Below are 56,965 nucleotides of genomic sequence, written 5' to 3'. Positions count from 1 at the left end.
CGGGCCGCTGCCGCGTGGATAACGCACTGCCGCCGGGCCGTTGTAGAGATGGCCGGTGGTGAGCATCTTGCGCAGCTCGTTTTCATCGCTCGGGGTCATGATGACCATGCCCGGGATGCAACGCAGGTACGACAGATCGAAACTGCCAGCGTGGGTCGGACCGTCTTCGCCGACCAGACCGGCACGGTCGATGGCGAACAACACGTCGAGGTTTTGCACCGCAACGTCATGCACCAGTTGATCGTAACCACGCTGCAGGAACGTCGAGTAGATCGCCACTACCGGTTTTGCGCCTTCGCAGGCCATGCCGGCAGCGAATGTCACCGCGTGTTGCTCGGCAATTGCCACGTCGAAGTAGCGCAGCGGGAAGCGTTCGCTGAACGCCACCAGATCCGAGCCTTCCTTCATCGCCGGGGTGATCCCGACCAGACGTGGATCGGCGGCGGCCATGTCGCACAGCCACTCGCCAAACACTGCTGAATACTTTGGCCCGCTGGCCTGCTTCGGCGCGGCGGCCGGAGCGTCCAGTGGTTCGAGTTTGGTGATGGCGTGGTAACCGATCGGGTCGACTTCCGCCGGGGCGAAGCCTTTGCCTTTCTTGGTGACGATGTGCAGGAACTGCGGGCCTTTCAGATCGCGCATGTTGCGCAGCGTGGCGATCAGCGTTGGCAGGTCGTGGCCGTCGATCGGGCCGATGTAGTTCCAGCCCAGCTCTTCGAACAGGGTGCCGGGAACCAGCATGCCTTTGGCGTATTCTTCGGTACGACGGGCGATTTCCCAGGCGCCGGGCAGGCGCGACAGGACTTTCTTGCTGCCTTCACGCATGCTCGCGTAAGTGCGGCTGGAAAGGATCTTCGCCAGATAATTCGACAGACCGCCGACATTGCGCGAGATCGACATGTCGTTGTCGTTGAGGATCACCAGCATGTTGGCGTTCACTTCCGGCGCATGGTTCAGCGCCTCGAAGGCCATGCCGGCGGTCAACGCGCCGTCGCCGATCACCGCGATTGCCTTGCGATCGCTGTTCTGCAGGCGGGCTGCAATGGCCATGCCCAGCGCAGCGCTGATCGAGGTGCTGGAGTGGCCGACGCCAAAGGTGTCGTACTCGCTCTCGGCGCGACGCGGGAACGCGGCAATGCCGTCCTTCTGACGCAGGCTGCCCATGCGCTCGCGGCGACCGGTGAGGATCTTGTGCGGATAGGCCTGATGACCGACGTCCCACAGCAGACGGTCGTCCGGTGTGTCGAAGACGTAATGCAACGCGATGGTCAGCTCGATCACGCCCAGGCCGGCACCGAAATGCCCACCGGTCTGACCGACCGTGTAGAGCAGTTCCAGGCGCAACTCATCGGCCAGGGTTTCCAGCTCGGCTTCGCCTAACCGGCGCAGGCCGTCCGGCGTGTTCGCGCGGTCGAGCAGGGGCGTGGTCGGGCGCTTGCGGGGAATCTCATGAAACGTCGTGGGCATCAGGCGAATCGTTATAGGTATAGAAGATGCGGCAGTTTACCTGATGCATCGCCCCCTGCCCACGCGTTGGTTTTTTTTGGCGGATTCGCCGTCAGCTGCGGCGCTCGACGATATACCGGGCCAGCTCGCGCAAAGGCTCGGCTGCCGCGTCAAACGGTCGCAGGGCGTGCAGGGCCTGATCACGCAGTTCCAGCGCGTAGGCTTTGGCGGCGTCGAGACCGAGCAGGGCCGGGTAAGTTGGTTTGTCACGAGCGATGTCGGCGCCCTGGCGTTTGCCGAGGGTTTCGGTATCGCTTTCGACGTCGAGGATGTCGTCCTGCACCTGAAAGGCCAGGCCGATGGCCTGTGCATATGACTGCAGGGCCTTGAGTTCATCCTGCTCGGCACGGCCGCTGGCCAGAGCGCCGAGTTTGACGCTGACTTCGATCAGCGCGCCGGTCTTGTGCCGGTGCATCTGTTCGAGGGCTTGCTGATCGAGTTTCAAACCGACCGAACCAAGGTCGATGGCTTGACCGCCGACCATGCCTGCCGGGCCGGCGGCGTTAGCCAGCGCGGTGACCATTTGCAGGCGAATGTCGCTGCTGCAATCGCTCAAGCGCGGGTCAAGCAGGGTGCTGAAGGCCAGGCTCTGCAAACCGTCACCGGCGAGAATCGCGCAGGCTTCGTCGAATTTCTTGTGCGTGGTTGGCTGGCCGCGACGCAGATCGTCGTCGTCCATCGCCGGCAAATCATCGTGAACCAGCGAATAAGCGTGGATCAGCTCGACCGCGCAAGCCGCGCCGTTGGCTTGCTCAGCCTTGCCACCGAGCGCTTCGCACGCGGCGTAGGCCAGCAGCGGGCGCACGCGTTTGCCGCCGTTCATCACGCTGTAGCGCATGGCTTCGTAAAGCCGCGCCAGCTCCGGCAACGGCGCATTGAACAGGGTTTCCAGCGCTGCGTTAACCCGGGTCTGGCTGGTCGCCGTGTACGCCGCAATCATTCTGGCTGTTCCGCGTCGAAGGGTTCCTCGGCGAGTTCGCCATCGCGCTCCAGCAGCACTTGCACCTTCTGCTCGGCTTGCGCCAGCGCTGCCTGGCAATCACGGGTCAGACCGATGCCCTGCTCGAAAGCGGTCAGCGAGTCTTCCAGCGACAATTCACCGTTCTCCAGACGCTCGACCAGTGTTTGCAGGTCGGCGAGGGACTGTTCGAAATCCAGTGCAGCTTTTTTGCGGGCCATGGCGGCGATTTCCGGTTGACGTTAAACCGGCGCGACACTAGCAGATAGGGGGTTTATGGGCAAATGAGCGGGCCGCCTCCCAAGGACAGAAATGGCACTGTGGTAAGTGAGATTAATGTTTGGCTCTGTCGGGATAGTTGATCTGGTAGCGCGTACTACGACCGCCCCCCGGCAAGCGTTGCAGGCAACCTTTCTCCAGCAACTCCGCAAGATGCCGGGTCGCCGTGGCCTTCGACACTTTCGCCACCGCTTGATATTGCCCGGCACTGATGCCGTGCTCAAAGCCCCGCTCGCCGCCGTCGAGCAGGCGGTTAAGCACTTTAACCTGCTCCGCCGAAAGTTCGGACTCACGGTGTGCCTGCCAGAAACGCGTCTTGCCCAGCACGCTTTCAATTCGAGTGATGGCTTGTTGCAAACTGCTTAGCAACGTTTGCAGGAACCATGTGAGCCATTCAGTGATATCCAGTGTGGCTTTCTGGCTCGACTCCAGAATCCGGTAGTAGCCGGAACGATCATCCAGAATGCTCGCCGACATGGCGTAGAAACGGATCGCTTGAGCTTCGCCTTGCGCCAGTGCCAGATCAGTGATGGTGCGGGTCAGGCGACCGTTGCCATCGTCGAACGGATGCAAGGTAACAAACCAGAAATGGGCGATGCCCGCGCGAAGCATCGGGTCGAGTGCTGTCTGATGCTGGCTGGCCTCGAACCATTGGAGAAATTGGTCGAGCTGCTGTTCAAGACCTTGGCGTGGTGGGGCTTCGAAATGAACGGTCGGGCGATCAATGCGACCCGAAACCACCTGCATTGGCTCGTCACCGCGTAGCGCGCCCACATGCATTGAGCGCGCAGTAAGGTCAGCCTCTTGATCAGGAAACAGCCACTGGTGCCATTCCAGCAGGCGTTTCAGGGTCAACGGATCGGCGAGTCGACGGGTGGCATCCAGCATTAGCTGCGCCAGACCTTCACTGCGTTGACTGACTTTATCGCCGTCGATCAACTCCAGGCCCAAACGTCGCGCCAAAGATGAACGCACGGAGCCGACATTCAGTTGCTCACCTTCGATGGCCGAAGACGTCACGATATTCTGCAAAAGGGCATCCAGTTCGGTCTGAGCCCCCAGAGAGTCACCTACTGAACCGGCCATCCCCATCAACTGACCCTGTGCCTGTACACACTCGCGCAACAACGGCGTCAGGCGTTCTGCCTGCCAGTTGAAGTCGGGCCAATCGGGCTGCTGCCAGATCCAGTGAGTTGCCATTCGTTGTCTGCCTTGAGTCCGTGAGCCGAATAGAAAAGCTATTCGGCTCATTTTGTGAGCCGAATATGACGGCTATTCGGCTCGCCGTCCACCGGATTGGCTTGATTCCTACAGTAAAAGCACATGTATCCGATTGTTAAAAAACCGCCGAATCGCTAATCTTCGCGCCTTCTACGACCCCATAGTCACGGGTCTTTCAGACGAAACGCAGTTTCACCGCTGTGAAGTACCGAGGATCGGGTGCAAGGTTTCGTTCAGGCATGGCAGGAGGCATCACATGCGTTCATTTCTTTGGCTGCTGATCGGCCTGGCCTGCGCGCCCGCGTTGCTGGCTGCGCCGAGTGCCGAGTTGTCGGAACCGGTGGGTGGCTGGCGCTATCACGGCCTGCTCGATCGCACGGAAAACCCGCAAGTCGCCTACCCGACGCCGCCGATCGATCGCGGCGTCCAGCGCAATCGCACGATGATCCAGGGCCAGCTCAAAGCCATCGGCCACATGCGCCCGCCGCACAGTCTCGCTGTGAATGGCAATCCACTGAATCTGTACACCGACGACCAAGGGCGTTTCGCCCGGCCGTACGCGTTCGGTGCCGGCTCCAACAGTGTTGAAGTGATCAGCGCCGAGGGCCAGTCGCTCAAGCGCGTGCAATTTTATGAAGCAAATAACTTGCGCACGCCGGCACGTATTCGTCTTGTCTTGGGCTGGGACGATCCGAAAGCCGAGCTCGATCTGCACATTGTCACCCCCGACGGTCAGCATGCGTTCTGGGCGCGTCCGGCGTTGAACAATGGCGGCGGTCTCGACCCGGATGGCGTCGATGGTCCGGGCCCGGAAATGTTCACCATGACCGCGCCGCTGCACGGCACCTATCTGGTTTACGTCAACTATTGGGGCAACTTCGGCAACGGCGGCTATAACTTCGAGGAGACCAGCAATCAGAACGAGGTCATTACCTCGCAAATCACGCTGGTGCTCAACGAAAACACCGTCGACGAAAAACGCGAAACGTTCATCGTGCCCCTGCGGGCGATCGGTGATCTGCTGCTGGTCAAGACTTTCAACTATTAAGCATTCCGCCACGGATGAAATCCTGAGCTTTGGGAAATGAGCGAGAAGATGAGCGATAACACTGTTACTTCGGCTGCCGACACGCCGGCGGCCAAACCTTCGCGACGCTGGCCGCTGTTGCTGGCCGGGTTGTGCCTGGTGGCCGGGGTGGCGGGTGGTTTTGGCTGGCTGCTGCTCAAGCCCAAGGCACCGCCGGCGGAATTGGCCAGTGACAAGCTTGGCCTGAGCCGTCCGGATGCGTTGCTGGAAACCCGCTCGCTAAGCCAGTTGCCCAAGGACTTGCTGACCGTGCCGTTTCTCAAAGCCACGCTCACCGAAGATTTCGTCTTCTATTACGAAACCCACGCCGACCGCCTCGGGCTGATCGGCAGCCTGCGCCGGATCATCTACGAGCATGACCTGAAACTGCAGGACAGCTTGATCGAAGAACTTTTCGATCAACCGGCCGACGTCGCGTTGTGGCGTGGCGCGGATGGTCGCTTGAAGGATTTCCTGCTGGTGATGGACCGTGGCGGTCTGGCGAAACTGCTTGAGCCATTGGCAAAGGTTGCGCTGGATGACACGCAGCTAAGTCAGATGGGCGAGCTCAAGGTCGGCGGCGACACTGTGCCGCTGTACCAACTGACCTATAACGCCAGCAAAGCCCTGTTGTTCGCCTCTCGCGGCGACAAACTGGTGGTGCTGTCCAATCCGGCCAAGTATTACGACCCGGAAAGCGGCGTCTCCGAAGAGTCGGGCCACGTCTCGCCACAAGCGCTGGCGGCGTTGCTCAACGGCGAAAAACTGTTCCCTGAGGCGTTCGGTCTGCCGGCTAAAACCCCGGAAACCAAGCAGCGCCTGTCGGTCAACTCCAGCGTTCTCGCGATGGGCTATCAGCGTTTCATCCCGAACTTCGCCGGGCTGCGTTTCGACATGGACGACAAGGGCTGGCACAGCTACCTGGCCATGGACGAACTGGAAAACCAGCCGGACTTCGATTTCAAACCGGTCTGGCAGGCGATGCCGCTCGGTGCCAGTGCCTGCGTGACCTTGCCGGTCGCGGCCGAACCGCAAAAACCATTGCTGGTGAAGCTCGGCGCTGAAGAAGCTGTGGCGCAAACCCTCACCGAACACGTGGCCGGCGCGGCGGGCCTGTGCTGGTACGCCGATTCGCGTTTGTACACGCCGTTGCTGGTGGCCAGTCTGAAAGACGAGGACAGCAGTAAACTCGATGGCGATCTCGGCAAGCTGTTCGGTTCGATGGTTGGTGCGTTCGAGGCCAATGTCGAAGAAAACGTCTTCCCCGTGGTCGAGAAACAGGAAGGCCAGAACCGCGTCTGGCAGCGTCAGGTCAGTTCCAATTTCGGACCCTACGCGGCGAAGACTGCGGAGAACCCGGACGCGATTTCCGGCAAGGCATTCATGAAAGTCAGCCTCGCTCGCCACGGTTCGACGCTGCTGTTTTCCCTCGATGACAAACTCGTCGACAAGGCCCTCGGCACCCTCGACAAACGCTTCCCGCCGATGGCCGACGTGCTGCCAAAGGATGTGCTGATGCCGATCTACTTCGGCCCGGATTCGATGGCGCAACTGATGCAGCAGGAAACCCTCGACAGCCTGCCGCAGGACATGGAACCGGTGTTCTATAACGCCGCGCAAACTTACCTGATCCCGAAACTGCGCACCCTTGGCGGCTACGGCAAATATGCCCTGACCTTGCCTGAAGGCAGCGAGCCTGACGGTCACTGGCAATGGTTGCCGCTGGAATGGAAAGCGCTGTGACGGCACTGATCCGCAGCCTCGGCTTGTTCGCGCTGTTACTGAGTGCGGGCGCCCGCGCCGTCGACTCTCTACCTTTAAAAGCGCCGGCGCTCGACCCTGCGCAATCCCAGGTGTTTCGCGCCTGGTTCGTGCGTATCGCCCAAGAGCAACTGAGCCAAGGCCCGAGCCCGCGCTGGTATCAGCAGGACTGTGCCGGGCTGGTGCGTTTCGCTGCCAACGAAGCGCTGAAAGTCCATGACGACAAATGGCTGCGCAGCAATGGCTTGTCCAATCGCTATCTGCCGCCAGAGCTGTCGCTCAGCGATGATCAGCGCAAGCTCGCCCAGCAATGGCAGCAGGGCGGCGGCAAGGTTGGGCCGTACGTCAACGCGATCAAACTGATTCAGTTCAACAGCCATCTGGTCAGCCGCGACGTGTCGCAGGCGCGGCCCGGTGACTTGATGTTTTTCGATCAGGGCGACGACCAGCACCTGATGATCTGGATGGGCCGCTACATCGCCTATCACACCGGCAGCACCACCCCGACTGACAACGGCATGCGTTCGGCAAGCCTGCAGCAACTCATGACATGGAAGGACACCCGATGGATACCCGACGCAGCCAACCCCAACTTCATCGGCGTCTATCGACTGAACTTTCTCTCCCAATGACCGGTGCCCGCATGTTGCGACTCTGCTCCCGAATTCCTTTGCTGCTGGCGCTGTTGCTGCCACTGGCCAGCGTCAACGCCGAAGACTCGGTCGAGCCGAGCGGCTACACGCCGGTCTCCGGTGAAAGCTTCTTCCTGCTGGCCGATAGCAGCTTTGCTGCCGACGAACAGGCGATGGTGCGCCTCGAAGCGCCGGGCCGTGATTACCGTCGTTTCCGCATGGAACCGTATGGCGGCGCCGACATTCGCGTGTATCGCATCGACAAGCCGCTGGATTTCCTCAAGCGCCAGAAGAACCTGCATCGTGTGGTCAGCGACGGCCAGTTCAAGGGCGAAGGACTGTCCAACACCCTCGCGTACCTGTGGGACAACTGGTACCGCAAATCCCGTCGGGTGATGCAACGCGCGTTCTCCTATGAGTCACGCAAACAGGTCACCGAAGAAGTGCCGGAACTGAAAATGGGCAACGCCATCGCCGCGCCGACACCGTACGACGCGCAACCGCAGTTTGCGTTGATTCCAGGTCTGCCGGTGGTTAGCCAGTTCCGTTATCCGTTGTGGCAGGCCAAGCCGATTCAGCCGCCAGCCGGGGTCAATCTCGCGGGCTCTTCCAGCGATTTCGTCAGCGTCGCGCCGGGCAACGTTTATATCCCCTTGGGTAATCTGAAACCGGGTCTGTATCTGGTCGAAGCGCTGATCGGCAAGTACCGCGCGACCACCATGGTGTTCGTCTCCAACACCGTCGCAGTGAGCAAGATTGCCGGTGATGAACTGCTGGTCTGGGCTGCGCGCAAACACGAAGGCAGCTCGGTGCCGAAGGTCAATGTGCTGTGGACGGATGGCCTCGGCGTGATGAGCAGCGGTGCCACCGATGCTGATGGCTTGCTGCGGCTGAAACACGTCAGCCCGGAGCGTTCGTTCGTCATCGGCGAGGATGAAGAGGGCGGCGTATTCGTCTCGGAAAACTTCTATTACGACAGCGAAATCTACGACACCAAACTTTATGCCTTCACCGATCGGCCGCTGTATCGCCCGGGCGATTGGGTGTCGCTGAAAATCGTTGGTCGCGAATTCAAGAATGCGCGGGATTCGGTATTGCCGGGGGCGGCAGATGTCACGGTCAGCGTGCTCGATGCCACCGGCACCGAGCTGCAACACCTTGACCTGAAACTCGATTCGAAGGCTGGCACTCAGGGCCGTTTCCAGTTGCCGGACAACTCGGTAGCGGGCGGTTACGAGATCCGCTTCAACTACAAGGATCAGGCCTACAGCAGTGCTTTCCGTGTGGCGGAGTACATCAAGCCGCACTTCGAGATTTCGCTGAACCTGGCCAAGCAGGATTACCGCACCGGCGAGCCGGTCAAAGGCAGTCTGGTGTTGCTATACCCCGACGGCAAACCGGTGGCCAACGCCAAACTGAGCCTGAGCCTGCGCGCCCAGCAACTGTCGATGGTCGACAACGAGCTGCAATACCTCGGGCAATTCCCGGTGGAGTTGACCAGCACCGAACTGACTACCGACAGCAAAGGCAGCGCGGCCCTTGATCTGCCGGCCGCCGACAAGCCGAGCCGCTACATGCTCACCGTGTTCGCCAGCGATGGCGCGGCCTATCGGGTCAAGACCACCAAGGAAATCCTCATCGACCGTGGCGCCGCGAGCTTCCGTCTGAGTGCGCCGCAACGCTTCAGCGCGGTGGGCGACAAAGTCGCGTTCAGCTACGCCAACGAAGGCGGCACCGAGCAAAGCAAAGCGGTGACGCCGAGCACCTATGGCTGGGTGCGCCTGGAAGACCAGAGCACCGGTGAAGGCAAACTGGCGGCGACGGATAAAGGCTTCAGCCTCGCTTTCGAGCGTCCAGGCACCTACAACCTGACCTTGAAAGATCAACACGGCCGCGTGCTCGGTGCCACCGGGCATTCGGTCACTGGCGACGGCGTCAAAGCAGTGCCGGGCACCGTGGAAATCGTCCTCGATAAACCTGAGTACAAGGCCGGTGATGAAGCGCTGGCGCTGATCACTTTCCCGGAACCGGTCAGTGATGCATTGCTCTCGCTGGAACGTGACAAGGTCGAAGCCACGGCGCTGCTGGCCAAGGGCGGCGACTGGTTGAAGCTAGAAAAACTCAGCGACACCCAATACCGCGCACGCATCCCGGTGAAGGATAACTTCGCGCCAAATCTGACCTTCTCCGTGCTCTACACCAAGGGCGGTCAGTACAGCTTCCAGAACGCCGGGATCAAAGTGATCGCGCCGCAAATCGACGTGGCGATCAGCACCGACAAAGCGGTGTATCTGCCGGGCGATACCGTCACGGTTGACCTGACCACGCAGTTCGCCGGCAAAGCCGTTCCGGCGCATCTGACTGTCAGCGTCGTAGACGAAATGGTTTATGCGCTGCAACCGGAAGTCGCGCCGACCATCGACCAGTTCTTCTATCACCCGCGCCGCAACAACGTGCGCACCAGCGCCAGTCTGTCGTTCATCAGCTACGACGTCGCGTTGCCGGGCAGCCCAGGCGCACCGGGCAAAGCCAACCGCAGCGAGCGCGGGGTGAAAGTACTGGAGCGACCGCGTCGTGAAGACGTCGATACTGCGGCGTGGCAGCCAGAGTTGTTGACCGGAGCCGACGGCAAAACCCGCTTCACCTTCAAGATGCCGGACTCGCTGACCCGCTGGCGCATCACCGCCCGCGCGATCGCCGATGATGGGCAGGTCGGGCAGAAGAAGCAGTTCGTGCGTTCGGAAAAACCGCTGTACCTGAAGTGGAGCGGGCCGAGCAAATTCCGTAAGGGCGATCAGCCGCAACTCGGTGTGTTCGCGTTCAGTCAGGCCGAGAAACCGGTCAAGGCTGAACTCGTGACCCACTACGCTGGCGCTGAACAACGTGTCCCGGTGACCCTCAACAACGGCATCAATTACCTGCCGCTGCCAGCATTCGCCTTGGCTTCCGGTGATTGGACGGCTGAACTGGTGCAGGATGGCAAAACTGCCGACTCCCTCGCCGTGCGCCTGAGTGCGACCGGTGACGGCTGGCAAGTGACGCAGACGCAAAGCCTCGATGTCGCCAGTGGTGATACGCCGTTGAGTCTGCCGCCCGACGCCACGGATATTCGCCTGCGTCTGGATGACAGTCCGCAAGCGCTGTTCCGTTCGGCACTCGATGATCTGCTCAGCTATCCGTATGGCGGCGTCGAGCAAACCGCCAGCCGTTTGCTGCCGTTGAGCATCGCCTATCCATCACTGGCGTCGAATCCGCAGATCCGTGATCGCTTGCGGCTGACCATGCAGAACAGCCGTCTGCGTCTGGTGCAAATGGCCGGGCCGTCGGCGAGCTTCACCTGGTGGGGTTACGACGGTGAGCCGGATGCGTTCCTCACCGCTTACGCCTATTACGCCGACTTTAACGCCAGCCAAGTGCTGGAACTGACCTTGCCGCCGGAGCACTGGCAGCGCGTGCTGGAGGTGTATGCCAAGCAGGCGCCGAACACGCCGTTGCTGCAGCGGGCGCTGATTCTGTCGTTCGCCAAGCAGATGCATTTGCCGGTGAACACACTGCTCAGCGGTTTGATGGACGATCTGGCCAAGGTCGGTGAAGGCAATGCGCAAACCATGCTCGACGATGGCGAAGACAGTCTGGTGATGAGCGATCCGGACTCGGCGCTCGGTCTGGCAGCGGCGCGAGTGTTGACCGCAGCGCTGGCCTCGCAGTCGAAAGTGGCCTTGCCAGATGCATTCAATCATCAGCTGGCTGCTGCGCAACAGCGTCTGTCCGTCAGCTCGCAGCCGTTTGCCGAAGCGCTGAACCTGTCGCTGCAAGCGTTCGATCAGGCACGTGCGCAAGCGCTTTTGCAACGTCTGCTGCCACAGCAATCCACCCTCGAACGTGCACTGGCGCTGACCTGGCTGCAACGCAGCATCGCCCAGGCTTCGCCGACCATCGCATTGACGCCGGGTGAAGGCTGGAAGAAAAACTACGGTGCAACCGGTGAGATGTACTGGACGTGGCAGGGCGCGACGCCGGTCCCGAGCGTATTGACGGTGTCCGGCACGCAAGAGCGTCCGCTGCGCGCGGCGCTGAGCTTCCAGACCCAGCAACCAGCGCTCGATCCAATGGCCGTGACCATCACCCGTCGCCTGTCGCGACTGGTGCCGGGCGATGAAGCGTTCACCTTCAAACTGGAGCCGGTCGGCACCAAGCCGCTGTCCAGTGACAGCCTGTATCTGGACGAAGTGATCCTCACCAGTAAAGCGCCGAAACCGCTGCGCTACGGCATGCTCGAAGTGCCGCTGCCACCGGGTGCCGATGTCGAGCGCACCACGTGGGGTATCAAGTTGCAGGGCAAGGACGGCACCGAGCCGACTGCGCTGGAGAAGGCGCGTTTCGAACCGGGTCAACTGGCTTACGCGGTGCCGGTCGATGCGTTGAGCGGTGAGTTGCGCCTGCGCCATCTGGTGCGCTTCTCGCAGAAGGGCCAGTTCAATCTGCCGCCGGTGCGATTCAAGCAGGTTTACGCGCCGCAACATCAGGCCCAGGAAGCGAAAGCCGCCCTCGGTCAGGTCACGGTCAACTGACATGAGCCGGCCGCTGCTGTGGCTGCTGATGTGTGTGATCCCTGCGCTGGCGACGGCGCAGGATGAACCGTTGCGCGTGGCGTACAAGGGCGAGTTGTTGTCGCTGAATCAGACACAACTGATCGCTCGTGAACCGTTGCCGCCATCGCTGGATACGCCGCTGGGCAGCCTGTGGAAGTTGTTTGTCTACGCGTGGCTGGTGGACACCGGCGCACGGGAGCCGGCATATGAATGTCGCGGACAGTCGAAGGAAGAGGTTTATTGCTGCTCGGCGGGCGGCAGGATCGAGCGTGATCAGGCGCTGGTGAAATCCTGCGGGTTGTATTTCGAGCCTGCGCGATTGGGCATTACGGCGACGGATTGGCGGACCTATTGGCAGGCGCGGCAGGCGCCGTCGTGGTTGCTGGATTTGCCGTCGGTGCAACCGGCTCAACGGGTTTCCGTGGTTGAACTGCTGAAGGTCCTGGCCTCGTTGCCGGCACAGGATCAGGCGCGTCGAGTGCTACTCGACGTGGTGCTGAACGCGGCGGACGGCAATGTCGTGGGTGAATTGGGCGGGCGCCTGCGGGTGAAGACCTGGAGCTGGCTCGGCGATCAGGACCCGCAATCGCGGCAGGGTGGTTTCGCCGGTTGGACGGCGGACGGCTCGCCGCTCTGGGCTGGCGGGCGTGGCACCAGTCAGATGGTCTTGCGCCATTACGGCCAGGCATTGGCGACCGTGTTGCCGGCGGCCTGGCCCGCGGAGGCGGGGCGTTGTGTCGAAGTCAGCCTGTTTTCGAAGTACCCAGTTTCGAAGGTCTTAGCGGGTGATCGCCGCGCGACATCCGGCCCGTTGCAGGGCGACTATCGCGTCGAATTCGCCAACGGCAACGCGCTGGATATCCACAGCGACGGCGAACTGTTTCTGCTCAACGACAAACTCGTCGCAAGGCTTGATCGCGAAGAATACGTCGCCCGCGTGCTGGAACGTGAAGCCAAACCTGAACCCGCCGAAGCCGCCAAGGCGTTGGCCGTAGCGATCCGCACGTACCTGCTGCAAAACGCTACACGTAACGGCGATTGCCTGAGTATCGATGACAGCAGCAACCGCCAACGCGTCGCACCGCGCCCGGCCTCGGCCGAATCCCGCAACATCGCCGCATGGACGGCGGACCTGGTTTTGGCCGGCAGTACGGTCACCTATCACTCCGACCAGCCCGGCCCGGACAAACTCGCCTGGCAACAAGCTGTCGAGCAAGCCAATGCCGGACAGCGTTACGACGCCATTCTGCTGCACGCCTATCCGCGTGCCAGCCTCAGCCGTTGGGACAACCCGGTTGCTTCCTGCGAAGCGCTGCCCGCCGCGCAAGACTGGCTGCAAAAACAACGTCGCGGCTGGCGTCCGACACTGGAAAGCGAAACCGGCTACAACGAAGTCAGCACCTTCGCCGTGTGCAAACTCGCCTTCGGTCGGCCCTTCGTTGATCGCGAACGCCAACGTATTTACGTGCGTGGCGTACTGACCCTGCAGGATCGCCTCGACCTGACCCACGAATATCTGCATCTGGCCTTTGAAGCACATCCCAACGGCCAGGATGAAACCTACATCGAAGGGCTCGCCCGTCACCTTTTGCTGGAATAGACCATGACACTCCGCTATCCACAGGTCTTGCTGCTGCTCTGCACATTGACCGCGCTATCGCCGGCCATCGCCGCCGACAGCGTCAAACTCGACACCCCGGTCGGCGGCTGGCGCAGTGGCGCCCCCGAAGGCGAGGGCGAAAGCTTCCGCCAGACCGTCAACTACCCGGCCTCGTCGGTCAATACCCCGGTGGGCCAAGCCAACACCGCACGCATCAGCGGCGAGATCAAAGCTGCGCGGAAGGACAACGAACCCGGTCGCCTGATCGTCAACGGCGTGAGCATGCCGCTGAAAATCGATGACAGCGGCCGCTTTGACCGCCCGTTCTCCTTCCCCAACGGCAGCAACAGCGTCGAAGTGCGCAGTCCCGACGGCCAGCAACGTCATCGCACGCAATTTCTCAACACCAGCGGCGGCGCCACCCCGGCAAAACTGCGCGTACTGCTGGCGTGGGACAGCGATGGCACCGACCTCGACCTGCACCTCGTCACTCCTGACGGCGCGCACATCTGGTACGGCAACCGCACCGCACCTAACGGCGCCGCGCTCGACGTCGACGTCACCACCGGCTACGGCCCGGAAATCTTCGCCATGCCGGCACCGATCAAGGGCCAGTATCTGGTGTATGTGAATTACTACGGCGGTGGCTATCGCGGGGATGACGAGGGTGGAGATGAACCGGTGCAGCCGCTGACCACGGCGCAAGTGACGGTGATTACTGAGGAAGGCACGCCGAGCGAGAAGATGGAGACTTTTCTGATCCCGATGCGCGCGGTGGGTGAGCTGACGTTGGTGAAGTCGTTCAGTTATCCGTGAATCAACGGATCAGTCAGGAAAAACACCGCACAGCGCATTCCCTTCGTAACCGTGAACGATCGGCCCCAGCACCATGAGTGGGCCACAGGCGTAGAGCGGGGATGGCACTGATTGTCGGGTGTTGAGCAGAACGGTCTCCCTCCCGAACTCGTCACTGCCGAAGGATTGCTCGGAGTACGAGTGGCAAACCGGCAGCTTCAACGGCACCGGAATCACCAGCGCCCAGACAGTGATTCCGCACCATTCGCGGGTGGGCGTCGATGTTGCTGTTCGGGTGATTTGTGGGGTGATTGAGCGGTAACTTTGCGCTCGGTAGGCGTCGGTTTTCAGTGTGACTTTTTCTGGCAGGGAGATGCCTACTCCGACACACCCGGTCAAGCAGAGGCACAGGGCTGTTGCGGCAACGGATTTCAGCTGTGAGTTCAGCGTGCGGGGATTCAATGTCTAACTTCCTTGTGGAGCGTTGCTCGGATTTATAGCCGGCCAACTGCGTTGGACGACAACTTTAAAAGGGGTTTTACGCCAGCCCCAGATACAACGAGCGCAACGTCTGAACCCGGTTGCGGCCCTGATGCTTGGCGCCGTACAGCGCCTGATCCGCCTCCGAAAGCAGACGCGACAGGTCGTAACCCGATTCACGGGTGGTGACCACGCCGATACTGACGCTGAGCAGCCCCGGTTCCAGAATGGAGAGTCCGGCGAAGGCGTGACGGATTCGCTCGGCAGTCTCCAGCGCAGTCGGCTCATCGCATGCGCAGAGCAGACAGGCAAACTCCTCGCCACCGATGCGCCCGAATACATCCTCTTTGCGCACGCTTTCCATCAGGACTTCGCTGAACGCGATCAACGCTTGATCGCCGACAGGATGGCCGTAGGTGTCGTTCAAACGCTTGAAGTGATCCAGATCGCAAAGGAGCAACGCCGCCGGTTCGGCCCGCTGCTGACAGCCGTCCAGCAAGTGACTGCCGTGCTGCATGAACGCGCGACGATTGCCGATGCCGGTCAACGGATCGCTGAGCGCCGCGGCCTTGAGCTTGAGTTCGGCGCGTTCCTTGACCATCGCCAAGGTGATGTAGGCAATGCCGATGACATACAACATCGACTCGAAGAGCATGAATGAAAAAAACGGCACGCCTTCGCCACTGCCCAGCAACGCCTTGGTCACCGGCAGCCCGTCATCGGTCACGCTGCGCACCGCGTAGAAAATGGTGTGCAAAACGGTCAGCACCAACGCCGGCATGAACGCGACGTCCAGGCTGTGACGGTTGCGCCAGAGTTCCAATGTCGTCAGCACGCCATACCCGAATGCCAGGAGAGAGTAGATCAGTACTCGATTCGCCATCGAGTCGTAAAAGGCGGGTATCAGGCACAACAGCAGCCAGACCACAGAACCCGCCAAAATGCCTGGCAGGTAAGGTTGGCGACCCGTCAGCGTGCGCATGGCCGTCCAGTTCATCGCGGCGCTGAGCAATAGAACAATGTTGCCGAAGATGATCGGAACGAAATCCACCCCGCGATCCCGCCAACTCACCAGCACCACGCCCAGCGCGCCCAACAGCATCATGCTGCCGAGGTAGGCCAGCGGCGATTCGCGGGTTTCGCGATACCAGGCGTGCAGCGTCAACAGCCCCATCAAAAAGAAGACGAAGACGGAAACGACCAGCAGGGTCGGGATATGCAGGGCCATTCCATGGATTCCCGTGAGGCTCAATACCGGAATCCGGCCGGGGTCGGGGATGCGGGTAAAAACAGAGGGGGTGATTATGAGGCGGGATTTAGCACCGTGGGGGTCGGGTTTGGCAAGTGTTGGGTTTTAGAGGCGCGGCAATGGTGGGGGTGTATCAAATTGGGCAGTAGCTTTTTGCACAATTTCAGCATCATTGTTGAGGGTGAGGCTGTTCAGCGTTGCGGCGGAAGTCGATCTTGCGCGACATCGTAAGCAGCCTCTCGTTCTCGCTTCCCGATAGCCACAACGAACACCAGGACTTCCTGATCAAGCACCTGATAAATCTAGCGGTAGCCTGCGCTTTTGAGCTTCACTTTGTAGCAGTCCGGGAGTTCGCGAAGCCGGTTGGCCTCTATCCGAGGGTTTTTGAGAACCTCTGCGAGCTTCTTTTTAAACTGCTGGCGAATTGTGTCGCCCAGCTTGTCCCACTCCTTTAAAGCACGGCGATCAAACTCAAGGTTTATAGGTCATCCAGACTGACCTTGACTCGCTGCGGTGCAGCGAGACGCTCCGTGACTACAGCGATGAGTGCTTCATCTTCATCACTGATCAACGCCGTCTTGAAAGGCAATTTGCCTCGCTCGGCGACGTATTGAAGCGTTTGGCGCAAAAGCTCGGAGGGCGTTACACCGAGTTTTTCCAACTGTTCGAAGGATCGCTGCTTGAGTTCGTCATCAATTCGAATATTGATGGAGGCCATGATGAAATACCTGTAATGACAATTGTCTTTACGCTATCAACTGTATTCTGTGCTGGGCAAGAGATGATTTGAGTTCTAGACGGGAGGGCGGCATTTCTGAGGCATTAAAAAGCCGGCTTGTGGCCGGCTTTCTAGCAATCCATAGCGTCACACGGAGTTCCCTAAAACCCTAGATATTACTGGGGTTTGAGCCTAATATCATTCCACAAGTGTCCACTGAGAATCGTTGAAAGCCACGATTTAGGTGTGGGTCAGGGTGTGGGTCGGAATGAAGAGGGCTTTTATGGGTAAGCTGACAATCAAGGCAATCGAATCACTTGTCCGGTCTGGAGAAACTGGGAAAACCAACGACGGCAATGGTTTGTATTTCCAGATAAGTAAAGCGGGCGTGTCCAGTTGGATTTTCCGCTACAAGCTTCAAGGCAAAGGTCGTGAAATGGGCTTGGGCCCTTATCCAACCATCACTCTTGCGAAGGCCCGCGAACTGGCTGCAGATCAACGCAAGGTTTTGGCTGCTGGTTCTGACCCTCTGGCGGCCCGCGATGAAGGGCGAGAAGCAAAGCGCGAAGCGGAGCGACAAGCGCAGACGCGTCGTGTGACCTTTGAATCGCTTGCTATCGAATACCTCAATGCTCATGGTTCTGCCTGGTCGGAAAAGTGGCGTAAGGGCTGGCTGCGAAAACTGGAGTTGTATGCCTTCCCCATCATCGGCAAGTTGCCTACTGCTGAAATTCAGACCGAGCAGGTCCTAAAAGTACTACGTCCCATCTGGGCAACCAAGACTCGCACCGCCGACGAGGTGCGTGGACAAATCGAGCAGGTCCTAGATGCTGCCAAGGCGCACAAGCTGCGTGATGGCGACAATCCGGCACGCTGGCGCGGGCATCTGGACAGCCTGCTGAGCAAGGTAGAAAAGAAAAAAGCCCGCCAGCGCCAACACTTCCCAGCGATGAATTGGAAGGATGTGCCAACGCTTATGGTCAAGCTGGCGTTGGACGAATCTCGCGCCTCTGTTGCGGCTCGACTGCTCATCCTCACTGGTGCGCGCGCGCTCATGGTCCGCTTTGCAAAATGGTCGGAGTTCGACTTGAAGGCCGGTATTTGGTCGCTGCCTGCTGAACGGATGAAAATGCGACAGGCCTTCAACATTCCCTTGGCTCCAGAGGTAGTCGAACTGCTAGAAGCTCTGCGGTCCGACGAGGAAAGCTCGTACCTTTTTCCTGGTCAGGGCAAGACTGGCGTTATGCATACCAACGCCATCCGCAACCTGTTGCACGGTTTAGGGCATGACGACGTGACCCGTCACGGCTTCCGGTCGAGCTTCCGCGACTGGGCAAGCGAATACACTCAGTATCCTCGTGAGATCTGCGAACTGGCCTTGGCCCACGACGAGCGTGACCAGACCGAGGCCGCCTACTCCCGATCCGAGTTCATCGAGAAGCGCCGCACCTTGATGGCTGATTGGGCAAAATTCATTACCACGCCGCCATCGGCAAACGTCATTCAAGGCGACTTCAAGCGCGCCTGATCAAATCACGATCACTCTAGTCCGCATGGGCGAAAAGCGGGATTGCCTACCGTGCTGACTGGTCACTACTAATGTAGGTCGCCTGTGGAGGCGCAGCAGTGGAAAAAATTGACCGAGTAAAAGACTTGCCGCTTTGGTTCGATCTGGAGAAGTACCGCCAAGCTGAAACGTTCGGGGAGAAAGAGTGGTTCGAGCAACTGGCTTATAGAAAGTGGTTGTTGATGAACAATCCGGAATACCCTGTTCGTCAGACTATAACGCGCGCTATCGTCAAGGAAATCACCTACAAAGATGAGAGCGGTGAAATGGTACCGGACGGAGCATCATTGTTCTCCGGAGAGGTCGCTATCGATCACGCCGAAGCCATGGCTGAATGGAGAAAAGGGGTTGGGAAAGCTGCCGCCGCTTTGCGCGCTGCCCCATTTGCTGTTGAACAATTGGATCATGAATGCATCAAGAAGGCGCATCCTGTAACGATCATGACCATTGGTGATCTAGGCGGCGTACTGGTACAGGGGGCCATGGCGGAAAGGAAGCCTGGGTGCTCGTCCCTGTTACAAGATTACATAGATACTTTTCAGCTCGAGGAGGTTAGCCGTAAGGCTGTATACCATCGGCCCTTTGCACTTGAGTCAGTAACCAGAGCGGCCGTAATGGTTAATCTCGGTGCAACCGATGGCGAGATTAAACTAGCATTTGATGCGTGTCTCAAAGAGGTCCGAGCCAACCAACAGGCCAAAGCCAAGCGTGAAAAACCATCTTATAAAAATTGGGCGCGTTACGGGTTGTTGCCCTATCTCGACCTACTAATCTGGTCGATGGAAACTGATACTAATATTATCGACCGGGTAATGTCTGCAGCGATAAGCGCCTATGACGCTGGTGAGGGTAATCTCCGCACCACCCTAGCCCCGTTGGCTGCCGAACTGATGAGTAGTCTGTCGGCGCTTCAAGCGTTGGTTGCTGTCCAGGCGCGGGCCAATCCAGAAGTTTTCGATGACTGAATTTTTGCACAAAGACTCAAGGACTGAGTCTTTGTGCAAACACTCGACTGTCGAATCTCAGATCGAATTCACCCACTTTGGTCTATTCAATGTGTAGCCAGCTGCAGCGCATCGCTGTGGCGTCGAGAGGAAGACGACAATGGCTGCCACTAACAAAGCAAATGCCCACCAGACCGCCGTTCAGCGCCAGCAGCGCATGATTTGGCGACTCCCTACTGTGAAGTTTGCAACGGGTTTGGGGCGTTCCAAAATCTATAATTTGATGAAAGAGGGCCGCTTTCCGAAAGCCCGCCGTATCGCTGGTGCGCATGTTGTTGGCTGGGACTCGTTGGAGGTAGAGGCCTGGATTTCCGAGCAGTTGGAGTGCCAATAATGAAAAGCGGCCACTCCTTGTTGTTTCATGATGCTCTCCAAGCCGTTTATGGCCCGATTGATTGTCTGCCGATGCCAGATGGCAATATCCATCGCTTCCATGTCCCCGGTGATAAGACGGGCAGTACGAACGGCTGGTATGTGTTGTTTGCCGACCGCATCGCTGCGGGCTGTTTCGGTAGCTGGAAGGCCGGTGGCGTTTACAAATGGCGCAGCCGTAAACCTTTCAATCATCTGGAGGCTCAGATGATCGCCCAGCGCTTCAAGCAGGCCCGGCAGCTGCGGGAGGCTGAGGTGCGTAAGCGCCAACAGGCGGCCACCGTCGAAGCAATGCGCTTGTGGAATGCTGGCGCACCAGCTGATCCCGATCACCCCTATCTGACCCGCAAGGGTACTAAGCCATACATCCTGCGCCAGCGTGGCGACGTGTTGTTGGTTCCGCTGTGCCTGAATCGCCAGTTGGTTAGCTTGCAACGTATTTATCCGAACGGAGGTAAAAGTTTCCTACGCGGCAGCATGTTCAAAGGCTGCTATTCGCCCTTGGGCATCATCACTGCTGGCCAGCCGCTGTACGACTGCGAGGGTTGGGCTACTGGCGCCACCATTTATGCCGAAACTGGGGCCGCCGTGGCTTGTGCAATGAATGCTGGCAACCTCTTGGGCGTTGGTCAGCGACTACAGCGCCAACACTCAGACGCCGTGCTTATCGTCGCCGGCGACGACGACCGCCAGACCGAAGGCAACCCAGGCAGGACTGCCGCCACCATGGCCGCTGCAACGCTGGGCTGTGGGCTGATCTTCCCGCCCTGGTCTGGTGACGAGCCACTGGAGCTTTCCGACTTCAACGATCTGCACCAATGGCGGAAGGCCAACGCATGAGCACATCCAACGTAAGCCCGCTGGTGCCCGAGGCATCGCCTGCGCCCGACCCCATCGCAAACGCCATCTCGAAGCTTAAGCACGATCCCGGTGCCGTGTTTGAAGCTGAAGTGCTTGTTCTCCTTCGCCAAGTTCGCGATACCGACCCGGCACGTTGGGCGCGTTACCGGCAGGCCATCAAGGAACTTGGTGTCGTGAGCATGGTTGACCTGGATAAGTTGACCGGCACCAGCAGTCCCAAAGAAGCCGGTAACGCCGAGCTGTTCCCCGAGGTGAAGTTGTGGCCCGATTCGGTGGACGGCGCCGCGCTGTTGCATGAAGTGGCTGTTGCCATCCGTGACCACGTCATTGCTGATCCGGCGACAATCCACGCCGCTGCGTTGTGGGTTGCCTTCACTTGGTTTATCGACGTGGTGGACGTGGCTCCCATTGCTAACATCACCGCGCCGGAAAAGCGTTGTGGGAAGACAGTAATGCTGGGTGTGTTGGCACGGTTGGTCTACCGTCCGTTGGCGGTTTCCAACATCGCCCCGGCAGCGTTGTTCCGTGCCTTGGAACTGTGGACGCCATCCTTGATGCTTGACGAGGTGGATGCCTTCCTTGCCGCACATGAAGAAGCGCGCGGCATCCTGAATGCCGGCTTCACCCGTGACACAGCTTACGTAATTCGCTGTGTGGGCGATGATCACATGCCAACCTGCTTTAACGTATGGGGTGCGAAGGCGCTGTGCGGCATCGGTAAAATTGCCGACACCCTCGCTGACCGCAGCATCCCGCTACGCCTGCGCCGCAAGCTGCCGGGGGAGCACACGGTGAAGATTCGTCATGCCAACGCAGATCACTTCGCAACCTTGGCGGGCAAGTTTGCCCGTTTCGCCATCGACAACCGGGATGCAGTACGCATCGCCAGGCCGGCAGAGATCGAAGGCTTGAACGACCGGGCGAATGATTGCTGGGAACCGCTTCTGAAGATTGCGGAAGTCGCTGGTGGTGACTGGTTGCGCCTTGCTCGTCAGTCTGCGGTCACGCTTCACGGCCTCGAGGAGGAAGCTCCGAGCGTAGATGCCGAACTGCTGAACGACATTCGCACCGCTTTCACGGAAAAGCATGCCCTCAAAATGTTCGGAGAAGACCTTCTCATTGCTTTGTTGGCTGATGAAGAAGCGCCTTGGGCAACCTGGAACCGTGGTCGTCCTATGACTCGCCGTCAGCTCACCGGCCGCATGGATGGTTTTGGCGTTAAGTCGAAAGATGTGCGTATTGGGTTAGATGTTAAAAAAGGCTTCGAGCGTAGCGACTTCGAAGACGTATGGAAACGCTACCTTCCCGCCACCACCTCCGCAGCTACCGCTACAACGCTACAGCCCAACAACCATAAGGCTTTGAGCGATTTTTCGAACGCTACACAGGTCACGTCTGTAGCGAAGCAAAACACGCTGAAAGCCAGTAGTTCCGAGGCTTGTAGCGTTGTAGCGGATCAAAAGGCGGTACAGCTCGAAGACGACACTGCGGAGTTCTTCTAACCGTGGCCGCCCTGGACTATTTGCGCCAGGCTGGCCTAGTCGTGGAGCTGGTGGGCGAGCGACTGCGCGTCAGCCCTGCATCGCGTATCAACGACGAGCACCGCCAGTACCTGAACAAACACCTCGCCGAGCTTCTGGCCGAATTGGAAGTCGTCAACGATCCGCAGATCGCGTCAGTAGCGCAGCAGGAGCAGCCGCAACATGTCATCCGCACTGCTGCAACGGCCACATATGAGTGGCAGCAGTCCCGCGACTTGTACATCGGCCATCTGATGAGCTGCCGTGCCTGTCACGCACCGACAGTTCGCTACTGTGCAACAGGGGCAGCGCTGCACCAGCGTTATGACAACACTTCGATGGAGACAACCTCATGAGCGAATCACCCAGTATTCCTAAGCTCGACGATGAAACGCAGTCTCAATTTCAGGCCCGCATAGCGATCACTCCGGAGTGCCTGAGCGCCGCCGTGCTGGTCACGTGCAAGCACTTTGATGAGCCGGTTACAGAGATCGTAGAGGAGCTCAAGCGCCAAACCGCCGCAATGAACAGCGGCGATATGACGCGTGCGGAGAATATGCTCTTGGCTCAAGCACATACTCTTGATGGGCTGTTTGCCAATCTGGCGAGTAAAGCAATGGTGGCAAATCATTTGGACCGAATGGATAAGATTTTGCGAATGGCGCTCAAGGCACAGAGCCAAAGCCGCGCCACCTTGCAGACCCTGGCCGAACTCAAAGCGCCGAAGCAGATTGCCTTTGTGAAGCAGGCCAATATCGGCAATCAGGTCCAGGTTAACAACGGTATTCATGAGAAGCCCGCGCGCACGCGGAAAACCCAAAACGTGCAGAACGAACTATTGGAGGTTGAGCATGGCGAACGGCTGGACACCCGAGCGACGGGCACGGCAGGCGGAGCTGATCCGGCAATGGCGACCTTGGGAGCAGAGCACCGGTCCTAAAAGTCCGGAAGGCAAAGCTACTTCCGCATGTAACTCGTGGAAAGGCGGAGTCGAACCGCTATTACGCGACCTGGCGCGTGTGTTGCGTGAACAGGACAACGCTCGCCGCCAACAACAGGACTGACCTGCAAGAGCATTATCGTTTTATCTTCGGTACCACATAGCGCGTATGCGCTGTCAGCTCCAGAAGAGACTCCAACTGACCGACCGCCCTGAGAATTTGATAGATGTCCGAATTATCGACATCCGTGTGCTTGCTGACGTAATCGGCCAAGTAGGTCTGCGACTTGCACTCGACCCCATTACGACAGCAGGCCAGATAGGCGAACGATTCGGCCTCCAGCTCCTCCTGTGAGTGGGTCATGCGCGGTCGATCGGGAATGCTGAGCCGTTCGTCAGGGTCGAGGTGGCCTAGGAAAAGGTGGCCAAGTTCATGGACGGGTACTGAACTGCACGATGGGGGAGTGATTCTGGTTGAGTTTCATTAGGTACTCACTGGGCTTCACGGCCTTTTTATTCTTGCCCTTCTTGGCTGACAGTTTTTGCGTCATCTCGATGGAGCCGGCACTTTTGTCACCGCCATCGAAGTAGTGGTACTCGATGCCTTTGCGTTTCATTAGCAGCAGGAAGCGTTGTATGTGCTTCTTGGTGATCTCTCCGCTGGCCTGGTGAAACTGGCGTCCACAGGCAACGGTTCGCCCTCGGTATCCTGCACATCTTAGACCAGCGCCACTGGCCCGAATGGCCACAGAATGAGCAAAGGTCGCGCATCCCGTTTCGGACGCCGGGTGAAGCGTTCGCGCCAGTTGAGCGCCGAGACGGCATAGCTCAGTCCTGGCTTCTGGATCTGCAATAGCATGGCATTGAAAGGCGCGAAATTCCTGAGCTGAACCACGAAGTTGAGCAGGTTCAGATACTCGGCACTGCTGTGATATAGGCGTGAGTCGTCGAGTAGCTGATCCAGCAGTGAACGAGCCGCCTCGGATTCGAATAGGTCTTGCTGATGCATCATGATACGAAGCCCTACTCCTTGATTATTTTGGTCAGGCTAGTCGATTGGCGGTTTCAGGGAGCAACCGGCAAATGCGCAGCGAGCGCCCCGGTTAGTTTCGCCGTCAACAGGCGGGCTACGGGCTCAGGTGTAAGCATAGTGTTAGCCGAAGCGCTGCGTGCGAATTTGTGCAATACGTATAAGTACCAATTCAATCATTACACCGCTGACCGTCACCACCGCTCCTTCCTCAGTTATGATTGTCTCAATGGGTTTCAAACAGGACGTCGTTGTTAACTATGTTCGAAATAACAGGGACCGACATCGCGAACTTGAGTGACGGAGATTTACGCACTCTCGTGGCGCGTTTAGCGTTATCAGAATTACGCGCACAAGGCTGCCCACTTTCGTCCGTGACCGCTGGTGGAAATCAAGATGCTGCGGACGGTGGACTCGACGTCCGTATCGAGTGCCCAGATACAATTGCAAAACCTGACTTCGTACCACGAGCGCTCACTGGTTTTCAGGTGAAAAAGCCCGACATGTCCGCCAGCGCAATTCGCAACGAGATGCGCCCAAAAGGCGTACTGCGACACGTGATCGGCGAGCTTGCTGCTGCATCCGGCGCCTACATTATAGTGAGCGCACAAGGGTCAGTCGCAGACAAGCCATTGGCGGATCGACGCAAGGCGATCCGCGAACAACTCCGTGATCTGGCCGATGCCCAAAACCTCCACACGGATTTTTACGATCGTGACCGGCTGGCCACTTGGGTAAACGAGTTTCCAGGGATCGTAGCTTGGGTTCGTTCACGGATCGGCATGAGCTTAGCTGGATGGAGCAGTATCGGAAATTGGGTCGGGACGACGGTGGCCGAGCCTAGTACATATCTTTTCGACGATAAAGCATGTCTAACGGATGAAAGGTCGCCAGAACGACCGCAGCTGACTATCGGCGAAGGGATTGCCAAGCTTCGCGTGGCATTACACGCTCCAGGACAATGCATTCGGTTGGTCGGTTTGTCGGGGCTCGGCAAGACGCGAATGGTACAGGCCCTTTTCGAGAGTCAAGTTGGGGTAGATCCATTAGACCCAAGCCTCGCGGTTTACACGGATTATTCGGTAGAGACTGATCCAACAGCTCGGGATATGGCGCGTCTACTCGTCATACGAGGCCAGCGTTCGATTCTCGTGGTAGATAATTGCAATCCAGCCACACACAGCGAACTCGCACGTATCTGTTCTGACAGCACAAGTTGCGTGAGTCTTCTAACTATCGAATACGATGTTGGCGAGGATGAACCTGAGCGGACCGAAGTATTCCGTCTGCAATCATCATCAACCGAGCTGGTTTCACAATGGCTTAAAAAGTCATTCCCCAATATTTCGCAGGTCGACCGAAGCACGATCGCCGATTTCAGCGACGGTAATTTTCGTGTTGCTCGGGCAATAGCCGACACACTAAGGAAAGGAGAAACCTTAGGTAAGCTTAAGAGTCGCGATTTGTTTGAGCGGATCTTCCAGCAACGCAACGCACACGATCAATCACTATTGTTTATGGCGGAGGAGCTCTCGCTTTTCTATTCGCTAAACGGTGAAGACACCTCGAGTGACGGCGAACTGGCAAAAATTGGAAGCATTCGCTCAGTCAGTTCAAATGACATGTTTACAGCGCTAGTCAGGTTAGGTCGTCGCGGAGTCGCCCAGTCGCGCGGCAGGTGGCGCGCAATATTACCCCATGCGATCGCCAACTCCTTGGCGACATCCGCGCTGGAAAGAATACCGCCGCAGGAATTTGATCGTTTTTGCACATCTCTGACGTCGCGGATGCAGAAGTCGCTTTCACGGAGGATAGGCTTCCTTCACGACAGCATCGAAGCCCAGTCAACGGTCGCTCGTTGGCTCCGCGTAGACGGCCCACTTGGAGATCTTTTCTCGTTGGGCAAGCAAGGTCTCGAGATCTTAACCAATATTGCCCCTGTCGCTCCTGATGCTGTGTTCGCGAAAATTGAGCGCGAATTGAATAGCGCCAAAGGCGAACCGGTACTGGAACCCAATTCTACAGATCGCTGGCAGTGGGTCCGTCTAATCAAGATGCTTGGTTACGATCCCCAATTATTCGAGCGCGCAGCTATGTTGCTTGCTCGTTTCGTAGCTATCGAGCCCGAAGGTAACAAGGGTAATTCTGCGAGAGATTTGTTTGCCGAGCTTTTTCATTTACTTTTATCAGGGACACAGGCATTTCCGGAGCAGCGATATGACGTCGTCCGGCAATTGGCAATGTCAATCGATCTAGAGCAGCGCCGCTGCGCATCAATCGCGCTCGATGCCCTGCTAAAAACAGGCCAATTCACTTCATCGAGCACCTTTGAATTCGGAGCCCGTCCTCGTGACTGGGGCTGGTGTCCGAAGGTCAATAAGGATGCTTGGGATTGGTATAAGGCCGCAATTGCGCTCGCAGTTGAGCTTTCAACAGCCATCGATGACGCTCCTAAAATCCTCGCACGCAGAGTTCGCGAAATTTGGGCCATTGATGCTTGTCATGAGGCGCTTGAAAGCGCCGCTGTAGCTTTAACGAAGGAAAAACCTTGGATTGAAGGTTGGCTTGGTTTTCGAGCTGCGCTTCGTTTCGAAGGTAAGGCTATGCGTCCTGACGTCAGGGTAAGGCTCGAGACAATCATTCAACGGTTGAAACCGTCCGATCTTCTGCATCAGGCACGCGCCATAGTGCTCAGTGGCGCCAATAGCGGCTGGGACATCGTTGATGGCGACCCAGATGACGACGATGTGATGAAACCGTGGCAAAAGGCTTCGCTGATGGCTCAGGAGGTAGGGCGCTTTTTGACGCAAGACTTTGAGACACGCAAGCAGTTTCTCCTTGAGTTAATACCTGCGTCGAATCAGCAACGCGCATTTGAATGTGGAGTCGGCCTTGCGGAAGGGGCGGCAGATTTATTGGAAATGTGGCGCGAAATAATTGCCGAATTCGCGAAAACCGACCCAAGTAAGCGAAATGCGACAGTGCTCGGTGGTTACATTTACCAAGCACATCAGCGGGATGCCACGCTCACATCGTCGGTGCTGGATTCCGCTATTGACGATCACGATCTTGCACCAAGCCTGCCCTATCTCCAGGCACGCGTTGGAATTGATAAAGCCGGTATCAATCGGCTGCGACTGGCAATTGGCAAGGGCGTACTTCGTGCAGTTGACTTCAACAGTATTGCCAATGGTGCTGTCTGTGACTCGCCGCCTGAGGAGCTAAGTGCGCTCCTTCTTGATATTGCGCAATTGGCAGATGGCGTGGAGATTGCGCTCGAAATGCTACATATGCACTTCTTGCGAGACATAGAGGCTGGTCAGCAATGGGATCGCTTACTGATAGAGACCGGTCGGAATCTTCTACGCCGCACTGATTTCAGCAAACAAAGGCAGCTCCGCGATTACGGTATGCACAAAGTAGTGAGCATTTGCTGCGCCGGCATTGAAGGTGCTGACACCGCACGCGACGTTTGTGATCACCTGAGCACCGCCATTAAGTCATATCAAACCTCTCCCTACGATGTGGACTATGTGCTCAAAGGGTTGTTCGAGACTCAGACCTTCATCGCGTTGGACGCGTTTCTACTCCATGGAGTGACGTCAGGAACAACCAATCTCTTTGAAATGCATTTTAGTTTTGATACTCCGATTGAAAAAATCGATCCGGCGCTCCTTCATCAGTGGGCAAACATGGATTCCACATTAAGGTATTCGCTGCTAGGTCAAGCCATTCCGATGTTCAAGCGTAAACACGGCGAAGAAAGTGATGACTTTGACCCGGTTTTCTTGGAGTTATTGGAGGCTGCTCCAGATAAACACGCCTTTCTCGGAGACTACTGGGCACGTTTGCACCCGCGAAGCTGGATGGGGTCTCTAGCCAATGTATTAATTCAGCGCCGGTCGCAGGTGCTCAGGTTTCAAGTAAGCCCACATGCAGAAGTGCGCCAATGGATTGATGGGTTGCTTCCTGACCTCGACCTTTGGATTGAGAAGGAACAGATCCGTGATCGAGATAAGGAAGAAAGTTTTGAGTAAATGGTTTCGCTCTATTTAGAAGCATTCAGTAAATTTTGGTGCGTTAAAGCGCACTCCTACTTATCGTTTAAAACGAGAGAAGTCATTGTGACCATCGACGAAATACCAAAAACGTACTGTGCGGAACCTCCCAGTGCAACGGAATGGGCAGCGCTCAGGGATACGTTCACCGGCCTCGGAAATAAGCTTTATAACGGGGACATAAAAAAGCAACTTCCGGAGCATTTCAAGGCACTGGAAAGAGAACTGGAGCGATGCTATTGCTCCTCCGCATTCATATCGTGCATCTCTCTCAGTTACTCTATTGTCGAAACATTCCTTTTTGCACTGACGAAGCCTGAGCGAGCAAAATTGAATGATCAGCTCGTATATGTCGAAGACGATGTAAAGTGGTTGAAGGCGCGTAGGAATGATTTATCCCACTTCGGGAGACCTTCCAACAACCTAATAAGAGTAACTACTTCAGATGAGCGTTCCAGTCTAGAGTCCGACGCGCGGAAGGCAATTGCACTCGTTTACCATGTGGGCAGAGTATTTTCTCGGCTGTAGTCTAAAAATTAATATAAATATGTGTTAAGCACGGCGCTTGCACCGCATCACTCACTCGTGGAGTGAAATGCGTCTGAGGATTTCCTGATAAAGAGCATTGATTGAAATTTCGACTCAACGGGTGCAGTGATTTTTTGGGTGGCGCTCATGACAATGCTGTATGAGCGCGATTATTCCGAAGAGTTAGCTGACCTGCGATTATTGATTGATTAGTAAAAGCTGCGAATCTGGCAGCTTTCGTCTATTTCCCAAGGTTGATACGTGTATGCACCTCATCAATGGGAAAGCCTGGGGGTGTGGGTTTGAACCCCTTAGATTCTTTCTGCAAGCCATAGCCTTTGCGCTGATGCGTCCTTAATGCTGTCAAGTCCAAACTCATTGTGAGAAAAGTCAAATTATCTCCTCCTTTGATCCTTAGAGGGTTCATTGTCTCTGACCTTGAGGGGCTTACAACTCTGGAGTCGCCGAAGCTCGAATCATTAACTTGTACCACATAACAATGCAGGTCCCGAGCCGCTGACTCAACAACGTTTGAGAAGTAGTTGACGTCGCGATTGAACTCAGACGCAATAATGAAGTCAACTTTGCCTTTGAATATGGACCGATCTTCAATTGAGGCTAGCTCAAAGCAGTTGTATATTGTAAAGCTTGCGCCTCGCCATCTGAAGAGATGATATGACTCCTTGCTGGTAGGGATTTTTAGTCCCTCATTGACTAGGATAAACTCTTCTTCCGGCGAGTAAAATCGTTTCAATCTACGGATAGGGATACAGGTCCAGTGTCCTGACACCGTCTGGTATGGTAGGGCTGCTAGAACTTGATTTAGAGCTTTTCCCCTAGAATCGATTTGATGCTCAAGCCCGCATACGACTCCAATCCTGTGCTTGCGAGCCCATGCCACTAACATGGATTCCCAGGCATGTGGAACACTTACTTCTGGAAATACCACGAGATCAATTTGACGGCCACCTTTGCTTCGGTAACTTGATAAGTCATTAAGTAGTTTATTAAAAGATTTAAGTCGATCGCGGCTAAGATTTGGGTGGCTAAGGAAGCTAGACTCGATATTTGTATTGAGAACAGGGATGTTTGCTAATGCAATTTGAATAGTGCTGTGTAAGTCAGCGTTTTCCGCTTCAATGACGATCGTTTCAAAATTTGTCACTTTGACTACTCCTCGGTGCTCGTGGGTGCGGACCAGCTAACGCCAGTAACAGGATGTCTATTGATGGCTTCAAAGATGCTAGATGCCTGCTCAAAAACTGTCTTTGTTCCACGAGGGAGAATGCCGCTATATACCAATAACATGCATTCGTCAAAGTTGACGAATCTAGGGGAGTGCTTAGTTTTACGTTGATCTATTTTTGCTGATATTTTTGTCGCGCGGTCACTTAAGGGGCCTTTGTAGGTTGTAAAGTTTAATAGAGGCCTACGAACAAAGTGATGCCGCAGTAGGTTCGCACTACGCAGCGACTCTGAGTGGACCTCGTCAACGAGTTCGGAAAGACCGACATCCTCTGCGCTGACTGCGTCGGCCATCGCTAATGAAAGTTCAAGGTGTATCCTAAGATCAGCTGTTAACTGTTTAGTAACTATCACGTCGTCGGTGCGTACTCGTGAAATTTCGGACTTTAGTTGTTTGCTGAAAATATTGAGGGTTACTCTGTCATGTGCGATGGCCAGCAGCGTGAGAACACGCTCCCACAAGTCAAAGAACTCGATTGCGCTGCGACCTTTAAAAAACTTCTGAAGGCCTCGGCTAATCTTTCTATCGGGTGGGTCGTCCGTCATTAAATAGAGAATGGTCTGCTTTGCCAAGTGCTTAGCAAGTTCATAGCGGTTCTCAGATACACTCTTAACACTTCTGAACTTGTTGGTTGAGCCCTCATAAAGTAATTCGTAGGCAACATCCTCCAAGGAGTTATCCGCTTCGTCGACTGGGAGAAGTAAGAAGTCGCTTCCGTTTTGTTCAAGTTTTTTTTGAAATTTTTCTAATCCAGCAATCGAGTGACGTGCGTCAAAGTATTGCAATATGCATTTGGATTGTTGCAGTAGGAGTCCTGGGCGTGCTGAGATCTCATAAGAGTTTTTTTCTGAGTTTCTGAGGATGTGCGGCTTGACTAGCAACTCCTCAATGAAGGCAGCTACCGGATTTTCATTGTTCTCAGATGGGTCAGATGGGAGGGGGACAACTAGCAGGATGTCATCAACATATCGGCCGTAATAGGCTGGGCGCACCTCTTTCATTATTGCAGAATCGAAACTCTGCAAATACCAGTTGGCGAGAACTAGGGACGAGCAAAGCCCGATGGGAAGTCCTACTACGTTGTCGTCAATGTCTGGATGCGTGCGCTGTAATATAGGCGAAATGCATTCGCGGTATGACTCGCCAATAGCTTGAATGCACAACAGTAGAGGGCTGGCTTTGTTGTTTCTGTTTAACAGTTCGCTGTCCATGGCTTCAATGGACTTATTGACCTCATCGAAGTCGATATTAATTCTGTAATAATACTCCTGTACGTCAAGGCCCAAGATTGCAACGTTACGACGCTCATCTACTAGTAGGCTCTTGGCTTTACGAATGCCAGTATCGCGCCACCGAGAATATTGTTCGTGGTACTTGGTGAACAGCGCTAGCGAATCGTCTTCCTCGTTGCTAAGGTTGCTCGATAGCCGTGATCCGCAGCAATCAACGTCTAGCGCCTCATCTAGAAGCCGCCCTTCCAGCATGATCCAAAGGACGGCGATGAGATGCAGCTCAATTGGCCCATCAAAGAAAAAATTAACCTTGTCTACGTCGATGGTTGGGGCGGTCGTCACGTTTGTGATAAATCGCCCTTTTTGGATTTGTGCATCCGGTAAGTCTTGTGAACCCTGTTTGAGTTTTTTTGGTACTAATCTGTAGCCAACGACTTTTAGCCATCGTTGAAACTTGAGAGAGGAGGATGGTTTGGTCGAGTTTGCCACCTCATATACGGATATCAGTTTTTTTTCAAAGTCTTTGCCGCACTCAAAGGCGGCAAGCTTGGCACGTAGCTTAAGGTCAGTCTTGTCAAAATAGACGAGACTTTTCAGCTTCCGATAGGCCAGTTCAACTTGTTCTTCAGTCACACGCATTTCATTGAGTCTCACTCAAAGCAGGGGCTGATACTTTAACTCGGCAACAATTGCCAGCTTTCACCAATATTCGACGTACTTAGGCACTTTCCTATGAGCAATAGAGCTGAATAGAAGACCTTCAAAATCAATAGTCCCCACGAGATGCTACAAGACTGGCCACCTCTTGTAGATTGCTGCCGCGACCTATACTAGTCGATCGCGATGTTTAGAAAAGCTGGGGCGATTCATTTCTAGATCCGGTTGCCCTTGGACAGGTTGCAAGGTTCACAGAGCAATTGCAGATTTCTGACGGTATTGCTGCCTCCATGGGAAAACGGGACTATATAGTCGAAACACAACAATTTTCGAGACTGACAATGTACGCAAGCTCCACCGTCTCGTTGCCAGACTTCGCGCTGCACGCCCTTGGGGATGGCCTCCCTGCGCGGGGCGACGGGCTTTGGTACAGGCATATTTTTCATATCGACGAGGATTAGAGCGCCTTCGACGTTAGCCCCGCTCGGGGCTGTGGGCCGATGTGTCGCCATCACTGAAGGCAAGGTGGTCTTGGCGGCAAATGCTTTGATATAAGCTAGAGCGTCATTGAGCTCGACGTCGGATCTCAATATCAACTTGAGCGCAGGAAGCCCTTTTTCCAAACCTTTGGACGCGTGGGTGCCGCTATGCCGCCCCGACTCGCCCGCATATTCCAGAGCGATTTCCGGTACTGATTGATCGTCGGGTGGATAAGGCAGCCAAACATACGCTGCGTCTTCGCGATTGGGTTGGTCAGTCTGAATAACGACTCCGAGTCCCGCAACATTGAAGGCGGTGACTTTCTCGGTGATTCGGTCCGGATTGCCAAACTCTTGATGAAAACGCTCAATAACCTGATCTTTGAACACTCAACATTTCCCTTTGCCAGCAAGCTTGATATTTGCTTCCAAGTAGTTCGTTCGCTGGTAGCGTTTTGAATTCTATGAAGCTTAGGCCAACACTTCGAGTGCTATTGGGAATTTTGTAGGCGTGATTCATCCAAATCACTTCTTTTTATCTTCCCTAGACACAATGACCGATAGCTTGGGTCGATTGAAGTCTGTCATTGCTATGGCGTGGGCCGCTCAAGCCGCCTACACGCAAAAGTCAGTGAGAATGCATTAGTGGTCAGGGTGAGGAGGGCTGACACAGACCGTTGTCTCACAGAAATCAAGGGGGGAGCAGAGGCTAACTAAGTATTTTGGTGTGGGTCAAAGTGTGGGTCAAAGATGGCGCTTCGTACCGAGCCCGCATTCTACGTGGCTTTCAGGCATTAAAAAGCCGGCTTGTGGCCGGCTTCTCGGGGACTGGCTTGGCCTATTTTTGGTAAGCCTTGCCAGCCTTCAAAACGTACATCCGGATCTGCGTCCGGCTGTGGGACTTGGTCAGACGTTGGTCTGCCGCGTCGGGCGCTCTCTGAGCCGCGGGGCGGGTCGATGCGCAAATGTGGGGCGCAGGATACTGAGTTTTGCTTGGGATTCCCAGCCTGAAGTGCGGGTTAGAGCGACTTCTGCGCCACAAATCCGGAATTTGTACCGTTTGTCCGGGCCTCTTCGCGAGCAGGCTCGCTCCCACAGGGTTCAGTGCAGACTCGAAAAAAACGCATCAGGTCAAAGAAACGGCACCACCGGCCGGCGCTTGCTCACCGTCGACCACCAGAACACCCAGCCCAATATATGAATCCTTTGCTCCTCGATCTGCGCTGGGCGGAACACTTCGTCCGGGTATTCGGCGCTGTTGTGGCTGCGCAGTCGCAAGCCGTTGCCGGGCATGCGGTGCAGGTATTTGATGCGCAGCATGCCGTCGTGTTCGATGGCGTAGATTTCGCCGTCGACGACCTGAGTCAGGCCGCGGTCGATGGCGACAATGGAGCCGTCTTCGATGCGCTCGGCCATGCTGTTGCCGATCATTTGCGCGCAGATGGCGTCTGAGTGTCTGACTTCCAATTGATCGAGCTGGGCGCGGAGCAGGCGGATGGATTGATCCGGGTCCTGAATGACATGGGTTTTGCCGGAGCCGTTGCTAAGCGGGGTTTCCTTGAAGAACACCAGGTCGATGTCGTTGGGGTCGATTACGGTGTAGACGCCGCAGATGGCGTGGGCGTCGAAGGTGTCGCCGTTGCTGGCGGGTGCATTAAGGCTTGGCGACTCTTTGCTGCCTTCACCGGTTTTCAGCCATTCGCTGTTGACGGACAGCAGGCGTGAGACTTCTTCCATGCGATACGCCGGGACGCCCCGGGTGTACCAGTTGTGGACATTTTGGGCTTCCGTGCCCCAGAACTTTGCGAAACCCGTGGTGGTGATGTTCGCTGCTTCCAGGAGTGCCTTGAATCTTGGACCGCTAGTGTTCTTTCTCATAAACACAGAGTCTACGGCCGTGCCAGAGCGGTTTGAATAAACCTGGCGTTCAAAAGCAGGGTGAATTTTGCGACGGGATGTAAGGCATTCTTGTAGGAAATTAAACAGGTTAAAACTGCGTCGTTCAGATTTTAAACGAGCCGTTTAACGTGCATGTTCTCGCGCACAAAAAACCCCGGATCAACCGGGGTTTTCTTCAAGCATCACGCGTAGCGCAGGTGCTTAGCCTTTGTAGGCGGCAACCGACTTGGTGATCGCTTCGCGGGCGGCGTCTGCACCGGCCCAGCCTTCGATCTTGACCCATTTGCCTTTTTCGAGATCTTTGTAGTTCGCGAAGAAGTGCTCGATCTGCTGGATCAGCAGTGGCGGCAGGTCAGTGTATTCCTTCACGTCGACGTACAGCTGGGACAGCTTGTCGTGTGGCACTGCGATGACTTTGGCATCGCCGCCGCCGTCGTCGGTCATGTTCAGGATACCGACCGGACGTGCGCGGATCACCGAGCCTGGCGCGACCGGGTAAGGGGTCACAACCAGCACGTCGAGGGGATCACCGTCGTCAGCCAGGGTGTTCGGGATGTAACCGTAGTTGGCCGGGTAGAACATTGGGGTGGCCATGAAACGGTCAACGAACAGGCAATCGCTGTCTTTGTCGATTTCGTATTTGATCGGCGCGTGGTTGGCCGGGATCTCGATCGCGACGTAGATGTCGTTCGGCAGGTCTTTGCCAGCCGGAATCTTGCTGTAGCTCATTGGGCGTTGCCCCCGTAGTTGACCAAAAACACTTGGCCGAATTGACCAAAAAGTGGCGGCGATTATAGGCATATTCTGCCGTCGACGCCATGTACCGAAAGTCGTGCAGAGCTTAGTCGTGCGCCTGATAGACCGGGTCTGTGGCCTGAAGTTGCCGCAATCGGCTCAACGGGTCCTGGCGGTAGAAAAGCTGCAACTGCGCATAGACCTGTGGATAAGCCTCGTGCAGCAGATCCGGGGCGCTGAAGAAATACTCGCTGGTGACCGCAAAGAATTCCGCCGGGTTCTCGGCAGCGTAGGGATCAATGGCGGTTTCGGCGTCGGGGTTGCGATCGAGCTGGCGGTTGAGGTCGTCGTAGGCCTGTTGCATGACCTCGGCCCAGTCGCTCACGCGCATGTCGGCATGCAGCGGCGGCAGGCCGTTGGCGTCGCCGTTGAGCATGTCGAGTTTGTGCGCCAGTTCGTGGATCACCAGGTTGTAGCCTTCCCAACCACCACTGGCCATGACGCCGGGCCAGGCGAGAATGATCGGGCCCTGTTGCCAGGCCTCGCCGCTGTGTTCGCCGTCCCACTCGTGCTCGACACCGCTGGCATCGCGGTGGCGCTGCGGGCTGAGGAAGTCATCGGGATAGAGGACGATTTCGTGGAAACCCTGATACCAGTTCAAATCACCGAGATTGAGCAGCGGCAATTGCGCCTGGGCTGCAAGCAACAGGCGTTGCTCCTGGTGCAGCTCGACGCCGGGCAGGGCGCTGAGGTGTTTTTCTTCGAGGAACAGCACGCAGGCTTCGCGCAGCCACTGGTCTTGCGCGGCAGTGATGCCGTCGAGAAAGCTCAGGTGATGGCGCACCCGTTGCCACATGTCGTCGGCAATCGGGTGTTTCGCCAGGATGCGCCGGCGACGCCAGGCGCTCAGCGACCACATTGCTTAGTGCGATTCGGCTTTGCTGCCGCCGAAACGGCCGCGAACCACGCCAAGGATCATTGGCACCAGCGATAGCAGAATGATTGCCACGACCAGCAACGACAGGTTTTTCTTGATGAACGGTACATTGCCGAAGAAGTAGCCCAGCGTCACCAGACCGCCAACCCAGAGGATGGTGCCGAGCACACTGAAGCCGAAAAAGCGTGGGTACGGCATCCGCGCCACACCGGCGACGAACGGCGCAAAGGTACGGATGATCGGCAGAAAGCGCGCCAGGGTCACGGTCTTGCCGCCGTGCTTGTCATAGAAATCGTGGGTTTTTTGCAGGTAGTCGCGACGGAAGATTTTCGAGTTGGGATTGCTGAACAGTTTTTCTCCCGCCGTTCGTCCGATCACGTAGTTGGTACTGTCTCCCATGATCGCTGCCAGCATCAGCAAACCGCCCAGTAGCACGGGGTCCATACCACCGCCCGCCGCCACGGCGCCGGCAATGAACAACAGCGAATCGCCAGGCAGGAACGGCATCACCACCAGACCGGTTTCACAGAAGATCACCAGAAACAGGATGGCGTAGATCCATGGCCCATAGTTGTTCACCAGCAAATCGAGGTACACGTCGAGATGCAGGATAAGGTCGAGCGGGTTGAAATCCATGGGGGCACCTGTTTGACGGCCGGACTCGGCAGGCCTGTGCGGATGACTTCGTGTAAGCCTACAAGCGGGTGTAGTTTTTCTTACAAGCCGGAAAGATCGGGATTATACGGTCTGAAGGATGAAAAGCGCGTTGGTTTTGTAGCGAGGGATGTCGAGGTGTGAACAATTGTCAGGGACGCGTTTTGCGTTTCTGAGGGAGCGGGCTCCCTCATCACAGGTTGTATCCGCGATCAGAGTTCGTCGCTGATCGGCAGCACATAGTTCTTGAACTCGGTGTCTTCCTTGAACCCGATGGATTCGTAGGTTTTCTGCGCCACTTCGTTGTTGCTGCTGGTGGAGACGCGCATGCGCACGGCTTGGGTTTCCTTGGCCATTTTCTTCGCAGTGCGGATCAGGTTGTCGGCGACCAGTTGGCGGCGCGCGTCTTCGGCGACATAGATGTCATTGAGGATCCACACGCGTTTGAGCGATAACGATGAAAAACTTGGGTAGAGCTGGCAGAAGCCCATCAGCTTCTTGTCGTCATCATCGGCCAGCGCCAGGTAAATCACCGATTCCTTGCGCCGCAGGCGTTTTTCGAGGAAGGCGCGGGAGGAGTCCGGATAAGGCAGGGAACCGTAGAACTCGCGATACTTGACGAACAACGGAGTCAACAAATCCAGATGTTCGAGGGTCGCTTGAATAATCCGCATGATAGGTCTCGTCTTCAAGTGGCTGTCTTCAACTGCTCTGACGGCGATGGGAAACCCGGGCGGCCGTGCATCGATCCTGCCTGAAACCGGCGCAGAAACGCAATGCGGAAACGGTTCAGGTTGAGGGCGGATCGAGTAGGAAATTGCCTTTCATGTCTACACCGGCGTCCGATTCCAGCGTCTGAACCTGTGCTTCGTCCTTGAGGTTGACCCCCGACAACTGTCGCCGACAGGCCTCACGCATCAGATACAACAAGCGATGTGCTGCCATGCCGTAGCTCAAGCCTTCGAGCCGCACGTTGGATATGCAATTGCGGTAGGCATCGGTCAGTCCGACTTTTGGATTGTAGGTGAAATATAAACCGAGGCTGTCCGGCGAGCTGAGGCCAGGACGCTCGCCGATCAGCATCACCAGCATTTTTGCGCCGAGCAACTGGCCGATTTCATCGCCGACCGCGACGCGGCCCTGTTCCACCAGCACGATGGGCGCGAGTGACCAGCCATCGCCGCCCATCTGTTCTTCCAGTCGCGTGATAAATGGCAAGGTATGCCGGTGAACCGCCAGCGCCGACAAGCCGTCAGCCACGACAATCGCCAGATCGACGCCGCCCGGATGCGCGGCCGCGTAATCACGCAAGTGCTGGGCCGAGTCATCGCTCAGTTTGCGCCCCAGATCCGGGCGTTGCAGATAGCTGTTGCGGTCCACGGCGGCGCTGTGCAGCAGCAGGCTCTCACGCCCGCGCTCAGTCAGTTGCGCGCTGAGCCCGGCGTGATCGAATGGCAAGTGCACAGCATCGCGCGCTTGGGCGTGGGCGAACTGGAAATCCAGTTGCGCGCTGGTCGGCAGGCTGGTGCCAGTGCGGCCCAGAGCGATGCGCGCGGGCGTCAGGCGGCGCAGTTCCAGCCAAGGGTTTTGTGGGTCCACGGGCGGTTTATCCATACGACTCATCCCAGTTGCGCCAGAGCCTGGCGGAAGGCCGGCGGCAAGTTGTTACCGAAGCGAACCTTGCCATCCGCTTGCGTGAAAATACCCATGTTCGCCAGCCATTGCTCGAACTCCGGCGCCGGTTTCAGGCCCAGGGTCTGGCGCGCGTAAAGCGCGTCGTGGAACGACGTGGTCTGGTAGTTGAGCATGATGTCGTCGGAGCCGGGGATGCCCATGATGAAGTTGATCCCGGCAACACCCAAGAGGGTCAGCAGGGTGTCCATGTCGTCCTGATCGGCTTCGGCGTGGTTGGTGTAGCAGATGTCGCAGCCCATCGGCACGCCGAGCAACTTGCCGCAAAAATGGTCTTCGAGGCCGGCGCGGATGATCTGCTTGCCGTTATAGAGGTATTCCGGGCCGATAAATCCTACGACGGTGTTGACCAGGAACGGTTTGAAATGTCGCGCCACGGCGTAGGCTCGGGTTTCGCAGGTCTGTTGGTCGACACCGTGGTGGGCGTTGGCCGACAGTGCACTGCCCTGACCGGTTTCGAAATACATCAGATTCTGCCCAAGCGTGCCGCGATTCAGGCTCAGGCCGGCGTCGTAGCCTTCCTGCAATACGTTGAGGTTGATGCCGAAACTGGCGTTGGCGGCTTCGGTGCCGGCAATCGACTGGAACACCAGGTCCAGCGGCACGCCACGATTGATCGCCTCGATGGAGGTGGTGACGTGCGTCAGCACGCAGGCCTGGGTCGGGATGTCGTAGCGCTGGATGATTGCGTCGAGCATCTCCAGCATGGCGCAGATCGAGGCGATGCTGTCGGTGGCCGGGTTGATGCCGATCATCGCGTCGCCATTGCCGTAGAGCAGGCCGTCGAGAATGCTTGCGGCAATGCCGGACGGCTCGTCGGTTGGATGATTGGGTTGCAGGCGCGTCGACAGGCGCCCGCGCAGGCCGAGGGTGCCGCGAAACTTCGTCACCACGCGAATCTTTTGCGCCACCAGCACCAGATCCTGCACGCGCATGATCTTCGACACGGCGGCGACCATTTCCGGGGTCAGGCCGGGGGCGAGGGCGCGCAGGCTGGTTTCGTCGGCGGCGTCGCTGAGCAGCCAGTCGCGGAAACCACCGACAGTGAGGTGGCTGACTACGGCAAAGGCTTGTTTATCGTGAGTGTCGATGATCAGCCGGGTGACCTCATCGGACTCGTAGGGAATCAGCGCTTCCTGCAGGAAGTGCGTGAGCGGGATGTCGGCCAGCGCCATTTGCGCAGCCACCCGCTCGCCGTCGTTGAGCGCCGCGACGCCGGCGAGGAAGTCGCCGGAGCGCGCCGGGCTGGCCTTGGCCATGACGTCCTTGAGGCTGTCGAAACGATAGGTCTGGGCGCCGACCGTGTGGGCGAAACTGGCCATACACAATTCTCCGTGACGGCGCAGACCGAGCCTGCGCCGGGATTGTCAGCACTCAGTGCAAGGCTTGCTCAGCCTTCTGGATCGCCGCGAATTCTTCTTCCGGCGTGCCTGCTACCAAGTGATGTCGACTGTAGAACGCAAAGTAAGCAATTAACACTCCATAGATGACGGCGGCACCGATTACCACCCGTGGATCGACCAGGAAGCCCGCCACCACGGCAATGCACGCCAGCACCAAGGCCACGCCGGAGGTGAAGATGCCGCCCGGTGTGCGGTACGGCCGGTCCATTTTGGGGCGGCGAATCCGCAAAGTGATGTGCGCGGCCATCATCAGCACGTAGGAAATGGTTGCGCCGAACACCGCCACTAGAATAAGCAGATCGCCCTGACCGGTCAGCGACAGGCCGAAACCGATGATGCCGGGAATCACCAGCGCCAGGACCGGTGCCTTGCTCTTATTGGTTTCGGACAGTTTGCGTGGCAGGTAGCCGGCCCGCGACAGCGCGAAAATCTGTCGCGAGTAGGCATAAATGATCGAGAAGAAACTCGCGATCAAGCCGGCAAGGCCCACGAGATTGACGAAACTGCCCATCCAGGTCGAGCCGCCATAAGCCTTGCTCAACGCTTCGACCAACGGGTTGCCAGAGGTCAGCAGCGAGTTGGCGCCTGCACCGCCAGGGCCGACGATCAGAATCAAAAGGGCAAACATGAGCAGCACCAACATGGCGCCGATCAGACCGCGCGGCAGGTCACGCTTGGGGTTCTTGGTTTCTTCTGCTGCCAGCGGCACACCTTCAACGGCAAGAAAGAACCAGATCGCATAGGGGATCGCTGCCCAGACGCCGACATAGCCGAATGGCAGAAACGGACTGGCGCCCGCTGCGGCGGTGACCGGAATGTCGAGCAGGTTGGCGACGTCGAAGTGCGGAACCATCGCCACCAGAAATACCCCCAGCGCCAGCGCGGCAATGGCCGTAATGACGAACATCAGCTTGAGCGCCTCGCCGACGCCGAAAATGTGGATGGCAATGAAAATGATGTAGAAGGCCAGATAGATCATCCAGCCGCCGATGCCGAATAGCGACTCGCAGTAAGCGCCGATAAACACCGCGATGGCCGCTGGGGCAATGGCGTACTCGATGAGGATCGCGGTGCCGGTGAGAAACCCGCCCCACGGCCCGAAAGCACTGCGCGCAAAACCGTAGCCACCGCCGGCGGTGGGGATCATCGAAGACAACTCGGCCAGAGAAAAGCACATGCACAGGTACATGGTGGCCATCAGCAGCGTCGCCAGAAACATACCGCCCCAGCCGCCTTGTGCGAGACCGAAGTTCCAGCCGGCGTAGTCACCGGAAATGACATAGGCAACGCCCAGACCCACCAGCAGAACCCAGCCGGCGGCGCCTTTTTTCAGTTCGCGTTGTTGAAAGTAATCCGATCCGACTTTTTCGAAGTCGACAGAAGCGCCGGACGCCGGAGCGCCAGCCGGGGATTCGCTAGGCATAGGGTTCACCGTTCTTATTGTTGTATTGGCCCGGCTTTTTTGCCGGTGGGTAGCATGATCGTCCCCACGCTCTGCGTGGGGATGCCTCAACGGACGCTCTGCGTTCGGCTTTGGCGGGACGCGGAGCGTCCCGGGCGGCATTCCCACGCAGAGCGTGGGAACGATCAGTGCTGCAGGTTTAGAAGAAGCCCAACGGATTGATGTCGTAGCTCACCAGCAGGTTTTTCGTCTGCTGGTAGTGATCGAGCATCATCTTGTGGGTTTCACGGCCAACGCCGGACTTCTTGTAACCACCAAACGCGGCATGCGCCGGATACAGGTGATAGCAGTTGGTCCACACCCGCCCGGCCTTGATCGCCCGGCCCATGCGGTAGGCGCGGTTGATGTCGCGGGTCCACAGGCCGGCGCCGAGGCCGAACTCGGTGTCGTTGGCAATCGCCAGGGCTTCGGCTTCGTCCTTGAAGGTGGTGATGCTCACCACCGGGCCGAAGATTTCTTCCTGGAACACGCGCATCTTGTTGGTGCCCTTGAGCAGGGTCGGCTGGATGTAATAGCCGGTCGACAGGTTGCCCTCGAGTTTTTCTACCTTGCCGCCAGTCAGCAGCTCGGCGCCTTCGCCCTTGGCGATTTCCAGATACGAAAGAATCTTGTCGAATTGCTGCTCGGACGCCTGCGCGCCGACCATGGTGTCGGTGTCCAGCGGATCGCCGCGTTTGATTTGCAGGACCTTCTTCATGACGACGGCCATGAACTCGTCGTAGATCGATTCCTGCACCAATGCGCGGGAAGGGCAGGTGCAGACTTCGCCCTGGTTGAAGAAGGCCAGCACCAGACCTTCAGCGGCCTTTTCGATAAAGGTCGGTTCGGCCTGCATGATGTCTTCGAAGAAGATGTTCGGCGACTTGCCGCCCAGTTCCACGGTGGACGGAATGATGTTCTCGGCGGCGCATTTCATGATGTGCGAGCCGACCGGGGTCGAGCCAGTGAAGGCGATTTTAGCGATGCGTTTGCTGGTGGCCAGGGCTTCGCCGGCTTCTTTGCCGTAACCCTGAACAATGTTCAGCACGCCCGGTGGCAGCAGGTCGCCGATCAGTTCGACCAGCACGGAAATACCCAGCGGAGTCTGCTCGGCAGGCTTGAGCACCACGCAGTTACCCGCTGCCAGGGCTGGCGCCAGTTTCCACGCGGCCATCAGGATCGGGAAGTTCCACGGGATGATCTGACCGACCACGCCCAGTGGTTCGTGAATGTGATAGGCCACGGTGTTGCCGTCGATTTCGGCAGCGCTGCCTTCCTGGGCACGGATGCACCCGGCGTAGTAGCGGAAGTGGTCGGCGGCGAGCGGGATGTCAGCGTTGAGGGTTTCGCGGATGGCTTTGCCGTTGTCCCAGGTTTCGGTGATCGCCAGCAGTTCGAGGTTCTGTTCGATGCGGTCGGCGATTTTCAGCAGGATCAGCGAGCGCGCCTGCACGGAGGTCGCGCCCCACGCGTCGGCTGCGGCGTGGGCGGCGTCCAGTGCCTTATCGATGTCTTCGGCAGTTGAACGCGGGAATTCGGCAATCGGTTGGCCATTCACTGGCGAGGTGTTGGTGAAGTACTGACCTTTGACAGGCGCGACGAACTCGCCGCCGATGTAGTTACCGTACTTGGCTTTGAACGAAACTTTGGCGCCTTCAGTACCGGGGTGAGCGTAACGCATGATGATGTTCTCCTTGGCTTTGTACTTATTAGAGAAACGCGCAAGTGCGCTTGCTATAAGCGTAGAGCAAAGGTCGGGCCACTGCCGTGCAGGTCAGGCAAATCAAGGGCTTGGCAGATTTTTGTCGGACGAGTGGATTGTGTCTGTGACGGTTTCGGTACAGGTGGGGTGACAGTTTGTACCGTTTCTGGCACAGCCGGTGACCGGGCAGTCTTGCCAGCATTGCAATGGTGCTTGAGCTGGAGGATGCTCAGCCAACAGCAACCCCTGTAGGAGCTGCCGCAGGCTGCGATCTTTTGATCTTGATCTTCAAAAATACAAGATCAAAAGATCGCAGCCTTCGCCAGCTCCTACACGGGGAATATGGAGAACAATAAGAAATGCACGACAACCATTTGAGTCGCCATGCCCAGCAGGTCCTCACCGTCAGTCAGGGCAAGCCGCACCTGCACGGGCCCGGCGCCGATCCGTCGATTGCGCGCTCCTGGCTTCGCTGCCTTGAGGACTATCACCTCGACCCGGCGCTGAGCATGGCGCCGACCGTGCTCGAACACGGGCGCGTCCTCGAAAGCCGCGAGCGTCTGCAACAGGTTCTGCAGATCGCCGGCAACGAAATGAGCAGCCTGCATCAACAGCTCTCCGGCGCCGGCCACGCGGTGCTGCTGACCGACGCGCGCGGGGTGATCCTCAACTGCGTCACCGCACCCGCCGAGCGCAAGATCTTCGAGCGCGCCGGTTTGTGGCTCGGCGCTGACTGGAGCGAGGCCTGCGAAGGCACCAATGGCATCGGCACTTGTCTGGTCGAGCGTCAGGCGCTGACGATTCATCAGGATGAACACTTTCGCGGCCGTCATACCGGCCTGACCTGTTCGGCGAGCCCGGTGTTCGACCCACACGGTGAATTGCTCGCGGTCCTCGACGTGTCCTCGGCCCGCCACGACGTCTCGCGGCAGAGCCAGTTCCACACCATGGCGCTGGTCAATCTGTCGGCGAAGATGATCGAGAGCTGCTACTTCCTGCGCTGTTTCGATAACCAATGGCTGCTGCGTTTCCACTTGCAGGCCGAGTCGGTCGGGCTGTTCAGCGAAGGCTTGCTGGCGTTTGACGGGGAGGGGCGGATCAGTGCGGTCAATCAGAGTGCACTGAACCTGCTCGGGCATATTCGCGGAGGATTGCTCGGTAAACCGGTCGAAGCGTTCTTCGATTGCTCGCTGGATGAACTGCTCGGTCGCGCCAGCGCCAATGCCAGCGCCAGTTGGCCGCTGCACACCCGCGACGGCCGGCATCTGTTCGCGGTGTTGCGCGGTGAGTCGCGTAAACCGACGCCGCTCATGCAGGCGGCAAAACCAATAGCAGCGCCACGACTGTCCGGGATCTGTCTGGGAGACGCCGCGCTGCAAGCCGATTTCCGCAAAGCCCTGCGGGTGTTCGAACGGGACGTGCCGCTATTGGTCAATGGCGAAACCGGCTCGGGCAAAGAAGCGTTCGCCAAGGCTGTGCATCAGGCCAGCCAGCGCTCGAGCAAAGCCTTCGTCGCTCTCAATTGCGCGGCCATTCCTGAAAGCCTGATCGAGAGCGAATTATTCGGCTATCGCGGTGGCAGTTTTACTGGCGCACGCAAGGACGGCATGCGCGGCAAGTTGCAGCAGGCCGATGGCGGCACTTTGTTCCTCGATGAAATCGGTGACATGCCGCTGGCCTTGCAGACACGGTTGTTGCGGGTGCTGGAGGATCGACAAGTGGTGCCGATCGGTGGCGAACCGGAGTCGGTCAACGTGCGGATTATCAGTGCGACGCACCGCAATCTGCTGGAGCGGGTCGCCGATGGCAGCTTCCGCGAAGATCTGTATTACCGGCTCAACGGGCTGGAAGTGGCACTGCCTGCGCTACGCGCGCGCAGTGATAAATCGCAATTGCTGGATTTTTTGCTGGCTGAAGAGGCGGGCGGCGATACGATCATGATCGACGAGGCGGCGCGTCAGGCGTTGCTGGCATTCAACTGGCCGGGCAATGTGCGGCAGTTGCGCAATGTGCTGCGTACATTGGCGGCGTTGTGTGATGAAGGGCGGATCGGGATTGAGGATTTGCCGGTGATGATTCGGCAGGGGAGTCCGGCAGTACGAGCGGTGGATGAATCCGATCATCCGCTGGAAGATGCCGAGCGGTCGGCTCTGCTCAATGTGCTGGAGCAAACTCGCTGGCACATGACCCATACGGCGCAGCAACTGGGGGTCAGCCGCAACACTCTTTACAGGAAGCTGCGTAAGCATGGGATTGAGCGGCGAGTCAGTTAGAAGGCCCTCACCCTAGCCCTCTCCCAAAGGGAGAGGGGACTGACCGCGGTGTTCTGCCAATTTACGCCGACCTGAAATATCGAGCCGAACTCAGGATTTGAAAACAACCGAGATCGGCTCCCTCACCCGTCGAAAAGTGGACTGGCCGAGTCAGATCTACTGATCTAAGCCGATCTGAAATATCGAGCCGAACTCAGGATTTGAAAGCAACCGAGATCGGCTCCCTCTCCCGTCGAAAAGTGGACTGGCCGAGTCAGATCTACTGATCTACGCCGACCTGAAATATCGAGCCGAACTCAGGATTTGAAAACGACGCAGATCGGCTCCCTCTCCCTCTGGGAGAGGGCTGGGGTGAGGGCGGTAGTCTGCAGTCGAGTCGAGATGTTACGGCCCACCCACCCCGCCCCTCACCTAAAGAGTGCGATTTCCCCCTCCCTACGCTAACCTGCGGCCATGTTTTACGAGGTCGACTATGCACATTCATATTCTGGGTATCTGCGGGACTTTCATGGGCTCGATGGCGGTGCTGGCCAAAGAGCTGGGCCATCACGTGACCGGCTCCGACGCCAACGTCTATCCACCGATGAGCACGCAGCTTGAAGCCCAAGGCATTCAACTGACGCAAGGTTACGACCCGGCGCAACTCGATCCGGCACCGGATCTGGTGGTGATCGGCAACGCCATGTCCCGCGGCAACCCGGCGGTGGAGTATGTGCTGAACAAAGGCCTGCCGTACGTTTCCGGCCCGCAGTGGCTGGCCGATCACGTGCTGCAAGGTCGCTGGGTGCTGGCCGTCGCCGGCACCCACGGCAAAACCACCACCAGCAGCATGCTCGCCTGGGTGCTGGAACACGCCGGCATGAGCCCGGGTTTCCTGATCGGCGGTGTACCGCAGAACTTCTCGGTGTCCGCACGTCTGGGCGGTACGCCGTTCTTCGTGATCGAGGCTGACGAGTACGACAGCGCGTTTTTCGACAAGCGCTCGAAATTCGTTCACTACCGCCCACGCACTGCGATCCTCAACAACCTTGAGTTTGATCATGCCGACATCTTCCCGGATCTGCCGGCAATCGAGCGGCAATTCCATCACTTAGTGCGGACCATCCCGAGTGAAGGTCTGGTTATCCACCCGACTACCGAGCCGGCGTTGCAGCGAGTGATCGAAATGGGCTGCTGGACCCCGGTGCAGACCACCGGTGCCGGCGGTCAGTGGCAGGTCAAACTGCTCAGCGAAGACGGTTCGGCCTTCGAAGTGATGTTCGAAGGCGTGTCGCAAGGCACCGTCGAATGGGAGCTGACCGGTCAGCACAACGTTGCCAACGCCTTGGCGGCTCTGGCGGCTGCGCGTCACGTGGGTGTAGTGCCATCGATGGGCATCGCCGGCTTGAGCGCATTCAAGAACGTCAAACGGCGCATGGAGAAAGTCGCTGAAGTACGCGGCATCACCATCTACGACGACTTCGCCCACCACCCGACCGCAATTGCCACCACCCTCGACGGTTTGCGCAAACGCATCGGCGACGCACCGCTGATCGCCATCATCGAACCGCGCTCCAACTCGATGAAGCTCGGCGCCCACCGTGACGGTTTGCCGGACAGCGTGGTCGATGCCGACCAGGTGATCTGGTACGCCCCGGCCAACCTCGGCTGGGACCTGGCCGGCACCGCCGCGTTGTGCACCGTGCCGTCGATTGTCAGCGATTCGCTGGAAGGCATTATCGAACGCGTGAAGAGTCAGGCTCAGCCCGGCACACACGTGGTGATCATGAGCAACGGCGGCTTCGGCGGCCTGCACGGCAAACTCGCCGAGGCGCTGCAATGAACACTTTTTCGCAGGGCAACGGCCCGGAGCGCATCACACTGGCGATGACCGGCGCGTCCGGTGCACAGTACGGTCTGCGCCTGCTCGATTGCCTGGTGCGGGAAGATCGCGAAGTGCACTTTCTGATCTCCAAGGCTGCACAACTGGTGATGGCCACCGAGACCGATGTCACGCTGCCGCCCAAGCCGCAGATGATGCAGGCGTTCCTCACCGAATACACCGGGGCGGCCGCCGGGCAGATCCGCGTGTACGGCAAGGAAGACTGGATGTCGCCGGTGGCCTCGGGCAGCGGCGCGCCGGCAGCGATGGTGGTGGTGCCATGTTCGACGGGCACGTTGTCGGCCATTGCCACCGGCGCCTGCAACAACCTGATCGAGCGCGCCGCAGATGTCACTTTGAAGGAGCGTCGCCAGTTGATTCTGGTGCCGCGCGAGGCGCCGTATTCGAGCATTCATCTGGAGCACATGCTCAAGCTGTCGAACATGGGCGTGACCATTCTGCCGGCCTCGCCGGGTTTCTATCACCAGCCGCAGACCATCGATGACCTGATCGATTTCGTCGTGGCGCGGATTCTCAATCTGCTCGGTATTCCCCAAGACATGCTGCCGCGTTGGGGTGAGCATCATCTGAGCAGTGATGAATAAGCTGCTGGTGATCGGGCTGGCGTTATTGATGAGCGGGTGCGCCACCGCGCGCACGCTGGATGCAGCCAAACCGGGAGCCCCGGTGGTGTATTCCGGGACGCGGCTGGATTTGTATGCAATGAATGGCGGGTGTTGCGCGATGGACCGATTCGGGGCTGAGGCGCCGAGCTATCCGGGTGTGGATCTGCCGGGGAGTGCGTTGCTCGATACGCTGTTGTTGCCGTTGTCATTGCTGACGGTGATCGGCGTGAGTTTTCAGGCAACAGGCGGATTGTAGTTAGACAGATCGTTCCCACGCTCCGCGTGGTAACGCCTCCGGTGACGCTCTGCGTCACGCTTTGGGACGCAGAGCGTCCGTGGCTGCATTCCCACGCAGAGCGTGGGAACGATCATGCGGCGGAAGATTATTTGCCGAGCTTGCGCAAATCATCCGACTCAATCACCCGAACCCCGTCCTGTTCTTCCAGCGCCAACCGCCACATCGCCCGCGCCAACTGGCAGGCCTCGATGCCACGGTATTTACCCGGAATCAGCTTCGACAGCGGCCCGGCCAGTTGCTCGGCCAGACGCGGCTCCGTGCGTTCACCCAATAACAGCGATGGCCGGCAAATGGTCAGTTGCGGCCAGTCCTGCGCACGCAAGGCCTGCTCCATTTCGCCTTTGACCCGATTGTAGAAAACCGATGATTTTGGATCCGCGCCGATTGCGCTGATCACAATCAGGTGCCGCGCGCCCATCTCCCTTGCGCGTTTTGCGAAGGCCACCACCATGTCCAGATCTACGGCGCGAAACGCGGCTTCCGAGCCGGCCTGTTTGATCGTGGTACCGAGGCAGCAGTAGGCGATATCGACACGGCCACTGAGTTGCGGCAGAAACGCCTGCGGATCGCCGACCGGGTTTTCCAGGTGCGGATGTTCGGCCAATGGTCGACGCGAAGGGGCGAGCACGCGAGAAATCGTTGGCTCGTTGAGCAAACGGTCGAGTAGATGTTCACCGGTCAAACCGGTGGCTCCGGCAAGCAATACGTGCTGAGGCGTCAAGTACATAGTGTCTCTCCCTTGATACTGTTCAGCTTAGTTGCTCTTTATCGCTCCGTCGTTCAATGCAGCACTTTGCAAAGCTTTTCTTGCTTGCTGTTTACGCAGCAGTTGCCAGTGCGACAGCACGGTTTTCGGCGCCCAGATCTGCGGCTCCGAGGCTTCGAAATTGTCCGCCAGCTCGCGCTCGGCAACGGTGGCCTTGGCCAGCTTGAAGGCTTGCTCCAGATCATCGGTCTGGTTCAGCGCCTGGGCGAACAGCGCGTCGCCGAAGTAGGTGAAGTTGGCTTCTTCGGAACAGCCGAAGGACACCCGGTCGGCGCGCGAGGCGGTCATGATCAGCGTGCGTTCGTCTTTCAGTGCCGGGATGAAACCGCCGGAGTAGCAGGATGAAATGACGATGATCTTGTCACGGTTTTTCAGCGGTGCCAGCACGGCGGCGAGTTCGTCGGCGGGCAGGTCGGCCAGTTCCATGCGCGGCTGGTCGAGGACCAGTTCATGTTCGGCGGTGCCGTGGCTGGTCAGGTAGATGAACAACAAATCTTCCGGGCCACTGCGCTCGGCGAGGGTTTGTGCGGCGCGGCGCAGGTTCTCGCGGGTGGCCATCGGCCGGTCGCCGAGGTGATCGCGGTGGTTGACCAGCCGGATCTGGCCGTAAGCGCCGAAGCGTGTGTTGAGCATGTTGGCGACGTAGTCGGATTCACGCAGGAATACGCTTTGCTTGCCGTCGCCGCCGAGGGTCAGGGTGTACAACTCGACCGCCGGGGTCGACGCAGGGATGGCGGCCAATGCGTCTTCAAGCAGGCGGCCCTGAGCAAGCAAACCGAGCTCAAGTGTATCGGGCAGCAACTTGCCATCGGCATCGCGTACACGCTGGCCGTTGATCCAGCTGCCGCTCATGACGCTGCCATCGGTCAGCACCAATGTGCCGCGCCCGGAATAACTGTCGTTGTCGAAACCGCCGATGTAGAAACTGCCGTCAGACAGGTTCAAACGGCCCGGGCCGCTGAAGCGCCAGTCGCTGAACGAGCCGATGTAATGGCTGCCGTCGGCGCCGATCAATTCGCCCTTGCCGGTCAGCGCGCCTTCTTTGAACTGGCCAAGCCAGACATCGCCGTCAGCGTTTTCGTAGCGACCCTTGCCGTGCAACTGGTTGTTCTTGAAGCCACCGACATAGATGTCGCCGTCGGCGCTGTTGAAGGTGCCGTTGCCCTCCAGCTGACCGTTGACGAAATGCCCGGTGAACGAGTTGCCGCTGGAATCGCCGCGTTGGCCTTCGCCGTTGGGTTTGCCGTGGGCGAACTGGCCTTGGTAGGAGCTGCCGTCGTCCATCTCCAGGCGACCGAGCCCGGAATACTGATCAGCCTTGAACTCGCCCCGGTAGGTCATGGCGTTTTCTTTCAGCGTCCCTTCGCCGTCGCGCCGGCCCTGTTTGAAACCGCCGGTGTAACTGCTGGCGTTGGTGGTCAGGCTGCCCTGACCGTCGAACAGCCCAAGCTGGAACTGGCCGCGATAGACCTCGCCATTGCTGCCGTGCCATTCGCCCTGACCATGCCATTGGCCCTTGTCGAACTGACCGGCGTACCAACTGCCATTGGGGTAGTCGACGCGCCCCTGACCTTGCAGCAAGCCATCGACCAGTTCACCGCGATAGCGTCCGCCATCCGGCAGGCGCGCATCCGGCGGCAACAGCGATTCGCCGTCGCCGCAAGCGGTGAGCATCAGGGTCAGGGCAATGGGTGCAAGGGAAGCGAGTGAGCGCATAGCGGGATCCGGGCAATTAGGCGACCGAGTATGCCGTAGCTATGCGTCGCATAAATAGAGACATGACGCGAAACAGCGTGCGCTGCTTCGCATCCGGAACGATCAGACGAAGCAGAGCGACAACGGCTCGGCGATGTAGGCCGGTTTTTCCGAGCCTTCTATCTCCAGCGTTGCGGTCGCTTTGAGCAGCCACTGGCCGGGTTTTTTCTCGGTCACTTCACCCAGATCGACCTTCAGGCGAACTTTCGAATTGACCTTCACTGGCTGGATGAAACGCACACTGTCCAGACCATAGTTGACCACCATCTTCACGCCTTGCGGCAGGATCAGGATGTCTTCCATCAGTTTGGGGATCAGCGACAACGACAGGAAACCGTGGGCAATGGTGCTGCCAAATGGCGTTTGCGCGGCTTTGATCGGGTCGACGTGAATGAACTGATAATCCCCGGTGGCTTCGGCGAACAGGTTGATACGCTCCTGGTCGATGGTGAGCCATTCGGAACGTCCGAGTTCCTTGCCGACATAATCTTTGAGCTCTGCAACGGGAACATAGGGCATTGAGACTCTCCTTGGGTTCATCGATTTTATAGTTTTTCAGGTGGGGGATTTGACCGCCCTGCGAACCACTGTAGATCATCATGGCGATTTGCTCCGGTCAACCGACCATGCTTTTGGCGAATGCCGATCCATAGCGCAGGCGTGCTTATAATGCGGGCGTTGAACGGGAGAGAGACGGGGAGAGAAGTCGGATGTTGTTACGAGGCCTGACCATGCTGGTGCTGTTTCAATTGCTCGGCACGGCGCTCAATCACGTGTTGTTGCCAGTGCTGCCGGGGCCGATCATCGGTCTGCTGTTGTTGCTGATTTTCCTGATTGTTCGCGGTGAAGTCGGCGAGCCGCTGAACCTCGCGGCCGGCAGTCTGTTGCGTTATCTACCGCTGCTGCTGGTGCCTCCGGCCGTCGGCGTGATGGTATATGCCACGGCGATCGCGGCCGATTTCTGGGCGATTGTCGGCGCGTTGGTGGTGTCGCTGATCCTGTCGATGGCCTTTGCCGGCGTGCTGATGCAACGCATGGTCAAGCGTCACGCGCACCGGTCGGAGGAGTCCTGATGCTCTTCGACTGGCAAGGTGCCTGGGCTTCGGTCATCCATCACCCGCTGTTCGGCATCGGCATCACCCTCGGTGCCTATCAACTGGTGCTGGCAGCGTTCGAGAAAACCCGCTGGATCTTTCTGCAACCGGTGCTGGTCTCCATGTTGTTGGTCATCGGTGTGCTGGTTGGCTGCGGCCTGACCTACGCCGAGTACCGCAAGAGCACCGAGATCCTCAGTATTCTGCTCGGCCCGGCCACGGTGGCGCTGGCAGTGCCGCTGTATCTCAACCTCAAACGCATTCGCCAATTGTTCTGGCCGATTTTTACTACGCTGGTGATAGGCGGAGTAGTGGCGACCGGCATGGGCGTATTGCTGGGCTGGTGGTTTGGCGCTGATCACATGATCCTGATGACCATGGCGCCGAAGTCGGTAACCTCGCCGATCGCAATGCTGGTGGCCGAACAGATCGGTGGCGTCGCGGCGCTGGCAGCGGTGTTCGTGTTGATCACCGGGGTGATCGGGGCGATCTTTGGCCCGGCGCTGCTGACTCGCCTCGGCGTGAACAGTCCCGAAGCCCGCGGCATGGCGCTGGGCATGACCGCACACGCCGTCGGCACCTCGGTGGCGTTGCAGGAGAGCGATGAATGCGGTGCCTTCGCGGCGCTGGCAATGAGTCTGATGGGCGTGGCCACGGCGGTGTTCCTGCCGTTGGCGGTGTCGATGGTGGTGTAAGGAAATGTCTATGAGCTTGCCGCTTTTCCCGCTGAACACAGTGCTGTTTCCCGGCTGCAACCTCGACTTGCAGATCTTCGAAGCGCGCTACCTGGACATGATCGGCCGCTGCATGAAGCAGGGCGGTGGCTTCGGCGTGGTGTGCATTCTTGAAGGCAGCGAAGTCGGTCTCGCGCCGGAAGGATATGCACTGGTCGGCTGCGAGGCGCGAATCACCGATTTCCAGCAGCAGGACAACGGCCTGCTGGGAATTCGCGTGCAGGGCGGGCGGCGTTTCAATGTATTGCGCACTGAAGTGCAGCGCGATCAGTTGATCCTCGCCGACGTCGAGTGGCTTGACGAAGAGCCCGAGCAACCGCTGCAGGACGAAGACGCCGACCTGGTTGCGCTGCTCAAAGCGTTGGCGGAACACCCGATGGTTGAAGCCTTGAACATGGGCACCGAAGCGCTCGGCCAGCAGTCGCTGGCCAATCAGCTTGCGTATCTGTTGCCGTTCGCCGAAGAAGACAAGATCGACCTGCTGCAGCTCGACGATCCGCAGCAGCGACTGGATGCGATCCAGGCGCTGCTCGATGAGCTGCAGGGCGAGCTGTTTGCCTGAAACATCGTAAAAGATCGCAGCCTTTGGCAGCTCCTGCATGACGAACACATGAACACATGTAGGAGCTGCCGAAGGCTGCGATCTTTTGACGTTCAATACGCGTAACGCAACATCGTGTTTGGCAAATGCCGAAACACAAACAGACTGAACAACACCACCAGCGCCGGCAAAATCAGCCACCAGACCTTGAACGGCATGGCGTTCAGTGGCTGTTTACGCTGGCTCAGCCACAACCCCGCCGCACACACGCACGCCGCCAACATCGCCCCGGCGAGGATGTCCGTCGGCCAATGCGCCCCCAGATAAACCCGCGACAAGGCAATCGACAGCGCCGGAATGCAACCGACAAACAGCCAGGTCAGGCGCATGCGCGGCGGTTGCCCGCGGCCCGCCAGAACGGCCAGTACCAGGAACAGCGCAAACGAGCCGGAAGCGTGGCCGCTGGGCATGCTGTAACTGGTCAGCGGATCACTCAGCACTTCCGGGCGAACCCGGGCGAAAAACATCTTGGTGCCGGTGTTCAGCAGCGCTGTGCAGAGCAACACGCCGCCGGCGAAAATTGCCTGGCGCCATTGCCGGCACAGCAGCAACAGACCGGTGAGCAGGGCGCTGAACATCAGCATGTTGCGGAATTCGCCGATAAGGGTGAACGTCACGGCGATTTCATCGAGCATCGGCTGGCGATGTTCCTGCACCAGCGTCATCACGCCTTGGTCGAGCGCGGTGAGGTACGGGTAGCCACTGAACAGACCGATCAGAATCAGCAGGCTCATGCTGCTGATCCAGATCGTTGCGCGGCGATGGCGGCGCAGGCTGCTGTTGACACTCAGACCGACCATGACGGCGATGCTCGCCGCGACAATTCCGGCTTGCAGCCAGAAACCTTCCGGCAGCGGCAAACGGATCGCCGCGCCCGTGGCCCAGCCTGGCAGCAGATAAGCGAGGCTCCAGCCAGCGGCGGCCAGTAAACTGACGGCGGCGAAACGCGGGAAGGGCATGTCGCACATGCCGGCAACCATCGGCAGCATCGGCCGTAATGGACCGATAAAACGCCCGACCAACAGGCTGGCGATGCCATAACGCTGGAAATAGCTTTCGGCGCCGGCCATCCATTCCGGGTGATGGCGCAAGCCTGGCAGGCGCCGGATGTTCTGGTGGAAGTGGCGGCCAAGGAAATACGAGATCAAATCGCCGAGAATCCCGCCGAGGAAGCCCAGCAGCAGGGTTTCGCTCAACGATAGCGCGCCACTGCCGGCCAGTACCGCCACGGCAAACAACAACACCGTGCCGGGCACGATCAAACCGGCAATCGCCAGGCATTCCACACACGCGACGATGAATACCGCGGCGGCCAGCCACTGCGGGTTGGCTGCCAGCCAACCGGTTACGCTATCGAGCCATGGGCCCATACCAACAAACTCCAAACCATTGATGATCCCCCTGTAGGAGCTACCGAAGGCTGCGATCTTTGCTTTTCAAAAGATCAAAAGATCGCAGCCTTCGGCAGCTCCTGCATGAGTGTGTGTTTACAGCAAAAAATAATCCCGGCCTTCGACCTGACCGCGCCGCAGCGGGTTTCGCGTGCACCATTGCGCATAAGTGGCATCGACGAAGCGGTACATCAGGTGTTCATCACGACCGTGGGGAATGCCCAGTCGCGTGGTTTGAATAATCTGCGAGGGCGCCGGGCCGGTGTCTTCTACCAGAAGTAGTTCATGATCGAAACGCTTGGCGTCCCACACTGGCACCTTCAAGCCCAGCGCTTTGCACAGCAATGTCTGCCCGGCGCAGAGCTTTTGCGACGGCCGCGGTCGGCCCTGCGCATCCGGATTATTCACCAGCATCTGCGCCAGACTCGCCGGCCCGCTGACTTCATCGACCCACGGATAGGCCGATTTGATCAATACGGCATTACCCGGCCCTTGCGCGCTGAAGTTCAGCGAATCGCCGCCACGGGCGTAATACATATAAATGTGGCCGCCATCCAGAAACAAAGCCTTACGCTTTTCCGTGTAGCCAAGGGACGCGTGGCTGCCTTTTTCCGCGCAGTAATACGCTTCCGTTTCGATGATCCGCGCGCTGAGCCACAGATCGCCGACGCGATGACGGATGACTTTACCGAGTAATTCTCTGGCCAGCACTTGGGCGTCCCGGTCAAAAAAAGCGTCCGGGAGCCCCAGCGGCAGGCGTTCGGCGTGGGAGCGAACAGTCAGGTTGGACATGGCAGACAAGGTTTATCCAGGCTGAAGAGGTCGTGATGATAACAATGCGCGGCTTAATTACGCCTGAACGTCGGCGATTCGCGGCTCATTTTGACCATCCGCCCGTCACCGCTGTTAGTCCCGGGACGCGACAGCTATAATCTGCCGCTTTCCTCTTTGCCAAGACCCCAGCAGACCATGACTGAGTCCGTTCTTGACTACATGACCCGATTGGGTCGCGCCGCCCGCGAAGCTTCGCGGGTCATCGGCCGTGCCAGCACCGCGCAGAAAAACCGCGCCTTGCAGGCTGCTGCCAATGCCCTCGACGCTGCGCGCGCCGAGCTTGCTGCAGCCAATGAACAGGATCTGGCTGCCGGTCGCGCCAATGGTCTGGAGCCGGCATTGCTGGAGCGTCTGGAACTGACCCCGGCGCGTATCGACGGCATGATCGTCGGCCTGCGTCAGGTGGCTGCGTTGCCGGATCCGGTCGGTGCGATCCGCGACATGAGCTTCCGTCCGTCGGGGATTCAGGTCGGCAAGATGCGCGTGCCGCTGGGCGTGATCGGGATCATCTACGAGTCCCGGCCGAACGTGACCATCGATGCCGCCAGCCTGTGCCTGAAGTCCGGCAACGCGACGATCCTGCGCGGCGGCTCCGAAGCGATTCACTCCAACCGCGCGATTGCCGCGTGCATTCAGCGTGGTCTGGCCGAGGCTGAATTGCCCGCCGCCGTGGTGCAAGTGGTCGAAACCACCGACCGTGCCGCCGTTGGTGCGATGATCACCATGCCCGAGTACGTCGATGTCATCGTGCCGCGCGGTGGCCGTGGCCTGATCGAGCGCATCAGCCGTGACGCCCGCGTGCCGGTGATCAAACACCTGGATGGCATCTGCCACGTTTACGTCAGCGCGCACGCCGATCTGCCGAAAGCCCAGCGCATCGCCTTCAACGCCAAGACTTATCGTTATGGCATCTGCGGTGCGATGGAGACGCTGCTGGTCGATCAGACTGTTGCCAAGGATTTCCTGCCGTCGATGGCTGCCCGGTTCCGCGAAAAAGGCGTCGAGCTGCGTGGCTGCGAACGCACCCGGGCGATTATTGATGCCGTTGCGGCCAGCGAAGAAGACTGGGGCACCGAGTACCTGGCGCCGATTCTGTCGATTCGCGTGGTCGACGGTCTGGATCAGGCCATCGAACACATCAACCATTACGGCTCCCATCACACCGACTCGATCGTCAGCGAAAACCTCGCCGACACCCGCCGGTTCGTGGCGGAAGTCGACTCGGCGTCGGTGATGATCAACACCCCGACGTGCTTTGCCGATGGATTTGAATACGGATTGGGTGCCGAGATCGGCATTTCTACTGATAAGCTGCACGCCCGCGGCCCGGTGGGTCTCGAAGGATTGACCTGCGAGAAGTACATCGTGGTCGGTGATGGCCAGTTGCGCGGCCAGGCGACGGTCTGACTTGTCCGACCTCGACCTGACAGCGCCGCAGCCCGGCAGCGAAACCCGTCCGCGACGCATTGGTGTCTTGGGCGGGACGTTCGACCCGGTGCACATCGGCCATTTGCGTGGTGGGCTGGAAGTCGCCGAAGCGTTGGCGCTCGACGAGTTGCGCCTGATGCCGAATGCGCGGCCGCCACATCGCGGTACGCCGCAGGTGTCGGCGCAGGATCGGTTGGCAATGGTCGAGTGCGCGGTGGCCGGAGTGCCGCCGCTGGTGGTGGACGCCCGCGAACTGCAGCGGGACAAACCGTCCTACACCATTGATACCCTGGAGTCGATGCGCGCTGAAATGCCCGCCGAGACCCAGGTTTTTCTGCTTTTGGGCTGGGACGCATTTTGCGGCCTGCCCACTTGGCATCGCTGGGAAGAGTTGCTCCAGCATTGCCACATCCTGGTGCTACAGCGCCCGGACGCCGACAGCGAACCGCCGGATGCCTTGCGCAACCTGCTGGCAGCGCGTTCGGTGAGC

The 56,965-nt window shown here is 58.2% G+C and carries 50 protein-coding genes and 1 pseudogene (1 of these 51 cut by a window edge); 23 read left to right on the top strand and 28 right to left on the bottom strand.

All coding sequences use genetic code 11. From position 1 onward, the window contains the following. From dxs to ACIPIZ_RS16905, 4 genes are all read right to left on the bottom strand, one after another. Nucleotides 1-1,467: the 5' portion of a 1-deoxy-D-xylulose-5-phosphate synthase gene (gene dxs, locus ACIPIZ_RS16920; protein WP_401166198.1), read on the bottom strand. 432 nt of this gene lie to the left of the window's left edge; the window shows 1,467 of its 1,899 coding nt (coding positions 1-1,467); the start codon lies at nt 1,465-1,467; its stop codon lies beyond the left edge, outside the window. Between the two features lie 91 nt (nt 1,468-1,558). Then, on the bottom strand, nt 1,559-2,446 hold the full coding sequence (gene ispA, locus ACIPIZ_RS16915; RefSeq protein WP_401166196.1) for a (2E,6E)-farnesyl diphosphate synthase: 888 nt from the start codon (nt 2,444-2,446) through the stop codon (nt 1,559-1,561). Then, nucleotides 2,443-2,685, bottom strand: coding sequence for an exodeoxyribonuclease VII small subunit (locus ACIPIZ_RS16910; protein ID WP_003228627.1), 243 nt, complete (start codon nt 2,683-2,685; stop codon nt 2,443-2,445). Before ACIPIZ_RS16910 ends, ispA begins: the two co-directional genes overlap by 4 nt. Before the next feature lie 112 nt (nt 2,686-2,797). Beyond that, a complete protein-coding gene (locus ACIPIZ_RS16905; RefSeq protein WP_401166194.1) occupies nt 2,798-3,943 on the bottom strand; it encodes a Fic family protein in 1,146 nt (381 codons plus the stop codon). Between the two features lie 277 nt (nt 3,944-4,220). Here ACIPIZ_RS16905 and ACIPIZ_RS16900 point away from each other — a divergent pair, with 277 nt between their 5' ends. Genes ACIPIZ_RS16900 through ACIPIZ_RS16875 form a run of 6 tightly spaced genes read left to right on the top strand, consistent with a single transcriptional unit; the run spans nt 4,221 to nt 14,431 of the window. Continuing rightward, a complete protein-coding gene (locus ACIPIZ_RS16900) occupies nt 4,221-5,012 on the top strand; it encodes a YfaP family protein (RefSeq protein ID WP_150648532.1) in 792 nt (263 codons plus the stop codon). Between the two features lie 48 nt (nt 5,013-5,060). Then, the gene (locus tag ACIPIZ_RS16895) at nt 5,061-6,773 is read left to right on the top strand and encodes a DUF2138 domain-containing protein (RefSeq protein ID WP_401166192.1); all 1,713 of its coding nucleotides are present in this window, start codon (nt 5,061-5,063) and stop codon (nt 6,771-6,773) included. Continuing rightward, the gene (locus tag ACIPIZ_RS16890; protein WP_401166230.1) at nt 6,758-7,423 is read left to right on the top strand and encodes a DUF1175 domain-containing protein; all 666 of its coding nucleotides are present in this window, start codon (nt 6,758-6,760) and stop codon (nt 7,421-7,423) included. Before ACIPIZ_RS16895 ends, ACIPIZ_RS16890 begins: the two co-directional genes overlap by 16 nt. After that, a complete protein-coding gene (locus ACIPIZ_RS16885; RefSeq protein WP_401166191.1) occupies nt 7,420-11,994 on the top strand; it encodes an alpha-2-macroglobulin family protein in 4,575 nt (1,524 codons plus the stop codon). Before ACIPIZ_RS16890 ends, ACIPIZ_RS16885 begins: the two co-directional genes overlap by 4 nt. A 1-nt stretch (nt 11,995) precedes the next feature. Beyond that, nucleotides 11,996-13,615 (top strand): DUF2300 domain-containing protein, encoded by a 1,620-nt coding sequence (locus ACIPIZ_RS16880; RefSeq protein WP_401166189.1) that lies wholly within the window; start codon nt 11,996-11,998, stop codon nt 13,613-13,615. A gap of 3 nt (nt 13,616-13,618) precedes the next feature. Further along, nucleotides 13,619-14,431, top strand: coding sequence for a YfaP family protein (locus ACIPIZ_RS16875; protein ID WP_401166187.1), 813 nt, complete (start codon nt 13,619-13,621; stop codon nt 14,429-14,431). 9 nt (nt 14,432-14,440) lie between these two features. Here ACIPIZ_RS16875 and ACIPIZ_RS16870 read toward each other — a convergent pair whose 3' ends face one another. From ACIPIZ_RS16870 to ACIPIZ_RS16855, 4 genes and pseudogenes are all read right to left on the bottom strand, one after another. Continuing rightward, nucleotides 14,441-14,872, bottom strand: coding sequence for a hypothetical protein (locus tag ACIPIZ_RS16870; RefSeq protein ID WP_253481695.1), 432 nt, complete (start codon nt 14,870-14,872; stop codon nt 14,441-14,443). A gap of 76 nt (nt 14,873-14,948) precedes the next feature. Further along, on the bottom strand, nt 14,949-16,118 hold the full coding sequence (locus tag ACIPIZ_RS16865) for a GGDEF domain-containing protein (RefSeq protein WP_401166185.1): 1,170 nt from the start codon (nt 16,116-16,118) through the stop codon (nt 14,949-14,951). A 212-nt stretch (nt 16,119-16,330) separates the two neighbouring features. Beyond that, nucleotides 16,331-16,621, bottom strand: a pseudogene (locus tag ACIPIZ_RS16860) (type II toxin-antitoxin system RelE/ParE family toxin). After that, complete coding sequence (locus ACIPIZ_RS16855) at nt 16,618-16,857, bottom strand: type II toxin-antitoxin system RelB/DinJ family antitoxin (protein WP_201198182.1); 240 nt, start codon at nt 16,855-16,857, stop codon at nt 16,618-16,620. Before ACIPIZ_RS16855 ends, ACIPIZ_RS16860 begins: the two are co-directional and overlap by 4 nt. A 283-nt stretch (nt 16,858-17,140) precedes the next feature. Between ACIPIZ_RS16855 and ACIPIZ_RS16850 the strand changes: the two genes are divergently transcribed. The 7 genes from ACIPIZ_RS16850 (at nt 17,141) to ACIPIZ_RS16820 (ending at nt 23,121) form a co-directional block, all read left to right on the top strand. Then, on the top strand, nt 17,141-18,385 hold the full coding sequence (locus ACIPIZ_RS16850; protein WP_401166183.1) for a tyrosine-type recombinase/integrase: 1,245 nt from the start codon (nt 17,141-17,143) through the stop codon (nt 18,383-18,385). 98 nt (nt 18,386-18,483) lie between these two features. After that, on the top strand, nt 18,484-19,389 hold the full coding sequence (locus tag ACIPIZ_RS16845) for a DUF6387 family protein (protein WP_401166181.1): 906 nt from the start codon (nt 18,484-18,486) through the stop codon (nt 19,387-19,389). A gap of 139 nt (nt 19,390-19,528) precedes the next feature. Further along, nucleotides 19,529-19,762 (top strand): helix-turn-helix transcriptional regulator, encoded by a 234-nt coding sequence (locus tag ACIPIZ_RS16840; RefSeq protein WP_401166179.1) that lies wholly within the window; start codon nt 19,529-19,531, stop codon nt 19,760-19,762. Then, nucleotides 19,762-20,640 (top strand): toprim domain-containing protein, encoded by an 879-nt coding sequence (locus ACIPIZ_RS16835; RefSeq protein WP_401166177.1) that lies wholly within the window; start codon nt 19,762-19,764, stop codon nt 20,638-20,640. The genes ACIPIZ_RS16840 and ACIPIZ_RS16835 overlap by 1 nt, the downstream gene beginning before the upstream one ends. Continuing rightward, nucleotides 20,637-22,163, top strand: a complete 1,527-nt coding sequence (locus ACIPIZ_RS16830) for a DUF3631 domain-containing protein (protein ID WP_401166175.1) — start codon at nt 20,637-20,639, stop codon at nt 22,161-22,163. The genes ACIPIZ_RS16835 and ACIPIZ_RS16830 overlap by 4 nt, the downstream gene beginning before the upstream one ends. Nucleotides 22,164-22,165: 2 nt before the next feature. Further along, nucleotides 22,166-22,537, top strand: a complete 372-nt coding sequence (locus tag ACIPIZ_RS16825) for a hypothetical protein (RefSeq protein WP_401166173.1) — start codon at nt 22,166-22,168, stop codon at nt 22,535-22,537. Beyond that, nucleotides 22,534-23,121 carry a hypothetical protein gene (locus ACIPIZ_RS16820; protein ID WP_401166171.1) on the top strand — a complete coding sequence of 196 codons (588 nt, stop codon included), beginning with the start codon at nt 22,534-22,536 and terminating at the stop codon, nt 23,119-23,121. The genes ACIPIZ_RS16825 and ACIPIZ_RS16820 overlap by 4 nt, the downstream gene beginning before the upstream one ends. A gap of 136 nt (nt 23,122-23,257) precedes the next feature. Here ACIPIZ_RS16820 and ACIPIZ_RS16815 read toward each other — a convergent pair whose 3' ends face one another. The 3 genes from ACIPIZ_RS16815 to ACIPIZ_RS16805 form a co-directional block, all read right to left on the bottom strand. Beyond that, entirely contained in the window at nt 23,258-23,485 is a 228-nt protein-coding gene (locus ACIPIZ_RS16815; protein ID WP_401166169.1) for a hypothetical protein, read from the bottom strand. A gap of 67 nt (nt 23,486-23,552) precedes the next feature. Beyond that, a complete protein-coding gene (locus ACIPIZ_RS16810) occupies nt 23,553-23,738 on the bottom strand; it encodes a hypothetical protein (RefSeq protein WP_401166167.1) in 186 nt (61 codons plus the stop codon). 101 nt (nt 23,739-23,839) lie between these two features. Continuing rightward, complete coding sequence (locus ACIPIZ_RS16805) at nt 23,840-24,133, bottom strand: hypothetical protein (protein ID WP_401166165.1); 294 nt, start codon at nt 24,131-24,133, stop codon at nt 23,840-23,842. A 278-nt stretch (nt 24,134-24,411) separates the two neighbouring features. Between ACIPIZ_RS16805 and ACIPIZ_RS16800 the strand changes: the two genes are divergently transcribed. Then, nucleotides 24,412-28,188 (top strand): hypothetical protein, encoded by a 3,777-nt coding sequence (locus ACIPIZ_RS16800; protein WP_401166164.1) that lies wholly within the window; start codon nt 24,412-24,414, stop codon nt 28,186-28,188. 790 nt (nt 28,189-28,978) lie between these two features. On the opposite strand, the gene ACIPIZ_RS16795 is transcribed toward ACIPIZ_RS16800, so the two are convergent. From ACIPIZ_RS16795 to ACIPIZ_RS16740, 12 genes are all read right to left on the bottom strand, one after another. Continuing rightward, a complete protein-coding gene (locus tag ACIPIZ_RS16795) occupies nt 28,979-29,902 on the bottom strand; it encodes a hypothetical protein (RefSeq protein WP_401166162.1) in 924 nt (307 codons plus the stop codon). Nucleotides 29,903-29,907: 5 nt separating this feature from the next. Further along, complete coding sequence (locus ACIPIZ_RS16790; RefSeq protein WP_401166160.1) at nt 29,908-31,848, bottom strand: RNA-directed DNA polymerase; 1,941 nt, start codon at nt 31,846-31,848, stop codon at nt 29,908-29,910. A gap of 239 nt (nt 31,849-32,087) precedes the next feature. Beyond that, the gene (locus ACIPIZ_RS16785; RefSeq protein WP_401166158.1) at nt 32,088-32,741 is read right to left on the bottom strand and encodes an HNH endonuclease; all 654 of its coding nucleotides are present in this window, start codon (nt 32,739-32,741) and stop codon (nt 32,088-32,090) included. Nucleotides 32,742-33,482: 741 nt separating this feature from the next. After that, on the bottom strand, nt 33,483-34,229 hold the full coding sequence (locus ACIPIZ_RS16780; protein ID WP_064392169.1) for a helix-turn-helix transcriptional regulator: 747 nt from the start codon (nt 34,227-34,229) through the stop codon (nt 33,483-33,485). Nucleotides 34,230-34,451: 222 nt separating this feature from the next. Next, nucleotides 34,452-34,979 carry an inorganic diphosphatase gene (gene ppa / locus ACIPIZ_RS16775; RefSeq protein ID WP_003205933.1) on the bottom strand — a complete coding sequence of 176 codons (528 nt, stop codon included), beginning with the start codon at nt 34,977-34,979 and terminating at the stop codon, nt 34,452-34,454. Between the two features lie 112 nt (nt 34,980-35,091). Further along, nucleotides 35,092-35,904, bottom strand: a complete 813-nt coding sequence (locus tag ACIPIZ_RS16770) for a zinc-dependent peptidase (protein ID WP_064392168.1) — start codon at nt 35,902-35,904, stop codon at nt 35,092-35,094. A gap of 3 nt (nt 35,905-35,907) precedes the next feature. Further along, on the bottom strand, nt 35,908-36,558 hold the full coding sequence (locus tag ACIPIZ_RS16765; RefSeq protein ID WP_064392166.1) for a DedA family protein: 651 nt from the start codon (nt 36,556-36,558) through the stop codon (nt 35,908-35,910). Nucleotides 36,559-36,788: 230 nt separating this feature from the next. Further along, nucleotides 36,789-37,250, bottom strand: a complete 462-nt coding sequence (locus ACIPIZ_RS16760) for an N-acetyltransferase (RefSeq protein WP_003228592.1) — start codon at nt 37,248-37,250, stop codon at nt 36,789-36,791. A gap of 115 nt (nt 37,251-37,365) precedes the next feature. Next, complete coding sequence (eutC, locus tag ACIPIZ_RS16755) at nt 37,366-38,199, bottom strand: ethanolamine ammonia-lyase subunit EutC (RefSeq protein WP_401166156.1); 834 nt, start codon at nt 38,197-38,199, stop codon at nt 37,366-37,368. Further along, complete coding sequence (locus tag ACIPIZ_RS16750) at nt 38,196-39,590, bottom strand: ethanolamine ammonia-lyase subunit EutB (protein WP_064392162.1); 1,395 nt, start codon at nt 39,588-39,590, stop codon at nt 38,196-38,198. The genes eutC and ACIPIZ_RS16750 overlap by 4 nt, the downstream gene beginning before the upstream one ends. 52 nt (nt 39,591-39,642) lie before the next feature. Next, on the bottom strand, nt 39,643-41,094 hold the full coding sequence (gene eat / locus ACIPIZ_RS16745; protein WP_150648526.1) for an ethanolamine permease: 1,452 nt from the start codon (nt 41,092-41,094) through the stop codon (nt 39,643-39,645). A gap of 178 nt (nt 41,095-41,272) precedes the next feature. Beyond that, a complete protein-coding gene (locus tag ACIPIZ_RS16740; RefSeq protein ID WP_064392159.1) occupies nt 41,273-42,793 on the bottom strand; it encodes an aldehyde dehydrogenase family protein in 1,521 nt (506 codons plus the stop codon). Nucleotides 42,794-43,173: 380 nt separating this feature from the next. Here ACIPIZ_RS16740 and ACIPIZ_RS16735 point away from each other — a divergent pair, with 380 nt between their 5' ends. The 4 genes from ACIPIZ_RS16735 to ACIPIZ_RS16720 all read left to right on the top strand — a co-directional run bounded on the left by ACIPIZ_RS16735 (nt 43,174) and on the right by ACIPIZ_RS16720 (nt 47,830). After that, the gene (locus tag ACIPIZ_RS16735) at nt 43,174-45,087 is read left to right on the top strand and encodes a sigma-54-dependent Fis family transcriptional regulator (RefSeq protein ID WP_401166153.1); all 1,914 of its coding nucleotides are present in this window, start codon (nt 43,174-43,176) and stop codon (nt 45,085-45,087) included. A 472-nt stretch (nt 45,088-45,559) separates the two neighbouring features. Next, nucleotides 45,560-46,909 carry a UDP-N-acetylmuramate:L-alanyl-gamma-D-glutamyl-meso-diaminopimelate ligase gene (gene mpl, locus ACIPIZ_RS16730; RefSeq protein WP_007909560.1) on the top strand — a complete coding sequence of 450 codons (1,350 nt, stop codon included), beginning with the start codon at nt 45,560-45,562 and terminating at the stop codon, nt 46,907-46,909. Continuing rightward, on the top strand, nt 46,906-47,553 hold the full coding sequence (gene ubiX / locus ACIPIZ_RS16725) for a flavin prenyltransferase UbiX (RefSeq protein WP_053124202.1): 648 nt from the start codon (nt 46,906-46,908) through the stop codon (nt 47,551-47,553). Before mpl ends, ubiX begins: the two co-directional genes overlap by 4 nt. Further along, nucleotides 47,546-47,830, top strand: a complete 285-nt coding sequence (locus tag ACIPIZ_RS16720) for a YceK/YidQ family lipoprotein (protein WP_401166151.1) — start codon at nt 47,546-47,548, stop codon at nt 47,828-47,830. The genes ubiX and ACIPIZ_RS16720 overlap by 8 nt, the downstream gene beginning before the upstream one ends. A 127-nt stretch (nt 47,831-47,957) precedes the next feature. On the opposite strand, the gene ACIPIZ_RS16715 is transcribed toward ACIPIZ_RS16720, so the two are convergent. From ACIPIZ_RS16715 to ACIPIZ_RS16705, 3 genes are all read right to left on the bottom strand, one after another. Beyond that, the gene (locus ACIPIZ_RS16715; protein WP_053124198.1) at nt 47,958-48,599 is read right to left on the bottom strand and encodes an oxidoreductase; all 642 of its coding nucleotides are present in this window, start codon (nt 48,597-48,599) and stop codon (nt 47,958-47,960) included. 27 nt (nt 48,600-48,626) lie between these two features. Next, nucleotides 48,627-50,354, bottom strand: coding sequence for a C13 family peptidase (locus ACIPIZ_RS16710; RefSeq protein ID WP_401166150.1), 1,728 nt, complete (start codon nt 50,352-50,354; stop codon nt 48,627-48,629). A gap of 102 nt (nt 50,355-50,456) precedes the next feature. Beyond that, nucleotides 50,457-50,912, bottom strand: coding sequence for a MaoC family dehydratase (locus ACIPIZ_RS16705; RefSeq protein ID WP_150648522.1), 456 nt, complete (start codon nt 50,910-50,912; stop codon nt 50,457-50,459). Nucleotides 50,913-51,103: 191 nt separating this feature from the next. Between ACIPIZ_RS16705 and ACIPIZ_RS16700 the strand changes: the two genes are divergently transcribed. Genes ACIPIZ_RS16700 through ACIPIZ_RS16690 form a run of 3 tightly spaced genes read left to right on the top strand, consistent with a single transcriptional unit; the run spans nt 51,104 to nt 52,783 of the window. Continuing rightward, nucleotides 51,104-51,466, top strand: coding sequence for a CidA/LrgA family protein (locus ACIPIZ_RS16700; protein ID WP_064390754.1), 363 nt, complete (start codon nt 51,104-51,106; stop codon nt 51,464-51,466). Next, complete coding sequence (locus ACIPIZ_RS16695) at nt 51,466-52,182, top strand: LrgB family protein (protein WP_122853734.1); 717 nt, start codon at nt 51,466-51,468, stop codon at nt 52,180-52,182. The genes ACIPIZ_RS16700 and ACIPIZ_RS16695 overlap by 1 nt, the downstream gene beginning before the upstream one ends. A 10-nt stretch (nt 52,183-52,192) precedes the next feature. Further along, nucleotides 52,193-52,783 (top strand): LON peptidase substrate-binding domain-containing protein, encoded by a 591-nt coding sequence (locus ACIPIZ_RS16690; protein ID WP_064390752.1) that lies wholly within the window; start codon nt 52,193-52,195, stop codon nt 52,781-52,783. A gap of 92 nt (nt 52,784-52,875) precedes the next feature. Here the strand turns inward: ACIPIZ_RS16690 and ACIPIZ_RS16685 are convergent, their stop codons facing one another. Both ACIPIZ_RS16685 and ACIPIZ_RS16680 read right to left on the bottom strand, forming a co-directional pair. Continuing rightward, entirely contained in the window at nt 52,876-54,192 is a 1,317-nt protein-coding gene (locus tag ACIPIZ_RS16685) for a bifunctional DedA family/phosphatase PAP2 family protein (protein ID WP_064390751.1), read from the bottom strand. Between the two features lie 117 nt (nt 54,193-54,309). Further along, on the bottom strand, nt 54,310-55,005 hold the full coding sequence (locus tag ACIPIZ_RS16680) for a DNA-3-methyladenine glycosylase (protein WP_105708254.1): 696 nt from the start codon (nt 55,003-55,005) through the stop codon (nt 54,310-54,312). Nucleotides 55,006-55,182: 177 nt separating this feature from the next. Between ACIPIZ_RS16680 and ACIPIZ_RS16675 the strand changes: the two genes are divergently transcribed. Both ACIPIZ_RS16675 and nadD read left to right on the top strand, forming a co-directional pair. After that, nucleotides 55,183-56,454, top strand: a complete 1,272-nt coding sequence (locus ACIPIZ_RS16675) for a glutamate-5-semialdehyde dehydrogenase (RefSeq protein WP_105708257.1) — start codon at nt 55,183-55,185, stop codon at nt 56,452-56,454. Further along, nucleotides 56,423-56,965, top strand: a 543-nt coding sequence (gene nadD / locus ACIPIZ_RS16670) for a nicotinate-nucleotide adenylyltransferase (RefSeq protein WP_401166146.1), incomplete at its 3' end; no start/stop codon positions are given. The genes ACIPIZ_RS16675 and nadD, both read left to right, overlap by 32 nt.

This window comes from Pseudomonas sp. NPDC087690, from assembly GCF_044743175.1.
GTDB lineage: Bacteria > Pseudomonadota > Gammaproteobacteria > Pseudomonadales > Pseudomonadaceae > Aquipseudomonas.
This window is presented reverse-complemented; position numbering and strand designations above follow the sequence as displayed.

What these genes read in the sequence shown, in the direction of transcription:
- ispA (WP_401166196.1), bottom strand. Translation starts at nt 2,446, where the DNA reads ATGATTGCGGCGTACACGGCGACCAGCCAGACCCGGGTTAACGCAGCG.
- ACIPIZ_RS16910 (WP_003228627.1), bottom strand. Translation starts at nt 2,685, where the DNA reads ATGGCCCGCAAAAAAGCTGCACTGGATTTCGAACAGTCCCTCGCCGAC.
- ACIPIZ_RS16905 (WP_401166194.1), bottom strand. Translation starts at nt 3,943, where the DNA reads ATGGCAACTCACTGGATCTGGCAGCAGCCCGATTGGCCCGACTTCAAC.
- ACIPIZ_RS16900 (WP_150648532.1), top strand. Translation starts at nt 4,221, where the DNA reads ATGCGTTCATTTCTTTGGCTGCTGATCGGCCTGGCCTGCGCGCCCGCG.
- ACIPIZ_RS16895 (WP_401166192.1), top strand. Translation starts at nt 5,061, where the DNA reads ATGAGCGATAACACTGTTACTTCGGCTGCCGACACGCCGGCGGCCAAA.
- ACIPIZ_RS16890 (WP_401166230.1), top strand. Translation starts at nt 6,758, where the DNA reads ATGGAAAGCGCTGTGACGGCACTGATCCGCAGCCTCGGCTTGTTCGCG.
- ACIPIZ_RS16885 (WP_401166191.1), top strand. Translation starts at nt 7,420, where the DNA reads ATGACCGGTGCCCGCATGTTGCGACTCTGCTCCCGAATTCCTTTGCTG.
- ACIPIZ_RS16880 (WP_401166189.1), top strand. Translation starts at nt 11,996, where the DNA reads ATGAGCCGGCCGCTGCTGTGGCTGCTGATGTGTGTGATCCCTGCGCTG.
- ACIPIZ_RS16875 (WP_401166187.1), top strand. Translation starts at nt 13,619, where the DNA reads ATGACACTCCGCTATCCACAGGTCTTGCTGCTGCTCTGCACATTGACC.
- ACIPIZ_RS16865 (WP_401166185.1), bottom strand. Translation starts at nt 16,118, where the DNA reads ATGGCCCTGCATATCCCGACCCTGCTGGTCGTTTCCGTCTTCGTCTTC.
- ACIPIZ_RS16855 (WP_201198182.1), bottom strand. Translation starts at nt 16,857, where the DNA reads ATGGCCTCCATCAATATTCGAATTGATGACGAACTCAAGCAGCGATCC.
- ACIPIZ_RS16850 (WP_401166183.1), top strand. Translation starts at nt 17,141, where the DNA reads ATGGGTAAGCTGACAATCAAGGCAATCGAATCACTTGTCCGGTCTGGA.
- ACIPIZ_RS16840 (WP_401166179.1), top strand. Translation starts at nt 19,529, where the DNA reads ATGGCTGCCACTAACAAAGCAAATGCCCACCAGACCGCCGTTCAGCGC.
- ACIPIZ_RS16835 (WP_401166177.1), top strand. Translation starts at nt 19,762, where the DNA reads ATGAAAAGCGGCCACTCCTTGTTGTTTCATGATGCTCTCCAAGCCGTT.
- ACIPIZ_RS16830 (WP_401166175.1), top strand. Translation starts at nt 20,637, where the DNA reads ATGAGCACATCCAACGTAAGCCCGCTGGTGCCCGAGGCATCGCCTGCG.
- ACIPIZ_RS16820 (WP_401166171.1), top strand. Translation starts at nt 22,534, where the DNA reads ATGAGCGAATCACCCAGTATTCCTAAGCTCGACGATGAAACGCAGTCT.
- ACIPIZ_RS16815 (WP_401166169.1), bottom strand. Translation starts at nt 23,485, where the DNA reads ATGACCCACTCACAGGAGGAGCTGGAGGCCGAATCGTTCGCCTATCTG.
- ACIPIZ_RS16810 (WP_401166167.1), bottom strand. Translation starts at nt 23,738, where the DNA reads ATGAAACGCAAAGGCATCGAGTACCACTACTTCGATGGCGGTGACAAA.
- ACIPIZ_RS16805 (WP_401166165.1), bottom strand. Translation starts at nt 24,133, where the DNA reads ATGATGCATCAGCAAGACCTATTCGAATCCGAGGCGGCTCGTTCACTG.
- ACIPIZ_RS16800 (WP_401166164.1), top strand. Translation starts at nt 24,412, where the DNA reads ATGTTCGAAATAACAGGGACCGACATCGCGAACTTGAGTGACGGAGAT.
- ACIPIZ_RS16780 (WP_064392169.1), bottom strand. Translation starts at nt 34,229, where the DNA reads ATGAGAAAGAACACTAGCGGTCCAAGATTCAAGGCACTCCTGGAAGCA.
- ppa (WP_003205933.1), bottom strand. Translation starts at nt 34,979, where the DNA reads ATGAGCTACAGCAAGATTCCGGCTGGCAAAGACCTGCCGAACGACATC.
- ACIPIZ_RS16770 (WP_064392168.1), bottom strand. Translation starts at nt 35,904, where the DNA reads ATGTGGTCGCTGAGCGCCTGGCGTCGCCGGCGCATCCTGGCGAAACAC.
- ACIPIZ_RS16765 (WP_064392166.1), bottom strand. Translation starts at nt 36,558, where the DNA reads ATGGATTTCAACCCGCTCGACCTTATCCTGCATCTCGACGTGTACCTC.
- ACIPIZ_RS16760 (WP_003228592.1), bottom strand. Translation starts at nt 37,250, where the DNA reads ATGCGGATTATTCAAGCGACCCTCGAACATCTGGATTTGTTGACTCCG.
- eutC (WP_401166156.1), bottom strand. Translation starts at nt 38,199, where the DNA reads ATGAGTCGTATGGATAAACCGCCCGTGGACCCACAAAACCCTTGGCTG.
- ACIPIZ_RS16750 (WP_064392162.1), bottom strand. Translation starts at nt 39,590, where the DNA reads ATGGCCAGTTTCGCCCACACGGTCGGCGCCCAGACCTATCGTTTCGAC.
- eat (WP_150648526.1), bottom strand. Translation starts at nt 41,094, where the DNA reads ATGCCTAGCGAATCCCCGGCTGGCGCTCCGGCGTCCGGCGCTTCTGTC.
- ACIPIZ_RS16740 (WP_064392159.1), bottom strand. Translation starts at nt 42,793, where the DNA reads ATGCGTTACGCTCACCCCGGTACTGAAGGCGCCAAAGTTTCGTTCAAA.
- ACIPIZ_RS16735 (WP_401166153.1), top strand. Translation starts at nt 43,174, where the DNA reads ATGCACGACAACCATTTGAGTCGCCATGCCCAGCAGGTCCTCACCGTC.
- mpl (WP_007909560.1), top strand. Translation starts at nt 45,560, where the DNA reads ATGCACATTCATATTCTGGGTATCTGCGGGACTTTCATGGGCTCGATG.
- ubiX (WP_053124202.1), top strand. Translation starts at nt 46,906, where the DNA reads ATGAACACTTTTTCGCAGGGCAACGGCCCGGAGCGCATCACACTGGCG.
- ACIPIZ_RS16720 (WP_401166151.1), top strand. Translation starts at nt 47,546, where the DNA reads ATGAATAAGCTGCTGGTGATCGGGCTGGCGTTATTGATGAGCGGGTGC.
- ACIPIZ_RS16715 (WP_053124198.1), bottom strand. Translation starts at nt 48,599, where the DNA reads ATGTACTTGACGCCTCAGCACGTATTGCTTGCCGGAGCCACCGGTTTG.
- ACIPIZ_RS16710 (WP_401166150.1), bottom strand. Translation starts at nt 50,354, where the DNA reads ATGCGCTCACTCGCTTCCCTTGCACCCATTGCCCTGACCCTGATGCTC.
- ACIPIZ_RS16705 (WP_150648522.1), bottom strand. Translation starts at nt 50,912, where the DNA reads ATGCCCTATGTTCCCGTTGCAGAGCTCAAAGATTATGTCGGCAAGGAA.
- ACIPIZ_RS16700 (WP_064390754.1), top strand. Translation starts at nt 51,104, where the DNA reads ATGTTGTTACGAGGCCTGACCATGCTGGTGCTGTTTCAATTGCTCGGC.
- ACIPIZ_RS16695 (WP_122853734.1), top strand. Translation starts at nt 51,466, where the DNA reads ATGCTCTTCGACTGGCAAGGTGCCTGGGCTTCGGTCATCCATCACCCG.
- ACIPIZ_RS16690 (WP_064390752.1), top strand. Translation starts at nt 52,193, where the DNA reads ATGAGCTTGCCGCTTTTCCCGCTGAACACAGTGCTGTTTCCCGGCTGC.
- ACIPIZ_RS16685 (WP_064390751.1), bottom strand. Translation starts at nt 54,192, where the DNA reads ATGGGCCCATGGCTCGATAGCGTAACCGGTTGGCTGGCAGCCAACCCG.
- ACIPIZ_RS16680 (WP_105708254.1), bottom strand. Translation starts at nt 55,005, where the DNA reads ATGTCCAACCTGACTGTTCGCTCCCACGCCGAACGCCTGCCGCTGGGG.
- ACIPIZ_RS16675 (WP_105708257.1), top strand. Translation starts at nt 55,183, where the DNA reads ATGACTGAGTCCGTTCTTGACTACATGACCCGATTGGGTCGCGCCGCC.